53 protein-coding genes (2 of these 53 cut by a window edge) are annotated in these 57,671 nt (G+C 42.7%); 19 read left to right on the forward strand and 34 right to left on the reverse strand.

All coding sequences use genetic code 11. The annotated features are described in order from the left end of the window. Positions 1-108, reverse strand: partial view of a hypothetical protein gene (locus N0824_RS10940; RefSeq protein WP_103672738.1) — the start only. Its footprint begins 117 nt before the window's first position; the window shows 108 of its 225 coding nt (coding positions 1-108); its start codon is at positions 106-108; its stop codon lies off the left edge, out of view. 507 nt (positions 109-615) lie between these two features. After that, positions 616-2,052, reverse strand: coding sequence for a TM0106 family RecB-like putative nuclease (locus N0824_RS10950; RefSeq protein ID WP_108936784.1), 1,437 nt, complete (start codon positions 2,050-2,052; stop codon positions 616-618). Positions 2,053-2,446: 394 nt separating this feature from the next. On the opposite strand from N0824_RS10950, the gene N0824_RS10955 reads away from it, so the two are divergent. Further along, positions 2,447-3,661 carry an aminotransferase class V-fold PLP-dependent enzyme gene (locus N0824_RS10955; RefSeq protein WP_108936785.1) on the forward strand — a complete coding sequence of 405 codons (1,215 nt, stop codon included), beginning with the start codon at positions 2,447-2,449 and terminating at the stop codon, positions 3,659-3,661. A gap of 18 nt (positions 3,662-3,679) precedes the next feature. Here the strand turns inward: N0824_RS10955 and N0824_RS10960 are convergent, their stop codons facing one another. Both N0824_RS10960 and N0824_RS10965 read right to left on the reverse strand, forming a co-directional pair. After that, positions 3,680-7,852 (reverse strand): DEAD/DEAH box helicase, encoded by a 4,173-nt coding sequence (locus tag N0824_RS10960; protein WP_108936786.1) that lies wholly within the window; start codon positions 7,850-7,852, stop codon positions 3,680-3,682. Between the two features lie 54 nt (positions 7,853-7,906). After that, a complete protein-coding gene (locus N0824_RS10965; protein WP_108936787.1) occupies positions 7,907-8,377 on the reverse strand; it encodes a DUF29 domain-containing protein in 471 nt (156 codons plus the stop codon). Positions 8,378-8,653: 276 nt separating this feature from the next. On the opposite strand from N0824_RS10965, the gene N0824_RS10970 reads away from it, so the two are divergent. From N0824_RS10970 to N0824_RS10980, 3 genes are all read left to right on the forward strand, one after another. Beyond that, positions 8,654-9,367: a Uma2 family endonuclease gene (locus N0824_RS10970; RefSeq protein ID WP_108936788.1), complete on the forward strand. Its 714-nt coding sequence runs from the start codon at positions 8,654-8,656 to the stop codon at positions 9,365-9,367. Between the two features lie 21 nt (positions 9,368-9,388). Then, a complete protein-coding gene (locus N0824_RS10975) occupies positions 9,389-10,060 on the forward strand; it encodes a Uma2 family endonuclease (protein ID WP_108936789.1) in 672 nt (223 codons plus the stop codon). Positions 10,061-10,176: 116 nt separating this feature from the next. After that, the gene (locus N0824_RS10980) at positions 10,177-11,610 is read left to right on the forward strand and encodes a carotenoid oxygenase family protein (protein ID WP_108936790.1); all 1,434 of its coding nucleotides are present in this window, start codon (positions 10,177-10,179) and stop codon (positions 11,608-11,610) included. On the opposite strand, the gene N0824_RS10985 is transcribed toward N0824_RS10980, so the two are convergent. After that, positions 11,607-13,262: a glycosyltransferase family 39 protein gene (locus N0824_RS10985; RefSeq protein ID WP_233256412.1), complete on the reverse strand. Its 1,656-nt coding sequence runs from the start codon at positions 13,260-13,262 to the stop codon at positions 11,607-11,609. The two genes, N0824_RS10980 and N0824_RS10985, sit on opposite strands and share 4 nt — an antisense overlap. 69 nt (positions 13,263-13,331) lie before the next feature. Continuing rightward, a complete protein-coding gene (locus tag N0824_RS10990; protein ID WP_108936792.1) occupies positions 13,332-14,219 on the reverse strand; it encodes a glutaminase in 888 nt (295 codons plus the stop codon). Positions 14,220-14,230: 11 nt separating this feature from the next. On the opposite strand from N0824_RS10990, the gene glp reads away from it, so the two are divergent. Next, positions 14,231-15,451: a gephyrin-like molybdotransferase Glp gene (gene glp / locus N0824_RS10995; RefSeq protein ID WP_108936793.1), complete on the forward strand. Its 1,221-nt coding sequence runs from the start codon at positions 14,231-14,233 to the stop codon at positions 15,449-15,451. A 153-nt stretch (positions 15,452-15,604) separates the two neighbouring features. Here the strand turns inward: glp and fabD are convergent, their stop codons facing one another. The 3 genes from fabD to plsX all read right to left on the reverse strand — a co-directional run bounded on the left by fabD (position 15,605) and on the right by plsX (position 18,924). Further along, positions 15,605-16,531 (reverse strand): ACP S-malonyltransferase, encoded by a 927-nt coding sequence (fabD, locus tag N0824_RS11000; RefSeq protein WP_108936794.1) that lies wholly within the window; start codon positions 16,529-16,531, stop codon positions 15,605-15,607. 138 nt (positions 16,532-16,669) lie between these two features. Then, positions 16,670-17,671: a beta-ketoacyl-ACP synthase 3 gene (locus N0824_RS11005; RefSeq protein ID WP_108936795.1), complete on the reverse strand. Its 1,002-nt coding sequence runs from the start codon at positions 17,669-17,671 to the stop codon at positions 16,670-16,672. A gap of 197 nt (positions 17,672-17,868) precedes the next feature. Further along, a complete protein-coding gene (gene plsX, locus N0824_RS11010; RefSeq protein ID WP_108936796.1) occupies positions 17,869-18,924 on the reverse strand; it encodes a phosphate acyltransferase PlsX in 1,056 nt (351 codons plus the stop codon). Positions 18,925-19,073: 149 nt separating this feature from the next. Here plsX and N0824_RS11015 point away from each other — a divergent pair, with 149 nt between their 5' ends. Further along, positions 19,074-20,366: a D-alanyl-D-alanine carboxypeptidase gene (locus N0824_RS11015; protein WP_108936797.1), complete on the forward strand. Its 1,293-nt coding sequence runs from the start codon at positions 19,074-19,076 to the stop codon at positions 20,364-20,366. Between the two features lie 49 nt (positions 20,367-20,415). Here N0824_RS11015 and N0824_RS20995 read toward each other — a convergent pair whose 3' ends face one another. The 8 genes from N0824_RS20995 to N0824_RS11050 all read right to left on the reverse strand — a co-directional run bounded on the left by N0824_RS20995 (position 20,416) and on the right by N0824_RS11050 (position 27,791). Then, positions 20,416-20,586, reverse strand: a complete 171-nt coding sequence (locus tag N0824_RS20995; RefSeq protein WP_198285499.1) for a hypothetical protein — start codon at positions 20,584-20,586, stop codon at positions 20,416-20,418. 286 nt (positions 20,587-20,872) lie between these two features. Continuing rightward, on the reverse strand, positions 20,873-21,934 hold the full coding sequence (gene argC, locus N0824_RS11020; protein WP_108936798.1) for an N-acetyl-gamma-glutamyl-phosphate reductase: 1,062 nt from the start codon (positions 21,932-21,934) through the stop codon (positions 20,873-20,875). 254 nt (positions 21,935-22,188) lie between these two features. Continuing rightward, positions 22,189-22,452: a DUF3146 family protein gene (locus N0824_RS11025; protein ID WP_108936799.1), complete on the reverse strand. Its 264-nt coding sequence runs from the start codon at positions 22,450-22,452 to the stop codon at positions 22,189-22,191. 86 nt (positions 22,453-22,538) lie between these two features. Continuing rightward, complete coding sequence (locus N0824_RS11030; RefSeq protein ID WP_108936800.1) at positions 22,539-23,528, reverse strand: DUF389 domain-containing protein; 990 nt, start codon at positions 23,526-23,528, stop codon at positions 22,539-22,541. An 814-nt stretch (positions 23,529-24,342) separates the two neighbouring features. Further along, positions 24,343-24,900, reverse strand: coding sequence for a 50S ribosomal protein L25/general stress protein Ctc (locus N0824_RS11040; protein ID WP_002781534.1), 558 nt, complete (start codon positions 24,898-24,900; stop codon positions 24,343-24,345). A gap of 27 nt (positions 24,901-24,927) precedes the next feature. Continuing rightward, a complete protein-coding gene (locus tag N0824_RS11045) occupies positions 24,928-26,271 on the reverse strand; it encodes an adenylosuccinate synthase (protein ID WP_108936801.1) in 1,344 nt (447 codons plus the stop codon). 127 nt (positions 26,272-26,398) lie between these two features. Continuing rightward, positions 26,399-26,566 carry a hypothetical protein gene (locus N0824_RS21000; protein ID WP_008205493.1) on the reverse strand — a complete coding sequence of 56 codons (168 nt, stop codon included), beginning with the start codon at positions 26,564-26,566 and terminating at the stop codon, positions 26,399-26,401. Positions 26,567-26,627: 61 nt separating this feature from the next. After that, positions 26,628-27,791, reverse strand: a complete 1,164-nt coding sequence (locus N0824_RS11050) for an LptF/LptG family permease (protein ID WP_108936802.1) — start codon at positions 27,789-27,791, stop codon at positions 26,628-26,630. 207 nt (positions 27,792-27,998) lie between these two features. Here N0824_RS11050 and N0824_RS11055 point away from each other — a divergent pair, with 207 nt between their 5' ends. The 3 genes from N0824_RS11055 to N0824_RS11065 all read left to right on the forward strand — a co-directional run bounded on the left by N0824_RS11055 (position 27,999) and on the right by N0824_RS11065 (position 30,551). Next, positions 27,999-29,051, forward strand: coding sequence for a dipeptide epimerase (locus tag N0824_RS11055; RefSeq protein ID WP_108936803.1), 1,053 nt, complete (start codon positions 27,999-28,001; stop codon positions 29,049-29,051). Next, positions 29,044-30,087, forward strand: a complete 1,044-nt coding sequence (locus N0824_RS11060; RefSeq protein WP_108936804.1) for a DUF1611 domain-containing protein — start codon at positions 29,044-29,046, stop codon at positions 30,085-30,087. Before N0824_RS11055 ends, N0824_RS11060 begins: the two co-directional genes overlap by 8 nt. Positions 30,088-30,206: 119 nt before the next feature. Beyond that, on the forward strand, positions 30,207-30,551 hold the full coding sequence (locus N0824_RS11065) for a hypothetical protein (protein ID WP_108936805.1): 345 nt from the start codon (positions 30,207-30,209) through the stop codon (positions 30,549-30,551). Between the two features lie 345 nt (positions 30,552-30,896). Here the strand turns inward: N0824_RS11065 and N0824_RS11070 are convergent, their stop codons facing one another. Both N0824_RS11070 and N0824_RS11075 read right to left on the reverse strand, forming a co-directional pair. Beyond that, positions 30,897-31,904 (reverse strand): DnaJ C-terminal domain-containing protein, encoded by a 1,008-nt coding sequence (locus N0824_RS11070; RefSeq protein ID WP_108936806.1) that lies wholly within the window; start codon positions 31,902-31,904, stop codon positions 30,897-30,899. A gap of 234 nt (positions 31,905-32,138) precedes the next feature. Beyond that, on the reverse strand, positions 32,139-32,801 hold the full coding sequence (locus N0824_RS11075) for a TVP38/TMEM64 family protein (RefSeq protein ID WP_108936807.1): 663 nt from the start codon (positions 32,799-32,801) through the stop codon (positions 32,139-32,141). Between the two features lie 173 nt (positions 32,802-32,974). Between N0824_RS11075 and N0824_RS21325 the strand changes: the two genes are divergently transcribed. Next, complete coding sequence (locus tag N0824_RS21325) at positions 32,975-33,157, forward strand: hypothetical protein (RefSeq protein ID WP_108936865.1); 183 nt, start codon at positions 32,975-32,977, stop codon at positions 33,155-33,157. A gap of 125 nt (positions 33,158-33,282) precedes the next feature. Then, positions 33,283-33,977, forward strand: a protein-coding gene (locus tag N0824_RS11085; protein ID WP_108936533.1) for an IS1 family transposase whose coding sequence is annotated in 2 segments (ribosomal slippage) — positions 33,283-33,625 and positions 33,625-33,977 — 696 coding nt in all. Because the reading frame shifts where the segments join, the coding sequence is not laid out codon by codon here. An 8-nt stretch (positions 33,978-33,985) separates the two neighbouring features. On the opposite strand, the gene N0824_RS20715 is transcribed toward N0824_RS11085, so the two are convergent. Genes N0824_RS20715 through N0824_RS11095 form a run of 3 tightly spaced genes read right to left on the reverse strand, consistent with a single transcriptional unit; the run spans position 33,986 to position 37,160 of the window. Continuing rightward, entirely contained in the window at positions 33,986-34,144 is a 159-nt protein-coding gene (locus N0824_RS20715; protein WP_158269549.1) for a hypothetical protein, read from the reverse strand. Continuing rightward, complete coding sequence (locus N0824_RS11090) at positions 34,122-36,365, reverse strand: Piwi domain-containing protein (protein ID WP_108936808.1); 2,244 nt, start codon at positions 36,363-36,365, stop codon at positions 34,122-34,124. Before N0824_RS11090 ends, N0824_RS20715 begins: the two co-directional genes overlap by 23 nt. Before the next feature lie 3 nt (positions 36,366-36,368). Continuing rightward, positions 36,369-37,160, reverse strand: coding sequence for a PD-(D/E)XK nuclease family protein (locus N0824_RS11095; protein WP_108936809.1), 792 nt, complete (start codon positions 37,158-37,160; stop codon positions 36,369-36,371). A gap of 192 nt (positions 37,161-37,352) precedes the next feature. Here N0824_RS11095 and N0824_RS11100 point away from each other — a divergent pair, with 192 nt between their 5' ends. After that, the gene (locus N0824_RS11100) at positions 37,353-37,709 is read left to right on the forward strand and encodes a helix-turn-helix domain-containing protein (RefSeq protein WP_002747791.1); all 357 of its coding nucleotides are present in this window, start codon (positions 37,353-37,355) and stop codon (positions 37,707-37,709) included. Positions 37,710-37,714: 5 nt separating this feature from the next. Next, positions 37,715-38,380 (forward strand): ImmA/IrrE family metallo-endopeptidase, encoded by a 666-nt coding sequence (locus N0824_RS11105; protein WP_108936810.1) that lies wholly within the window; start codon positions 37,715-37,717, stop codon positions 38,378-38,380. Between the two features lie 40 nt (positions 38,381-38,420). On the opposite strand, the gene N0824_RS11110 is transcribed toward N0824_RS11105, so the two are convergent. The 3 genes from N0824_RS11110 to N0824_RS11125 all read right to left on the reverse strand — a co-directional run bounded on the left by N0824_RS11110 (position 38,421) and on the right by N0824_RS11125 (position 41,537). Next, the gene (locus tag N0824_RS11110; RefSeq protein WP_108936811.1) at positions 38,421-39,416 is read right to left on the reverse strand and encodes a LysR family transcriptional regulator; all 996 of its coding nucleotides are present in this window, start codon (positions 39,414-39,416) and stop codon (positions 38,421-38,423) included. Between the two features lie 843 nt (positions 39,417-40,259). Further along, on the reverse strand, positions 40,260-40,814 hold the full coding sequence (locus tag N0824_RS11120) for a YqeG family HAD IIIA-type phosphatase (RefSeq protein WP_108936812.1): 555 nt from the start codon (positions 40,812-40,814) through the stop codon (positions 40,260-40,262). A 99-nt stretch (positions 40,815-40,913) separates the two neighbouring features. Further along, positions 40,914-41,537, reverse strand: a complete 624-nt coding sequence (locus tag N0824_RS11125) for a class I SAM-dependent methyltransferase (RefSeq protein WP_108936813.1) — start codon at positions 41,535-41,537, stop codon at positions 40,914-40,916. A 119-nt stretch (positions 41,538-41,656) separates the two neighbouring features. On the opposite strand from N0824_RS11125, the gene hemH reads away from it, so the two are divergent. Further along, on the forward strand, positions 41,657-42,820 hold the full coding sequence (hemH, locus tag N0824_RS11130; protein WP_002782597.1) for a ferrochelatase: 1,164 nt from the start codon (positions 41,657-41,659) through the stop codon (positions 42,818-42,820). Between the two features lie 95 nt (positions 42,821-42,915). Here the strand turns inward: hemH and N0824_RS11135 are convergent, their stop codons facing one another. The 5 genes from N0824_RS11135 to N0824_RS11160 form a co-directional block, all read right to left on the reverse strand. Beyond that, the gene (locus N0824_RS11135; RefSeq protein WP_002739055.1) at positions 42,916-43,167 is read right to left on the reverse strand and encodes a hypothetical protein; all 252 of its coding nucleotides are present in this window, start codon (positions 43,165-43,167) and stop codon (positions 42,916-42,918) included. An 82-nt stretch (positions 43,168-43,249) separates the two neighbouring features. Then, a protein-coding gene (gene prfB / locus N0824_RS11140) for a peptide chain release factor 2 (RefSeq protein WP_108936814.1) occupies positions 43,250-44,375 on the reverse strand; the annotation gives its coding sequence in 2 pieces (ribosomal slippage) (positions 43,250-44,302 and positions 44,304-44,375; 1,125 coding nt in all). A 193-nt stretch (positions 44,376-44,568) separates the two neighbouring features. Further along, a complete protein-coding gene (locus tag N0824_RS11145; RefSeq protein ID WP_108936815.1) occupies positions 44,569-45,696 on the reverse strand; it encodes a DUF3747 domain-containing protein in 1,128 nt (375 codons plus the stop codon). 174 nt (positions 45,697-45,870) lie between these two features. After that, positions 45,871-47,157: an RNA-guided endonuclease TnpB family protein gene (locus N0824_RS11150; RefSeq protein WP_108936816.1), complete on the reverse strand. Its 1,287-nt coding sequence runs from the start codon at positions 47,155-47,157 to the stop codon at positions 45,871-45,873. 366 nt (positions 47,158-47,523) lie between these two features. After that, positions 47,524-48,429, reverse strand: coding sequence for a metal ABC transporter permease (locus N0824_RS11160; protein WP_108936817.1), 906 nt, complete (start codon positions 48,427-48,429; stop codon positions 47,524-47,526). Positions 48,430-48,564: 135 nt separating this feature from the next. Here N0824_RS11160 and N0824_RS11165 point away from each other — a divergent pair, with 135 nt between their 5' ends. From N0824_RS11165 to N0824_RS11175, 3 genes are read left to right on the forward strand one after another with little or no spacing between them, the layout of a single operon-like run. Beyond that, positions 48,565-49,083 carry a cofactor assembly of complex C subunit B gene (locus N0824_RS11165; RefSeq protein ID WP_002734244.1) on the forward strand — a complete coding sequence of 173 codons (519 nt, stop codon included), beginning with the start codon at positions 48,565-48,567 and terminating at the stop codon, positions 49,081-49,083. Between the two features lie 7 nt (positions 49,084-49,090). Beyond that, positions 49,091-49,507 (forward strand): thioesterase family protein, encoded by a 417-nt coding sequence (locus tag N0824_RS11170; protein ID WP_108936818.1) that lies wholly within the window; start codon positions 49,091-49,093, stop codon positions 49,505-49,507. A 3-nt stretch (positions 49,508-49,510) separates the two neighbouring features. Next, entirely contained in the window at positions 49,511-50,146 is a 636-nt protein-coding gene (locus tag N0824_RS11175) for a DUF1361 domain-containing protein (protein WP_108936819.1), read from the forward strand. 12 nt (positions 50,147-50,158) lie between these two features. On the opposite strand, the gene N0824_RS11180 is transcribed toward N0824_RS11175, so the two are convergent. The 3 genes from N0824_RS11180 to N0824_RS11190 form a co-directional block, all read right to left on the reverse strand. Beyond that, positions 50,159-50,623 carry a DNA phosphorothioation-associated protein 4 gene (locus N0824_RS11180; RefSeq protein ID WP_108936820.1) on the reverse strand — a complete coding sequence of 155 codons (465 nt, stop codon included), beginning with the start codon at positions 50,621-50,623 and terminating at the stop codon, positions 50,159-50,161. Between the two features lie 100 nt (positions 50,624-50,723). Next, positions 50,724-52,316, reverse strand: a complete 1,593-nt coding sequence (locus N0824_RS11185) for a glycosyltransferase family 39 protein (protein ID WP_108936821.1) — start codon at positions 52,314-52,316, stop codon at positions 50,724-50,726. A 742-nt stretch (positions 52,317-53,058) separates the two neighbouring features. Continuing rightward, the gene (locus N0824_RS11190; protein WP_108936822.1) at positions 53,059-54,177 is read right to left on the reverse strand and encodes a peptidylprolyl isomerase; all 1,119 of its coding nucleotides are present in this window, start codon (positions 54,175-54,177) and stop codon (positions 53,059-53,061) included. A gap of 279 nt (positions 54,178-54,456) precedes the next feature. Between N0824_RS11190 and N0824_RS11195 the strand changes: the two genes are divergently transcribed. Further along, the gene (locus N0824_RS11195; RefSeq protein WP_108936823.1) at positions 54,457-55,617 is read left to right on the forward strand and encodes a 2,3-diketo-5-methylthiopentyl-1-phosphate enolase; all 1,161 of its coding nucleotides are present in this window, start codon (positions 54,457-54,459) and stop codon (positions 55,615-55,617) included. Between the two features lie 56 nt (positions 55,618-55,673). On the opposite strand, the gene serS is transcribed toward N0824_RS11195, so the two are convergent. Further along, positions 55,674-56,957, reverse strand: a complete 1,284-nt coding sequence (gene serS, locus N0824_RS11200; RefSeq protein ID WP_108936824.1) for a serine--tRNA ligase — start codon at positions 56,955-56,957, stop codon at positions 55,674-55,676. Between the two features lie 387 nt (positions 56,958-57,344). Here serS and N0824_RS11210 point away from each other — a divergent pair, with 387 nt between their 5' ends. Further along, on the forward strand, positions 57,345-57,671 hold the beginning of the coding sequence (locus N0824_RS11210; RefSeq protein WP_108936826.1) for an RNA-guided endonuclease TnpB family protein. 897 nt of this gene lie beyond the right edge of the window; the window shows 327 of its 1,224 coding nt (coding positions 1-327); its start codon is at positions 57,345-57,347; its stop codon lies off the right edge, out of view.

Genomic DNA, 57,671 nt, shown 5'->3' on the forward strand with positions numbered 1-57,671 from the left:
ACTACTAACGGCAAGAGCTTTAAAAATATCATTATCGGTTTTTTGATACCAGAGAAGACTAAGGAAGGAAAGCAGTAGGAGTAGAAGCGGAAAAAGTGGGGAGAACATGGGGATCACCATTGGGTGAGGGGACTGTCTTCACATCCATAGCCTATCATTTTCCCTTTGCAGTTACGCGTAGCAGCGGCTACATACCCCCCTATTTGTCATAAATCTTTAGAATCAAATTAAAAAGTTGACCGAAAAATTGGGTTTAAAGCCTCGCCCTTTTAGGGCGACTTTATATGATCTATGATATTAAGAATAGCGGGCAGGGTAAGCAACCGCTTAAAAAACCCAGTCATCGCAGGATGAACGCACCTTGAAAACTAGAGTTATGGGGTTCTATAGGGGAATGCTCCTATAGGTAAAAGCTCTAAGCGTCAAGTACCAGAGAAACCAATTATTTTAGAGGTTTTGAACTGTATCGTAGGGCATAGGAAAACAGGCTTCTGTAAGGGAGCGAAAGTCTGAGGAGAGAACCACCTCTGGGTGGGATTTCGCCAGGAATCTAATTCAAGTGGACTCGTTGAGCCAGAAATTCTCAGCAGTGATGCTAGAAGAATCCACGTCCGTTTACGGCGTGGGGTATGTCAAAAGCCAATCTTTTAGTATAAAGGTGGCGCGACAATCATCCTCATTGTAACGTAAAATAGCCGCCAATAAAGTCCGATCTCCTGTTTTTAACCACTGGTCATACCACCAAACGCATTGATCCCCGCTTACTCCTCGATCGCGCCATTGGAAGCCAATCCAGTTAGCGAGGGATTTTAAAGAATAACTTTCCACGGGAAAAGTTACGGAATTAACTACATAATAGTGCAGATCAAAACAGCGAGAAACTAACTGATTAATCAAAGAAGAAGGAGTTTTATAAAGATAACCCAATCGCTTAATTGTTTCCACTTCGTACTCAGAAAAGTGAAAAATGGGTGCTTGATAATCCTGCATGACTAAGGTTAAAAATTCCTGCCAAATCCTGCCTTCATCTTCTGGCTTTTCTGCCAAAAAGGGATAAAATTGCTGGGTATTAACTCGATAATCAACGCGTAAAATCCCCAAAAGATAATCTAAATTCTGTTCTGGTTCCGCTTCGATATCAAAATAAAATTCAATCTCGGCCCTCGGTAGGGGAGACAAATAAGCAGTTTTGCCGTTGCTTTTGCGAAAGGCCCGATTTTCAATAATTGCTTGGGCCTGTAGTTGTAACTGATTAGCCACCTCTAACCCCATCCCCTCCCCCATACGGGTAGGACAGGTAAGTGCCAGGGATTCCATTGTGGAAACCCCCAAAGACTGTAAAAATTGGTAACGACTGGGAGTCACCCCCGGGACTAAAGAAAGATGTTGACTCGCTTGGGCGATACCATAACAGTGACTATACCAATGACATAAACTGCAACGCTGACGCGAGATAAAAACTTCTGGTTCTTGGTGATTAATCACCATTTCGCTGAACTTTTTGATTATTTCCTCTAGTTTAGTTAACCAGAGATTCAATTCCACCCGATAGCGATTATGACGACGTAGGACAATTTCTGCGTAATTGGGAAAAACTCCCTGCATACTGGCTAATAAATAGGCGTAAAAAGTAGCCAGCATCTTATATTCAGGCTTAGGACGGCGACCGAGTTGTATATTGAGGGGATAATAAATCCAATCGCCAAATTTAGATTCTCCTGCCTGTTTAATTAATAAATGCGGGGAACCAGTTAAAGAGACAGGATAGCCAGACTGTAAGAGGACTCCGTGATAAATACAGGATACCCCCTGACCCATCAAAGCTTCCGTTTCCCTAGCGGCGGCTAAAATATCGCTGGTGGGAGTAGTCAGGGAACAATAATCCGGATAGGAGTCTTGCAGGACTTTTTTAACGTGACTTTGACTCTCCTGGCGCAATTTCAGCAAAAAATCTCGCTCAGGGTCTTTTTCTTGGCTATTACCGTAGAGATTTAAAAACCCACGGCGTTGACAACGTTGGTAGTCTAGAAGTAGATCATCGGTCAGTAGCATTCTAAGCTGTTCGTAATTTAAATTGCTTTTTGAGACGAGGCAAGAGGCAAGAGGCAAAAGGCAACAGTAAAGCGATTGGGGGAGGTTCGGCTAATCTAAGAATAAGCGGTTTAAATGCGTCTTAGCTTATCAAGGAGAAAAGTTAAGCTTTCCTGGACCAGTGAAGTAAAGTAAAAAATAATAAACTTAAAAAAAGGAAACATTCCCAAGTGTGTTTCCTCTACTCTAATACTATTGTGACAATTGCGACTTAATCCGTCGATAGAATTCAGCCGTCAGCCGTCAGGTGGGGAAATGGGGAATTCAACTAAAACCCTAAAACCCCAAAACCCAACACCTTCTAACTGATAACTGATAACTGATAACTGATAACTGACCCCCCATCTCCTCCCTTATGCAGAATTTAGACGAAAATAGCCTCGATTACGCCGTTAGTAAACCGGATTTAGCCGAACAAAGACAGGAATTTCGGGGACTTAGCAATAAAGTTTACTTTAATTTCGGTGGTCAGGGAACCTTGCCCAAGGCGGGATTAGAAGCGATTATCGATGCCCATAATTTTCTCCAACAAAAGGGTCCTTTTTCAGGAAAGGTAAACGATTGGATTACCAAAAAAACGGAACTTCTACGGCAAGAAATGGCTCAGGAGTTGGGAATCAGCCCCAGCACTCTCTCTATCACCGAGGATGTCACTGTAGGCTGTAATATCGCCCTCTGGGGAGTTGATTGGCAAGCGGGGGAACATATTTTACTAACCGATTGTGAACACCCCGGAATTATCGCCACAGTTCGGGAAATTGCCCGTCGTTATCATCTGGAAATCTCCACTTGTCCTATTCGGGAAACTTTAAACGACGGCAACCCGATAGAAGTCATTTCCGCTCATTTACGGCCAAAAACTAGGGTTTTGGTGGTCAGTCATGTTCTCTGGAATACTGGACAGGTTTTACCCCTCAAGGAAATCTCGCAGCTTTGTCATGATAATTCTGTCACCGAAAAACCCGTTTTAGTGGTGGTGGATGCTGCCCAATCCGTGGGTTGTTTGCCCTTGGATTTAAGCGCTACTGCCGCCGATTGTTATGCTTTTACGGGTCATAAATGGTGGTGTGGACCGGCTGGTGTGGGAGGATTGTATATTCGTCCCGAAATTTTCCCTAGTTTACAGCCCACTTTTATCGGTTGGCGAGGTATTGAAACAGATAAGCAAGGACAGCCTATCGGTTGGAAACCAGACGCTAGACGCTTTGAAGTGGCCACTTCTGCCTATCCTCAATTTGAGGGTTTAAGGGCAACTATTGCGGTACATAACGCTTGGGGTGATGGGGGACAAAGATACGAAAAAATCTGTCAATTAGCGGCTTATCTTTGGGAAGAATTAAAGACGATTAAGGGGGTGAAATGTTTAAAAAATTCTCCGCCAGAATCCGGTTTAGTTTCCTTTCAAATTGACTCGGCCATCACCCCACAAAATTTAGTGCAACAGCTAGAAAAACAAGGGTTTTTACTGCGAACTCTCCTCGACCCCCTCTGTGTACGTGCCTGTGTCCATTATTTCACTTTGCCCTCAGAAATCGAGCAGTTAGTAGCAGCTATCAAAAAGTTAGTTTAAACCGCGTCGGGGATATTTTTATCCCTCGGCCATTAAGCGCAATAATTCGTCAGTGGATAGCTTGCCGCTTGCGTCAGTCCCCTCTAATAAACTATCGGCGAGATCGCGTTTATGGTGGTGCAGATCGACAATTTTTTCCTCGATCGTATCCTTGGCCACTAAGCGATAAATCGTCACCGGACGTTTTTGGCCGATGCGGTGAGCGCGATCGGAGGCCTGATCCTCCACTGCGGGATTCCACCAGGGATCAAGATGGATAACATAATCGGCCGCGGTGAGATTTAATCCTGTCCCCCCGGCTTTTAAACTAATTAAAAATACGTCCCCTTCCCCCGCTTGAAACGCTTTCACCTGTTTCTGCCGATCGCTGGCTGGGGTACTACCATCGAGGTATTGATATTTTATCTGCCGTTGCTCGAGATAACTGCGGATAATTGCTAAATGATCGACAAATTGACTAAATACCAACGCTTTATGCTGATTATCTAATAACTCATCCAGAATTTCCCCGAAACGGGACAATTTCGAGCCGGCTAAATCCAAATCTGGAGCCACTAACTGCGGGTGACAGCAGGCCCGGCGTAATTTCATGATCTCTGCCAGTACCTGGAGATGTTTCGCTCCGGCGGTGCTGTCACTCTCGCTTAATTTCTCCAAAGCACGCCGCCGTAAGGCCTCGTAAAACGCCTTCTCCTCGACGCTTAACTCGATCGGGACTAAAATCTCGGTACGGGGCGGTAATTCCGCCAGAACTTGGTTTTTGGTGCGCCGGAGAAGGAAAGGCCGCACCAGTTTTTTTAACTGTTCGCGAGCGGTTTTATCGCCGTATTTTTCGATCGGGGTGGCGAAACGGCGATCAAAACTTTCCAAGGATCCCAACAATCCGGGGTTAATAAAACGGAAAAGATTCCATAATTCCCCTAAATGATTCTCGATCGGTGTTCCCGTGGTGATTAATTTAAAATCACCCCGCAGATTCATCGCTGCTTTCGATCGCTTGGTAGAGAAATTCTTAATCGCTTGGGCCTCATCGAGAACGATTGTCCGCCATTCCACCCCGGCCAACATGGTAGCCACTTCTTCCTGCTGTAATAACCCATAGCTACAGACCAACAGATCAAAAGGTTGCAGTCGATCGAGTAGTGCTTGCCGATCGCCTGTTCCCAATTGGATGATATTTAAGGTGGGTGCGAACCTTTCCGCCTCACTAATCCAGTTCAAACATACTGAAGTAGGAGCGATCGCTAAAGTCGGTCCCTCCGAGGCGCGGGTTAGGATTACTGCCAGGGCCTGTAAAGTTTTCCCTAATCCCATATCATCGGCCAAACAGGCCCCGGCCCCCCACCGGGCCAGCCTAGCCAACCAGCGAAAGCCTTCCAGTTGATAGTCGCGCAATTCTGCCTGTAGAGTTGAGGGGACTTCTGGGGTAAAATCCTGACTCTCCTGAAAGCGTTGTAAATTATCGCGCCAACGTTTATCGGCCTTGAGTTGTCCCACTTCCTCGCTGAGTTCGGAGAGAATCGGGGCAGCGAAGGGATGAAACCGCAAACCGTCGCCGGACTTTTCCGAGAAAGCACGCATTTCCTGTAACCGTTCCCGAAATGCCTCGGTTAATGCCAGAAATTGACCATCTCCGAGGGGAATAAACCGCCCCGGCGATCCCTCTAGCAATTTCATCAACTCCTGCATACTCAGCACCGATTTTTCCTCTAGGTGCAGTTCCCCACTTACCGCAAACCAATCCCGTTGACTGTGGATATTTAGGTGTAGGTCCTGTAATCGAAGCTGACGCGACACCCGCCATTTTTCCCCTTCCGGCCATTCCACAAGGACGCTATCGTTTAATTCCCGCAATTCCAGCAGTAGATCTAGACAATCCTCTGGATTTTCTAGCCGCCATTCCCCATTTTCTTCCTCAAAACTGATCAGGATCGGACAAGAATCGATCGCTGTTTGGGCCAGTTTTTTCTCTAGGGCCAGATCCCTAGTGGTTTGCAGCCGTTCCCCCTCGATCTCGGCGATTACTGTTTCTCCCCCTTTTCCAGGCTGGAAATAGGGACCGGCTGCCCCAAAAGGACGGCTGAGAACCGCCACTTTTAAACCCTCCCCGGCCGGCAAGAGATGAATCCGGGGTTGACTATCGGCTGCCACTGACCGGGCTGCTTTTCCTCCGCCGATATCGGAATGTACTGTCACTATCCCAGACAGGGAATTGATCGCGGCCAGGACTTTTTCCCGGCCCTTGTCGGGGACTTCTAAGCGGTTGCCTTTGCCGATAATGTCGGCGATGCTTCGGTGTTCCGGCTTGACTTCGATTACCTTAACGCGAGTGGGGGTTTCTTTCCAAATCAGCACTTCTTGGCGATCGCTGAGATCGGGTAGTAAAGAGAGGATTAATTTACCCGATTTTTCCTTTCTTACTCGCAATTCCGGTTCCCCAGCGACGATTTCTACCCGCGTTCTGGGGGAATCTTCCCAAAACACCAGGGGATGACCGATCAGTTCGATAATAGCCCGGCTCTCAAAGTGATACTCGTTCTGGCCATAGTAACTGGATTCCACGAAGATATGGGCGCAAATTTTCAGGTCTTGCGGGGTTAAATAGTCAATTTCCCCAGTTTTTCGCAGACGTTTCAGGGAGACGGGACGGCCACGACTCCAATTACCCCGCGCGTCGAGTTTTTGTTCTTTTGGTTGCAGGAAATAATCCTCGGAATGGATAGTGAGAAACCAAGCAAGGCGGACGACGGGGTTGGATTTACCCGGGGTTGGTGTTGGCGCGCACAGATTAACCAAGGCATTCAGGCACAGTTGCCAAGTTTCTTGGGGTTCGATCGCATCTACTAGGGGGGAAGGGAGATGCCATTTTATAACCACCTCCGCTTCCGGCGCTCGATCGAGTCGGGACAGTAGGGCCCCGGTTTCTAGGGCTAACCAATGGTAGCCGGCCGCCTTGGCATCTTTGTAGAGGGGCAAGAGTAGGCGGGGCAGATGTTTTTTAGCGATGTCGCTGCTCATCCAGTAGAGACAGATACTATAGATAAGAGTCTCTAGACCCTGGCCCATTTGGTAGGGATTGATCGTCGCGTCGATGATTGCGTCTTTGGCCTGCATATCTCCCTGACGGGCAGCGATGATTTTTTCCAGACGGGCATAGATAGGACTGAAAGGATGATCGTTTTGACGCGTCACCCAACTGGTATAGCTGGCGGCTTCGGTGAGACGTTCGGGGGTTCCTTCTTTGAGGAGGGCGAAAATAAAGGAGAAGCCGCTAATCGAAGAAAAATAGATTTTTTGTTTTCCTTTGGCTTTTTTTAGGGCTTTAAGGGCGAGGGTATATTCTTGGATCGCTTTGCTGTTTTCCCCCCCTAGAAAGGCAATCCAACCCCGTATCGCCCCGATTTCTGCTGCTTGGCTTTCCGGGAAGGGGCGATCGAGATACCGACGCACTCTATCGCTTTGTCCTCGGATGATTGCCTGTTCGAGCCACAAATGGGCTTCGGAAACACTGGTCTGGTCTTGACAGAGTTCTTCTAGGAGGGAAAAAGCCCCATCGGCGCGAGTTATTTTTTCAAAAGCCTTGACAAGAATGCTATTTAGTGCTATTGCTTGAAATTTGGTCGGTTGCGTCCGTAACCAATCCCCATCGAAGGGGTTATCGTAGATGAGGATGAGAAGGTCTTCTAGGCTGGTTTTTGAGGAGGAATAGCTGGTTTTCTGATAATCGGCGATTTGTTGTTCGATCGAGTCGAAATCCTGACGATAGATGGCCAGACGGATTTCTCGGATTAATTGCTCTTTTCCCTGAAAAACTAGGCTTTCATCCCAACGAGTTCGGGGTTGCGGCAGTTTTGCCTTGATAATCTCGTCAAAACGCTTGAATTCTCCCTTACTAACGCTATCACGGCTGGCAATCTCGACGAGGAGAGGATGACAGCGCAGCCCGTAGCCTTTGTCCTGGGTGATCACTTCCGCTTCTAGGAGGAGATCTAAATGGGATTTCAGGGTTTGGCCGTTAAATCGCCGGTTGTTCTCGTCGCGGCAAGGGGTTTGATTTAAACAGTCTAGAAAAGTGCTGCGGGCGATCGGTTCATAGATTAGGGAAAAAAGACGGACGATCACCTGATCGAGTGTCGATAATTGTTGGTAGCGTTCGATGAGTTGGCGGCGGATTTGCTCGATATCTTGCATATTCGGTTATATTCGCTGATAATCCTAATCTTTTTGCGGGGATATGGCTGCAATTTATGGACGGGTTTCTAGAAAAGGTTCGATATCGATCGGGAACCAATCCCCGTCTAATACCTGTTCGAGAGTGAATATAGACTCTAGGGGAATCGCATTTTTATCGACGATTCTGGCTCGGATCAGGGTTTTTCTGGCATCAGAGTAGGCTGTCTCGAAAGTGTCCCGCAGATGATTGGCGAGAGTCGGACTATCTACCTTTCTTTCCAATTGAACCCGAAAATTGGCGATTTCTTCGAGCCAATGACGGGCATTCCGTTCTTTTTCCGATTCCCAATAGGATAGTTTCAGGAGATGGATTAATAATTGAGTTAACAAACTCTCTACAGCCTGTCTCTCGCTTTTTCCCATGCACTCCACTTCCTCGATCAGGTTTTCCCAGTCCACCCTGTCAAACTCTTTTCGCTTTAACAGTTCGGCGGTTTTTTCTGTCCAGAGAACAAAATCTTCCTCGTAGAGAGCGGTCATCATAGATTTCTCATCCCGACCGGGAGCGCGGGGTAATGGCTCGATTATAACGCTCGATCGCTATCGTTTGATCGGCTTCTAGTCCAGGGAATTTTTGCCAAGTTAGAGATTTATTCACTAGCACAAGTTGTTCTTTTTGTCAAGAAAACTTTTTCTTTTTAACAAAAGTACACAAACATTTTGAGCAACCTTATTGGCGATGTTATTTTGGGACTAGAGGGGAAAGATAACGTCGCTGCTAGAATTTAATTTTCAGACAAGTAAGCAGGAGCAGAAATTATGACCTTTACACCAGCTATTGATCCAGATATTGAATACCCCGATAGTGACGGTAAACCCATGGCCGATAATACCGAACAATACGAATGGATCGTGAAAATTAAAGAAAACCTTGAGATTCTCTTTGCTAACTCTCCTAACGTTTTTATTGCCGGAGATCTGCTCTGGTATCCCGTCCAAGATAAAAAAATTACCGGACCGGTTGCTCCCGATGTTATGGTAGTATTTGGTCGTCCGAAAGGAAGAAGGGGTTCCTATAAACAATGGCAAGAAGATAATATTGCTCCTCAAGTGGTCTTTGAAATTCTCTCCCCCTCTAATAGTTTAGAAGAAATGGAGCGAAAACTACTCTTTTATCAACGTTATGGAGTGGAAGAATACTATCTCTATGATCCAGATTCTCATAATTTTCAGGGATGGTGGAGACAGGAAGGACTATTAAGTTCTATACCTGAGATTAAGGGATGGATTAGTCCTCGGTTAAAGATCAGATTTGAATTGAGAGGAGATGAGTTAGAAATTTATGGTTTAGATGGTCAGAAATTTTTAAGTTCTATCGAGTTATCTCAAAGGTTAGAACAAGAGCGTCTTAAAGCTGAAGAAGCGAGTTTACAGTTAGAACAAGCAAGTTTACAATTAGAACAAGAACGTCTTAAAGCTGAACGTTTAGCTGAATATATCCGTTCTCTAGGAATTGATCCCGATACTTTATGAATATTTCAAGGAGGATAAATTATGACCTTTACACCAGCTATTGATCCAGATATTGAATACCCCGATAGTGACGGTAAACCCATGGCCGATAATACCGAACAATACGAATGGATCGTTAAAATTAAAGAAAATCTTGAGATTCTCTTTGCTAATTCTCCTAACGTTTTTATTGCGGGGGATCTGCTCTGGTATCCCGTCCAAGATAAGAAAATTACTGGACCAGTTGCTCCCGATGTTATGGTAGTATTTGGTCGTCCGAAAGGAAGAAGGGGTTCCTATAAACAATGGCAAGAAGATAATATTGCTCCTCAAGTGGTCTTTGAAATTCTCTCCCCTTCTAATAGCTTAGAAGAAATGGAGCGAAAACTACTGTTTTATCAACGTTATGGAGTGGAAGAATACTATCTTTATGATCCCGATTCTCATAATTTTCAAGGATGGTTGAGACAGGAAGGACTATTAAGTTCTATACCTGAGATTAAGGGATGGGTTAGTCCTCGGTTAAAAATCCGATTTGATTTGAGAGAAGATGGGTTAGAAATTTATAGTTTAGATGGTCAGAAATTTTTTACTTCTCTTGAGTTATCTCAAAAAGCTGAACAAGCAAGTTTACAATTGGAACAAGAGCGTCTTAAATCTCAACGTTTAGCTGAATATATCCGTTCTCTGGGAATTGATCCCGATACTTTATAATGACATAATTGATGGGTTGTGACGAATACTAATTAACTGGTAAACTGCCTAAGTTATCGTCATTAAACCTAGCCTAGAGCTATACTTAACTATGTAATCACTAAAAAAGCAAATCTATGAAAGCTTGGGCAAAATCTCTAGAAAAACCAGCAGTGGAATTTTCTGAAACGCAATTAACCCTATTATCGGGGAAAATTCCCGATGGATTGCGGGGGAGTCTCTATCGCAATGGTCCGGGGAGATTAGAAAGAGGTAAGCAAAAAGTTGGTCATTGGTTTGACGGAGATGGGGCAGTTTTAGCTGTACATTTTCATGATAAGGGAGCCAGTGCCACCTATCGTTATGTTCAGACTGCCGGTTATCAGAAAGAAAGCGCCGCTAATCAATATTTATTTCCTAATTATGGCATGAATGCCCCCGGCTTCTTTTGGAATAATTGGGGAAAAGAGGTAAAAAATGCTGCTAACACCTCGGTGTTAGCTTTACCCGATAAATTATTAGCTCTCTGGGAAGGGGGTTTTCCCCATAAATTAGATTTACAATCTTTAGAAACCCTAGGCTTAGATAATTTATCTAGCTTACAAGCAAAGGAAACTTTTTCCGCTCATCCTAAAGTAGATTTGTCCAGAGGAGAGATTTTTAATTTCGGGGTGACAATCAGTGCTAAAGTTAGCTTAAATCTCTATAAGTCTGACTCCACTGGTCAAATTATCCAGAAAAACACTTTTGATTTAGATAGATTGTCGCTGCTGCATGACTTTGTTTTAGCGGGACAGTATCTCGTCTTTTTTGTCCCACCGATAAAAGCGGATAAATTATCGATACTGTTGGGATTTAAAACTTTTAGTGATGCCATGCAGTGGCAGCCAGAATTAGGAACAAGAATACTAATTTTTGAGCGAGATTCTCTGCAATTAGTCAGTGAAAGTGTTACAGATTCATGGTTTCAATGGCACTTCGCTAATGGTTGTGTGAATGACCAAGGTAATCTTGAAATTGTTTTTGTCCGTTATGATGACTTTAAGACTAATCAATTTTTAAAAGAAGTTGCCACGGGTAAAACCGAAACCTTAGCCATCGGAAAATTGGCAAGTATCACTATTAATCCCCTATCAGCAAAGGTGATTAATCAGGAAATTCGCTCGGATTTAAGCTGTGATTTTCCTGTGGTTTCCCCGCAACTGGTGGGACAAAAATGGCAAAATACTTTTTTAGCTGTCCATCGTCCCGATAGCGATATTAGTCGGGAAATTATCGGACTTCCCGCTTGTTATAATCACTCCACAGGTAAGTTAACTATTGCTTATCTAGAAAGTAACTGTTATGGTACTGAACCGATTTTTGTCTGCGATGGTTTATCTCCAGAAACGGGATGGTTAATCGTCGTAGTTTACGACGGCAATAATCACAGCAGCCAAGTGAGAATCTATGATAGTCAGCAGTTAGAAAAAGAACCCCTTTGCTGTCTGCAATTACCCAGTGTTATCCCCCCCGGTTTTCACGGCACTTGGCAAGAAAAATCAGAAAAAGTATTGGTTAACAGTTTCTAGTTTTTACCAAAAATATTGGCTGCGTCTTGAGAGGAAATATTGAAAATTAGGTAACTATAAGCAAGATGATCAATAGGTTGACGACTAGAACGCAGCCAGTAAAAATGGTTAGAATCGGTGGTAATACCGATTAATTGATTAGCTTCTATCACCAGTAAATTAATCGGATTATCGAGAGAAACCTGTGAGGGTGCAACTTTTTGATTCTCGATGACTAAATTAAGTTTATTATCTCCATCATAACGAATAAAGAGAGCGTTGGGATGTTTTTGGAGATAGTCTTGCAGATAATTTTTATTTTGTCCCCAATCTAAATTGGAATCGGCCAGAATTTGATAGCTCATTTTGCGATCAATAACTAATTCGTTAAAATAGGAAATATAATGGGGAAAATAGGAAAGATTGGAAATTAGTAGGTAAAAGGTCAAGACAATAATTAAAATGCGATAGGATCTTTTATAAGCTGGCCAACCGGTAACAATCCGACTAGCAAAGACAAATAAAAAAGGGAAAATCATTAAAATATATCTAATACCTATTTGAGCAGTGTTGAAACTCATTAAGATGAAATATAAGACAGTTGGAATAATCAAAAAAGCTTCATTCTGCCAAAAATTTAACTGTTTTCTCCAGAGAAATAAACTGATAAATCCCAACCAGATAAATATTTGGGTAGCTATGGGTACTTTATAGAGAAAAGCGATCAAAAAATATTGGGGAAATCCCTTAATTTGGAATCCTTTCACAGGATCAACTATAAATCCTAACTGTCCCAAAAGATAGGGCATTCCACTACCAAAACCTGTTTCTTGTTTATACTTACCGAAGTCTAATGCTTGCAAATAAGCAGCCGGAATAGGAATCGACAAAGATTTTAAGACAGGATAGGTTTGCAGTTGCTTAAAACTATGACTGAGAAATTGATAATCTCCCAATTTTGTGCCACTTCCCTCGAAAGAATAACCAATATTTATGATTAATATTGTTGATAAAATCATAGCTAGTATATAGAAGATACTGCGTTTAATTACTTGTTTAATAACTGCAATATTTTTCTGTTGAATAGATTTAATAATTTCCCGATGGTAAAAACCTAAGCTTAAAATTACATAGATGGGAACTAAATAAACGGCTGTTAAGCGGCAAATCTGGGCAATTCCAAAAGTTAATATACTTAAAACTAGATTTTTTCTGACCCCAAATCTAAGGAAAGACCAGAAATAGTAAATGGCAATAAAAACTGAGGCAGCCCCAAATAAATCTTGAGTAATTATCCGTGAATTTCCGATAATATTGGGGTCGAGAATATAGATAATTAAAGCCAAAAATCCTGCTAATAATCCATAGAGTTGTTTTGACCATATAAAAACATATATGGCTAGAATTACTGAGATAATAATCGTGGCAAACCGTCCAAAAAACTTATTTTCTAAGTTTAGATTTTTAGAGATAGGAAAAATATTTTGTATTGTTTGATCGACTAGGGGATGCAGTGCTGAAGCTGGCATAATATTGCGATGATAAATATCTTCATAGCCCCGTTTCGCTGCCGTACCTCTGAGAATTTCTACTCCACTTTCATAATGATAACCTTCATCATAGTTGAGGTATTCTGGTAGGGGAAAAAATAAACTGGTGACGCATAAAGCCATAAATATCAGCAAGATAATTACCAAATAAAATCGGTGTTTTTTTGAAAAGTTAAATCTTGTTTTCATAGCTTAAATTTCTTTGAAAAAATTACTTATTTTTGTTAATAAATCCAGTCCTAAAATTGAATTACCTTGCTCATTTAATAGAGGACTATAACAAGCGATCGCTCCCTGTTGCGGTACAATTGATAACAAAGCCCCACTGACTCCCGATTTAGTGGGAAAACCCACCTCAATAGCAAATTTTTCGGAAGCTTCATAGAGTCCACAATTAGTCATAATTTCTAGAATAATTTCGGCAAAAGAAGAAGCTAAAATCAACTTACCTAAATTAGCAAGATCGGCAATTTTTCCAGATAAACAACAGATTTGATTATAGGTTTCTAGAGCTAAATAACGATGACTGATATAACCATTTTTTTCTAATTCTAAGCTTAAAGTTTGATTATGTTCATTAGGGTAAGAGTGAACAGAATCAAGCACAGATCGATCTAAAAATAATTGACAATTACCCATTTTATTTAACCATAAAAGCAAATTTTCACAGCGAGATTCTGGCGTTTCTCCTGCTAATAAATCAGCCAATGCGATCGCGCCACTGTTAATCAGAGGATTACGGGGAAAACCGCGATCCTCTTGCAATTGAGTTAAAGAATTAAAAGGATAACTAGAAGCTTGTTTTCCCAGGCGACGAAAAACAGCATCTTCCCCTAAATGGGTTAAAAGATATAATAACAAAAAAGGTTTAATCACACTCATCAAAGGAAAAGTTACAGTTTCATCTCCCCAAGACAAAATCTCCCCCTCAAGACAGTGAATTTGGAGAGCGAAAACCTCGGGATTAACTTGGTTCAAAACCGGTATATAATAGGGAGTCTGACCGTTCCTATCCGATAAATGCACTTCCCCGATCCAAGCTTGTATATCTTCCACCCTTAATCTAGCTAATCGGTTCATTTTTTAAATCCATGTACTCAGTCAAAGAAGCAGAATCTATAATTTTAACTCAAATTCAACCCCAACAGCAAACAGAAAAAGTTTCTCTAGAGGCAGCTTTTGGGCGCATTTTAGCCGAAGATATCAGCAGTGATTTAGACTTTCCCTATTGGGATAATTCTGCTATGGATGGTTATGCTGTCCGCTACGAAGATGTTAAAGACACTAACCCAGAAAATCCCGTTACTCTAAAGATTATCGCCGAAATTCCCGCCGGCAAAGTCCCCGAAAAAATTATTCAACCGGGAGAAACAGCCCGAATATTTACAGGAGCGATGTTACCCGCCGGCAGTGATACGATTATTATGCAGGAAAATACTGACAAAAAAGGGGAGCGAGTGGCGATTCTTATCCCTCCCGAAAAAATAGGTCTTTTCGTGCGTCAACGCGGCACATTCTATCAAGCAGGAAATACCTTATTAAAAGCCGGTATTGCCATTAATTCCCCAGAAATAGCAGTTTTAGCAACGGCACAAGCTACCGAATTAACAGTTTTTTCCCGTCCCCAAGTGGCAATTTTCTCCACGGGAGATGAATTAATTAATCCCGATGAAACCCTCCAAAAAGGTCAAATTATTGACTCAAATCGCTACGCTTTAACCGCATTTGTCGCCAGTTTAGGAGCAATTCCCAGACCTTTAGGTATAATCAAAGATAGTCCCGAACTTCTCAGAGAAACTATCAGAAAAGCCATTAATTCTAGTGCTATCGTCCTTTCCACCGGCGGTGTTTCTGTGGGAGATTATGATTATATCGAGGGAATTTTGGGGGAATTAGGGGGAAAAATTCTGATTGGCAGCGTTGCTATTCAACCGGGTAAACCCCTAACCTTTGCTACTTTTCCTAACGGTTGTCTTTACTTTGGTATCCCCGGTAATCCCGTCTCTGCTTTAGTTTCCTGTTGGCGCTTCGTACAAATGGCCATTAAAAAATTATCAGGATTAACAGATTATCAGAACAAATTTCTGCGAGTTATCACCCGCGATACTCTCAAATCTAAGGGACAAAGAGAAGTTTATCTCTGGGGAAAAATAGAAATTATCGAGGGAGTTTATCAATTTCAACTCGCTTCTGGACAACACAATTCGGCTAATTTAATTAATTTAGCGGGTACTAATGCTTTAGCCATAATTCCCCAGGGTAAAACTACCATACAAGCAGGAGAAACAGTAGAAGTTATCATAGTTTCCTGAAAAAATACCTAACCAAATTTTTGGCTAGGTAGCTGGTTATAATTAAATTGAAGATAGATTTTGGGTGTCAATCCCCCCCTTGATAAGGGGGGATTAACACCTAACTACTTAGGTATCCATCAATTTACTTCATCGAAAATGTTGCCAGATAATTTAACCAACACCAATTAATGAACCCTGCAATTTAACATCGTCGCTATTCTTGGATATATCAGCTAATTGACTAATATTTTCTAACTCAATTGCGGGAGCAGTTCGTTTAATTAAACCAGTTAAAACTTTACCCGGACCCACTTCGATCGCTTTGTCCACACCCACATTTGGCAATTTTAACATAATTTCTCGCCAGCGAACCGAGCTAGTCATCTGCCGGATCAGATATTTTTTTAAGTCTTCCCCATCCCGGGTAGGATTGCTCGGATCGACATTAGAAATCACGGGAACTTTCGCTGTTTGGAAATTAACCAATTCTAAAATCTGCTGAAATTGAATAGCAGCATTTTCCATCAAGGGAGAGTGAAAAGCACCGGATACTTTTAACTGCATAACCCGCTTAACTTTCACTTGACCTAATACCAAATCCACCGCTTCAGGAGTCCCAGAAATCACCACTTGTTCAGCACTATTATCATTAGCAATAACTACATTTTCCGTCTGATTAACCACTGTCTCTAGACTGGTGCGATCAAATTTCATTAAGGCGGCCATCTTACCACCTTCGGCCGCATCCATCAAACGGGAACGGTTTTGAACTAGATTTAATCCTGTTTCAAAATTAAACACCCTGGCCGCATACAAAGCCGAATATTCACCGAGACTATGACCAGCGACTAGATCGGGAAAATGACCTTTTTCTTGCAACAAATCCGCTAAAATACTCTCCACCACAAATAAACAAGGTTGGGTATAAAGAGTACGAGATAGGGTTTCTTCATCCCCTTGACATTTTTCCAGGACTGACCAACCGAGGATTTTTGCTGCTATTTCTAATCTCTCTTGGCCAAGCGCACTTTCCGCTAAATCTCCAATCATTCCTAACGCTTGCGATCCTTGTCCCGGGAATATCCACGCTGTTTTCATAAGTTCTTAAAATAGATAGATAGATGTGTTTCGGTCAGTTATCAGTTATCAGTTATCAGTTATCAGTTATCAGTTATCAGATGTGAGTTTTTAGTTTACTGTTTACTGGTTACTGTTTGCTGTTTACTGATCACTGAATTAATCTCCCCAACGGAAGATAATCCCACCCCAAGTTAAACCGGCACCAAAGCCGGAAGAAGCAATAATATCACCTTTTTTGACCTTACCACTCCTGACAGCTTCATCGAGAGCTAGAGGAATCGATGCCGCGGAAGTATTGCCATACTCGCTGAGATTGCTGATCACCTTTTCCGGAGGCAGTTTCAGGCGAGCGCTCACCGCGTCCATAATTCTTTGATTAGCTTGGTGCAGAACTAACCAATCGATGTCACTGGTGGTTAAATTAGCCCGATAGAGAGCTTTTTCGATGACCTCTGGCACTTTCGCCACGGCAAAACGATAGACTTCCCGTCCGTTCATCGTTAGGGGCTTATAGGTCCCTTTTTGAACGTTTACCCCCTGCTTAAGGGGCAATTCCTCCCCCTGATAGGCGAGATTAAGAGAACTATTCTGGCTGCCGTCGCTATGGAGTTCAAAACCGAGAATGTTATCTTTTGTATCATTTGCTTGACAAACTACCGCCCCTGCCCCATCACCAAAGAGGACACAGGTAGCGCGATCGTTCCAATCCACCCAACGGGAGAGAACATCGGCCCCGATAACCAAGACATTGCGGTAAGTACCGGTACGGATAAACTGGGTGGCGGTGACTAATGCCACCAGAAAACCCGAACAGGCGGCGGTGAGATCAAAAGCGATCGCCCGATTGGCCCCGATCTGACTTTGAACTTGGGCGGCACTACCGAACAGATCATCGGGGGTAGAAGTAGCCAAGAGAATCAGATCGACGTCCCTAGGGGACACCTGAGCCATTTCTAGAGCCTTAATCGCCGCTTGGGCTGCTAATTGGCTCAAAGACACCGATTGATCCGCTAAATGGCGTTGACCGATGCCTGTACGACTTTTAATCCACTCATCGGAAGTCTCGACAATTTGGCTGAGTTCTTCATTACTGAGAAATTGCCCTGGTGTGGCCGATCCACAACCGGTAATGACGACGGCTGCCCCGAATCCGTTCAAAATATTCCCCCTTTTTCAGTTATCAGTTATCAGTTATCAGTTATCAGTGGGAAGTGGGAATTATAAATTCTAAATTATGAATTATGAATTGGGAGGTGGGGAGGTTTTCAGTAAACAGTGAACTGATAACTGATAACTGTCTCCCGTCTCCTGTCTCCTGACTCCCGACGACCGACGGCTTCAAGATGGCTAACAGCTTAATCTTCACTGTTCACTGACAACTTTTTTAATTGATGATGGTGGTCATTGTAGGCTTGAATGCGCTCAGAAACGCGATTATCGACGGCATTTTTCGCCTGTCGGATGGCGTTAAAAATCGAAGGCGCTTGGGAACTGCCGTGACTGATCACACAGACCCCATCGACTCCAAATAACAGTGCGCCACCGTGTTCCGCATGATCCATGCGTTGTTTAATCTGTTTAAGATTGGGTTTAATTAAAGCCGTCCCGACTTTACCCTGTATCCCCTTAGGTAATTCCTCTTTGAGAATTTGTAGGATAATTCCCCCCACCGCTTCGGCAAATTTTAACAGGACATTACCGACAAAACCATCGCAGACGATCACATCAAATTGTCCCGATAGCACATCCCGGCCTTCAGCATTGCCGATAAAGGGAATTTGCTGGTTATTTTCTAATAATTCGTAGGTTTTTAGGGCGAGATCGTTACCTTTGCTGGCTTCTTCGCCGATATTGAGTAAACCGACTTTCGGCTCTTCAACCCCCATAACGTATTTACTGTAAATTGTCCCCATTAGGGCAAACTGCTCTAAATATTTGGGTTTACAGTCCACATTCGCCCCGACATCGAGAATAATCACCGATTTACCCGCCAACATCGTCGGCAGCACCGCACCGATCGCCGGGCGATCGATTCCTTTTAAACGACCTAAACGCAGTAACGCTGCCGCCATGGCTGCCCCGGAGTGACCAGCGGACACCACCGCATCGGCGCGATTTTGTTTGACTAAATCCATGGCCACATTAATCGAGGCCGCCGGTTTGCGACGGATAGCGGTGATCGGCTCTTCGTCCATGGCCACCACTTCCTCCGCGTGGACGATGGTGAGATTCTTGGGACGGGGATGATGCTGGAAATAAGCCTCAATCCGTTCAGAATCGCCGACTAATAATACTTCTACATCTAATTCTTCGGAAGCTCGCATCGATCCCGCGATAATCTCGTTGGGAGCGTAGTCACCTCCCATCGCATCTACCGCGATTCTTGCCCGATTTAATGCCGTTTCTGCCATTGAGTCAGTGGGATAGAAATCTTTAATAAGTTGAGCGGCAGCTCTTGAGAAAAGCTGGCCGATCGAGGATTAGTGTTTTCTGATCGAGCAATTGTTAAAAATTACCAATCATCTCTATACAATAAGGCATCATTGCGATTAAGGAAAAGATGTTCTCAGTTTTTAATTTGGCAGTTTTCGGCTTTCTCTTCGGTTGGCTGGGGGGGCAATCCCAACCGATCGCCAATATTCCCCTAATTTCTTGGCAAAATCAGCCTATTTTTGACCTTCCCACCGCTCCCGATCCCCGGGTAGCGGCGATCGTGGCCGATTATCTGCAAGACTTGACTAAAAAAGGTTTAAACTCTAGTCAACAACGGGTCTTAATTGAGACGGAATGGGCTGATTTAGCTGATCATCAGGGTAATCTGCCCGCTTCGGGGGCTTCTTTGACTAAAATCGCCACTACTCTCGCCGCCGTGGAAACCTGGCCTCTCGATCATCGTTTTGCAACTCGATTTTACAGCACGGGAGAGGTAAAAAACGGGGTGTTAGAGGGAGATTTAATTATTGAAGGGGAAGGGGATCCTCTTTTTGTCTGGGAAGAAGCGATCGCAGTGGGCAATGGCCTCGATCAATTAGGCATCCGTCAGGTCAAAGGCGATCTGATCATTACGGGTCAATTCGCCATGAATTTTCAAACCGATCCCCTCAAAGCGGGAGAATTGTTGAAAATTGGTCTTAATCAATCGAAATGGTCAAAAGAAAACCAAAAAGCTTTTCAGAGTCTTCCTAGCGGCACACAAGCCCCACAGGTGAAGATTTTGGGCATGGTTCGAGCCAGTCAAATTCGCCCCGAAAATGCCCAATTATTATTGCGTCATCAGTCCTTAACTTTAACGGAACTGTTGCGTCAGATGAATATTTATAGTAACAACGTCATGTCAGAAATGTTAGCGGAGTTGCTCGGTGGTCCCGCGGCAGTGGACGCAATTAATACCAAAATTACTGGGGTAGGAGCGGAGGAAATTCAATTAATTAATGGTTCGGGATTGGGGGTAGAAAATCGCTTGTCTCCCCGGGCAGTTATTGAGATTCTCAAGGCCTTGGATCGCAAGTTAGCCAATCAACCGATCAAAGTCGCCGATTTATTTCCGGTGGGGGGACGCGATACCAAAGGAACTATGCAGTGGCGGGCCATTCCTAAAGGAGTGATGATTAAAACTGGAACTTTGGCCCAAGTTAGTGCCTTAGCCGGAGAAATTCCCACCCAAGAAAGGGGTAAAGTTTGGTTTGTAATTATGAATGCTGGTAGTAGCAATATCGAGGGATTCAGAAATCAGCAGGACCGGGTGTTACAAGCTTTAGATCAACACTGGCAAATTCTCCCGGAAGCTACTAAAGGATCGATTCCTGAAAGGGCCTTTTTAGGTGATCCTAGTCGGGTAAGTCAGGGTTTCTAAGGGGTAGATATCAACTTGACAATCAAATTTAGTTTGATGGTGAGGAACTTTAGCAAGGTTTTATATTCACTTTTGCCGATAAACTGACTACTTTTCTGCCATTTTCTCCTTGTCTTTGCTGCCAATCGGTAAACATCGCATCCCAATCATAGTGACAAAATTTTGCCAGTTTTTCCCGAAATTGAGCAAAGGATGCGTGGTTAAACGAGGTGCATCTCACATTTGCAGAAATACCGACAATCAGCAATTATCAGTGACTCTTAAACTGGTACAAATATATCAACAATCGCGTGTAAGCATCCCACCGAAAAACTAATGCGCGGGGGGTTTGGGGGCGGCGCCACGCCCCCAACGGGGGGTTTGGGGGGTAGAACCCCCCAAAGGCTTGGATTGAGTGATAAAATCGGAAGTGATCACCAATTTTAGAAGATAGTTTCCCTTTAAAAATCCCAACTCAGTAGATTTACAAAAATGAGATGTACTCGGTTAAACGCATCCAGGAATTTTTAAGGATAAAAACACATTTGCGGTAAACCAAGGGATTCTTCCCAACCCATCATGAGATTGAGACATTGTACCGCTTGTCCCGATTGTCCCTTAACTAAATTATCGATCGCTGACATCACTATCACCCGATCGGTTCTCGGATCCACTTCAATACCGAGATAACATAAATTAGTACCACAGGCCCACTTAGTTTGTGGATAGACTCCCCCCGGTAGGATTTTGACAAAGGGAGAAGCGCGATAAAAAGCATTGTAGATAGTGATTAAATCATCCCGCACCAGATTAGGATCCCGTAAAGTGGCGTAAACTGTGGACAGGATACCCCGAACCATGGGCATTAAATGGGGGGTAAACTGAACGCGCACCTCATGACCGGCTAAATCACCGCAAATCTGCTCGATTTCGGGAGTATGACGGTGTTTTCCCGCTACATTATAGGCCCCGATCGAACTATCTGCTTCTGCCAATAACATATTAATTTTAGCTTGTCTTCCCCCTCCCGAAGTTCCCGATTTGGCATCGATAATCGTGGTTTCCGGGAGAATTAAACCCTGTTTTAACAGGGGAGAAATCGCCATTAAACTAGCAGTAGGATAACATCCGGGGCAACCGATCAAAGAGGCATTTTTAATCTCTTCCCGATAAAGTTCCGGTAAACCGTACACAGCTGTAGATGCGATCGCTTGATCCTGACGTTCCTTACCATACCATTTACTATAGGTTTCTAGGCTAGTAAAACGATAATCTGCCGACAGATCCAAGACTTTACACCCTTTAGCGAGCAAAGGAGGGGCTAAATCACAGGCTAAACCATTAGGTAAACCCAGGAAAACCACTTGACAACGGGAGGCAATTATCTCTAAATCGATCGCCTCCACATTAAGATTAATACTATGACCGAGATGGGGATATAAATCACTGTAGGGTTTCCCCGCACTACTATCGCCCCCCAGATAGACTAATTCGACAAGGGGATGTTCTTTGAGCAAACGTACCAACTGTACGCCACCATATCCCGAAGCGCCGACAATACCCACTGAAACCTTCTGTCCTTGCGTCATTTCCCTTATTCCTAAAAATTCTTATCGTTAATATAACGTTTTGTTCTGGCTGAATTTTAGCCTAACCGGTGGGATTTAAATCAAAAAACTTCCTGTAAAAATCTAGTATCTCGGCCGGGTTGTCCCTCAACCGTCAATTTCTCTTGATTAATAGGCGTTTATCTTAATGATGAGGTACAAGATTTTCCTTTTATGAGGCCAAATTAGGTTAAACTTCATCCTTAGGAGAAAGGCTGTAATTCAATCCCCTATCTTTACAATTTTGATCGCACTGTAAATTGATAATCTCCTCCCGGTTCTAATTGATAATCGTAGCGTTCTAAAAACCGATTCAAGGGTTCAAAAATCAAAGCCCTACCTAGGGAAGGTTGTACTGATAACTTGCCTTGAAGAAAATGCCATTGAAAACGCCATTGATATTGTTCCGTCCGCACTTCTCCCTCTAATTTCCCCGTTTGCCAAGATTGCTTAATTATCCGCACATAAGCCGTGCTTTCTGGTCGATTGCCGCCACTCACCTGAACCCTACCTATAGATTAAATATCAAACATTAAGATAGCGAATTAATCCTTGTTTGTCATTACTTGAGCTAATTTTCCCGACTTTATTCTGGGGCAGTGACTTCATTAACCTTAGAAACCAAGACATTTAATTGAAAAGGTCGCCCCATTTCCTTAGTAATGAATTCTTCCAACAATTCTACCTGTCTAGGAGTAATGCTTTCGGAGGTTCTTACTACTAATCTCACCCGGGGAGGTTGCTTGAGCCAATTAATCGAAGATTCCAATAATTCTGCCCGTTGAAAAGTAATCGTTCGTTGTAATAAAGCTTTTTTGATCAACCTTGCTAAGCGAGCTTGATTAGCCAGAGTTGCAAAACTTATTCCTAAGGGAATTAGCAAAACTGCTGTCAGGATAGAAGTTAAAATTAGAGCGTTACGCGCCCGATGAAAATTAGAATAACCAGCCAGCAAAAAGACCAACAAACAGGAGAGAGCAATGCCTAATAAATTGGTAATATATAACAGAGTTGCTCCCAAACTTAGGATCCAATTGCCTTGGGATAATCCTAAACCAATCGTGCAAACTGGTGGCATTAAAGCCACGGCAATCGCTGTTCCCGCTAAAGTACCTGAAATTTTCGGTTCTATTTTGGCATAACCACTGATTGCCCCCGCCGTAATTGCCACTCCTAAATCTAAAAGATTCGGTTGAGAACGAGCTTGAATTTCACTACCAAATTCAGAAATTCCGATCAATAATCCCAGCAACCAAGCTATCACTAAAGCGATTATCGTACCGACCAAAATCGCCAAGGCTGACTTACGAATTAATCGCCAACTGCCAATTAAACCACCAAAAGCTAGACTACGAATCGGCAACATCAAAGGGGCAATAATCATCGCCCCAATAATCACGGCCGCACTATTGGCAACTAAGCCTAAAGTAGCGATCGTACAAGAACTAACTATCAAAGCTAGATAGGGAAAATCGAGGGACGCTTCTAACCATAAATCGCGCCACATAGCCCGCGATTGTTGCCAGGTCAAGGGTTTTCTTGAGAACCACGAGTAGGGCCGTTCTTTTCTGGTCATGGGACTGAGGAAGATGGACTTTTCTTTTACTTATAGCTTTTTTTCTCTAATCAATGTATATAGCGTTTCCTAAGCTAGTGAGGTACACCTATTTTTCTTCCCCTTTGCCTTTTGCCCCGTTTATGGATGATTCTTGCCCCTCTGTTTAGTGAAACTATATTAAACGGTTTTGGGGCGGCCTTAGACCCGAATTGGCCCGAAGGGGTCTATTTCTTGCCTCCTTTGCAGCGCACGGCTATTATCAATCGAATCCGCCCGCGAGGACTTATTTAAGCGTTTTTGTGATCTAACTCCCCAGTAGATGGGAGCAGGGGAGAGGGGAGAAAAAAGCTGACACTGATAACTGATAACTGATGACTGACTTCTAACCCAATGTGCGCCAAAGATAAACAAAAATTATCTATTGACTCCAAAAACTTGAGAATATTTAAATTAACATTTCGCAATATTTACAAATTCTTAAGAATTAATTGAGAAAGATTTTTATTTAACAACGATATTGCAATGGTTACAGCGATTTGATAGAATTTCATAGTGGGTTATTCTGTGCTTTTTTGGACAGCAATGGTTGAAACCCTTGCTACACCTACAGGGGGCTCCCAATTGAGAAGGGTAAATTGGTCAATTTTACCCACAACGATGATCTTTTTTTTGTGTAGTTTTATTGCCAAGAAAAAGTTTTTTTGACAAAAAGCACAAAGTATGCAGCATCAGTTATGGCAGAGTGGGGAAGTGGGGAAGTGGGGGAATTTCAACTAAAACCCTAAAACCCTAAAACCCCAAAACCCTATCACCCGACCACCGATCACTGAATTTACCGTTTAGCGGCAACAATGGCAAAAACGGTGGTATGGGGATCATCTTTTAAAGTCACCCCTTCCGGCATTTTTAAATCACCCACGAGCAGGGATTGCCCCACACCGATCCCCGACACATCAAATTCGATCACTTCCGGGATATTATCGGCAATACAAGAGACATTAACTTCGTTAACGAACTGTTCGATTAAACCGCCCTGTTTGGTTCCGATCGCTTCTCCAATGGCTTTAATGGGAACAACGATATCGAGCTTACCGTGGGCAGACACCGAGAAGAAACTGAGATGATAGAGATTTCTTTTCCAGGGATGAGATTGTACCTCTTGGATCAAAGCCTTTCCCGTCCAGGGCATTTCGGGAACATTCACATCCACCAGGGTATTATTTACCGAGGCTTTTTTGAGCAGGGTTAAGGCCGCTTTTTCTCCCACCACGAGGGAAACCGATTCCGTGCCGTTGTGGCCGTAGAGAACCGCCGGGATCAAACCCTGACGACGTAGGGCCCTGGGGTTAATATTTTCGGGTCTTTTTTGACATTCAACGCTAACTTGCATAGTTGACTAATCCTCTTTAGCAATGATTTAAAATTCGTAATTATCCCAAGGTGAGCCATTTTCGTCCAAAAGAGCGCGTTTTGGTCCGTGAATGGGGTCTTCAACGATAATAGTTTGGTCGCGACTAGCTCCCAGGGAGATAATAGCGATCGGTACTTCCATAATCGCCCCCAGGAACTTTAGATAATCGAGGGCCGGTTTAGGCAGGTCTTCCAGACTGCGACAATCACTGGTGGGTTGTTGCCACCCCGGCATCGTTCGGTAAATCGGTTGACAACGGGCGAATTCCACCGCACTACTGGGTAAATGGCGACAGGTTTTGCCGTCCAATTGGTAGGCCACACAGACTTTGATTTCCTCTAGGGTATCGAGAACATCCAACTTGGTGATCGCTAGACAGTCTAAACCATTGATTCGCACCGCGTAACGACCGATCACCGCATCAAACCAACCACAGCGACGACGACGGCCGGTGGTGGTTCCAAATTCCGCCCCCCGATCGCACAATAACTGCTCGATCTCCCCCTCTAATTCCGTGGGAAATGGCCCTTCCCCTACCCTAGTGGTGTAAGCCTTGGCCACACCGATCACTCGATCGATTACCGTCGGACCGATGCCAGAACCCACACAAGCACCCCCAGCGATCGGATTGGAGGAGGTAACGTAGGGATAGGTTCCGTGATCGAGGTCAAGTAGGGTGCCTTGGGCCCCTTCAAAGAGAATATTCTTACGCTTGCGGATTGCTTCGTAGATTTTTAGGGAACTATCGACCACATGGGGACGCAGTTTCTCGGCATATTCTAGATATTCCTCGATCACCGTCTTCGGATCTAAAGGCGGTAAGTTATATAACTTTTCTAAAATGACGTTTTTATAATTGGTCGTCCATTCTAGTTTTTGCCGCAGATTCTCGGTATTCATCAAGTCGATGACTCGAATGCCGATGCGCTCGGATTTATCGGCATAGGTGGGGCCGATACCCCGTCCCGTGGTGCCGATTTTATATTTACCCCGTTTTTCCTCGGATGCTTGATCGAGCAGCCGATGATAGGGCATAGTGACATGAGCCGTTTGCGAGATATAGAGATTGTCGGTAGTAACATTGAGGGCGTGTAATTGCGCCATCTCTTTGAGTAACACCGAGGGATCTATGACCGTTCCCGAGCCGATTATACATTCCGTATCTGGGTAGAGAATCCCGGAGGGAATTAGATGGAGTTTGAACGTTTGATCATCGACGACGACGGTATGACCCGCATTTACGCCACCTTGAGAACGCACCACTACATCCGCCGATCGACTCAGCAGATCTGTGATTTTTCCTTTTCCTTCGTCGCCCCACTGAGCGCCGATTACAATAACGTTAGCCAAGGTATTTTAGTCTAGCTAAAGTTCACACAAACTACTATTATCCCTCTTGGCGAATACAACTGTCAAGTTATCTCTCTTAGCTAATTGTGGGGAGAAGGCGAGGGGAAAACTCGCCTATTTTCAGGGTTTATTGACCTTCCCGACTGATTTGACGCTCGATAGTTTCGATAGCGGCATTTAATCCCGCTAGACGGGTTTCGAGGTCGTCGCGCATCCATTTAAGGAATGTTAACTTACGCTCTTGATATTCTTGGCGGGAAGTGCTGCCACAAGTGTTAAAGAAAAAAGGAAACATAGATCTAATGGGCTTGCTATAACTCTACGTCTCCTATCTTGACGAAAATTTTTAAAAAAGTCTAACCGTTAAGTCGCCATAATAACCAGAGACCCAACCCAAAACCGAAAAAGTTAGGCAGCCAGGCAGCTAGGAAGGGGGAGAGGGTGGCGGTTAGTCCCAAGCTGCCGACAAGGAAGTTTAAAAGATAATAGAGGAAAACAATAGCGACACTGAGACCGAAACTGGTTCCCCGACCAATTCTTTGCGGTAGAGAACCCAAGGCACAGCCGATGGTAGCAAAGACGATGCAGACAAAGGGAAAGGCGATTTTTTGCTGGATTCGCACTTGAAAAAATCTGACTCTCTTATCATCGCCACTGAGTTTGAGCAGTTGCACATATTCGATCGCCTGTGGTATGTTCATCTCGTAGGGATCGCGGCTTTGACGAGCAAAATCGAAAGCAGAGCGAGATAAAGCGATTTTTTCGGTTTTAAAGGGGATAACTTGGCTATAGGAGGCATTAGGGGGGGTTAATTCATAGATAATGCCGTTAAAAAAGTCCCAGACGTTATCGACGGCATTCCAACGGGCCGAATCGGCAATAATAATTTGATTTAATTCTTGTTTTAGCCAACGGATAACGGTGACGGTTTTCATTTTTTCTCCGTCAAATTGTTCGGCATAAAATAAACTTCTTAAGTTGCGATTAATCGTACCATTTTCTAGAGTTTTTATTTCATAATCTGGATAATAAAAGTCTTTATTTTGCCAAAAACTTGCTTCTTTATTAATTTTCTGTACTAAAATTTCCGTGGCTCGATAATTAACATTGGGAACCACATATTCGTTTAATAAAAATGTCACCACTGTAACTATTAAACTCAGGCAAAAAGTGGGTATAAAAAGACGATAAAGAGTGACTCCACAGCTTTGGAGGGCAACGGTTTCGCTATCACTACTTAAACGTCCGTAGGTGATTAAAGTGGCCAATAAAAGAGAAACTGGCAGGGAATAGGTGACAAATTCTGGCACTTTTAACAGGAGAATTTCTAGGGCCGAAGCGAGGGGTAGATTAGCATCAACTACCTGATTAGCCAAATCGGAAAGATTGCCGATCGCTACTCCCAAAGAGGCAAATAAACCAACACTAAATAAAAATGGGGGTAGTAGTTGGCTGATCAGATAGCGATCAATGAGGGCAATACCTCCATTTACCCAGTAAGAAATCTTTTTCTTAATCATTGATTTTGGTTAACTCACTCCTCTTTCATCCCATTTCCTAACCCGCAGCCGTCTTGCCTATCCCTTCGGTTAGCCTATCATATTTTGTCTTTGACGAAAAACACCGCCGGAAGTTGTATGATTGCGGAGAGAGTGGACAGAAGTAAGGATTTGGGTGAGTGTAGATAATTTTTCTGTTCCTATTCCCCGATCATCCCCAGGTGAATTATGCTGCTAAACTGGCAAACTTTTACTATTCATAAACGAGTACCTTTAACGATTAGTCGCGGCACCACCAGCGAAAATACTAATATCTGGCTGCAAATTAGCGAGGAAAATATCGAAGGGTGGGGAGAGGCATCCCCTTTTGATATTACCAGCGAGGAGAAAAAACCCGATAAAATCCTACAAGAATTAAACTCGATCGCTCCTATTTTACAATCTTTTCATCCCTGTCAACGCCAAGAAATTGAGAAAATTTTATGGCAAAATCAGATATCTTCGGCTACTCGTGCGGCTATTGATACGGCACTGCACGACTGGTTAGGCAAAAAAGCTAATTTACCTCTCTGGCAAATTTTTGGACTCGATCGCTCTTTAATTCCGCCGGTTTCTGTTACTATCGGTTTAAATTCTCCAGAAAATGTGCAGAAAAGGCTGTTAGATTGGCTAGAAATCGGCGATTTTAGCTTATTAAAAGTCAAATTAGGCTCACCGGACGGGATAGAAGCCGATCAAGCCCTAATTCTGGCTATTAAAGCAATTGTCCCCCATTTGCCCCTAACTGTCGATGCTAATGGGGGTTGGAAATTTAGCGATGCGGTGAAAATGTGCCAATGGTTAGGGGAAAAAGGCGTTATTTATGTGGAACAACCCCTATCCGTCGGACAAGAACGAGATTTAATTGATTTATACCAAAAATCGCCCTTACCCATCTTCGTCGATGAAAGCTGTTTTTCTAGTCAAGATATCCCGAAACTAGCCGATCGAGTCCACGGCATTAATATTAAACTAATGAAAGCTGGCGGATTAGCCGAAGTGCAGAGAATGATTCATGTTGCCCAAGCTTGCCGACTGCAAATTATGTTCGGATGTTACTCTGACAGCAGTTTAGCCAATACTGCCCTAGCACATCTTGGCCCGCTTGTCAACTATCTTGACCTAGATAGTCATTTAAATTTACGCGATGATCCCTTTACGGGATTAAGCTTAGAAAAGGGACGTTTACAACCAAATAATTCACCCGGTTTGGGTGTTAGTTTACGGACAAAAGATGGCTAATTATTTGACTCCTGACAAGAAAGTAGCGATTCTTCTCCACGAAGGAATCAAAGGAACTCGCGGCAAAACCGGATTAAGTTATCTGCGTTACGCGAAAGCGCAGGTAGTGGCGATTATTGACTCAGAAAGTGCCGGCAGCGCCTTAAAAGAAGTGGCTGGAATCGATCGCCCCTTGCCGATTGTTGCTAGTGTTAGGGAAGCTCTAACCTATCATCCCGACACCCTGTTAATTGGAATAGCGCCTTCAGGAGGCATTTTACCCCCCCATTGGCTAGAAGAAATCAAAGAGGCGGTAAATGCAGGGTTATCCCTCGTTAATGGTCTCCATACACCCCTAAAACCCCTTTTTCCTCAGCTTAAACCGGATCAATGGATTTGGGATATCCGTCTGGAACCCCAAGGCTTAAAAATTGGGCAAGCGCGGGCGAAAAATTTAACCTGTCAGCGTATTTTAACGGTAGGGACGGATATGAGTGTGGGCAAAATGTCCACTAGCATCGAATTACATCGGGCAGCCCCAGAAAAAGGGCTAAAATCGCAATTTTTAGCCACTGGACAGGGGGGGATTATGATCGCGGGAAAAGGTGTACCCTTGGATGCAGTGCGCGTCGATTATGCTGCTGGTGCGATCGAGGCTTTGGTGTTAGAATCAGCAGAAAATAACGATATTCTGTTTATTGAGGGTCAAGGCTCGCTATTACACCCTGGATCCACTGCTACCTTGCCCTTAATGCGTGGCAGTCAACCAACGGGGTTAATTCTCGTCCATCGCGCCGGACAAATTCATATCAAAGATTTACCCGATATTCTCATCCCTCCCCTAACAGAAGTGATTAAACTCTACGAAATGACTGCCAGCGCTGGGGGAAGTTTCGGGGAGGTGAAGGTAAAGGGGATTAGTTTAAATACTTTTCATCTTAGTCCGGAGGCGGCAGTTAAAGCTATAAAAACTGTGCAGGAGGAAACGGGGTTATTTTGTACCGATGTTGTCCGTTTTGGCGGTCAAGGGTTATTATCAGTGATCAGTGATCAGTAAACAGTGATCAGTTAATGACTCCTGTTATCCTAAAAACGGCGATAGATGGGGAGTTTTGCCTTGCTAAATCAGCAAATAGGGATAAAATCAAAACAAATTAGTTTTTCGGCGACCATATCATGTTAACCCCATCGGATAGTAAATTATCTAAGCAGCAGCAGATTCTCTCGGCTGTTTCCGAAGAAGAACAGCTTAAACAGCAACGGATTCAGGAAGTGCTATTGTTAATAGATAGTTTATTCCAAAGAGAGGAAACGACTTTTAGAATTATCATTGACTGTCTTTACGATGTGGGTTCGTTAAATTTAATTAATAAAAAGTTTCATCGTCGTCACTTAAATTTTATTATGAAAGCGATCGCTCGTTTTTCTAAGCCTATATTCAGAATTTATGCTCTCTATTGGGTGAAAAAAAATAGCCCGAAATTAATTACTAATTGGTTGGCTACTAAGGTTAAATTCTAGATCGATCCCCCCTTAATCCCCCCTTGATAAGGGGGGTGCCGATCCCCCCTTAATCCCCCCTTGATAAGGGGGGAACTGACAATTTTTAACGGGTGCATCTCAATTTTGTCGAAATATCTAGATGACATTTTGGGCGCACGCAGTGCGCCCCTACCATTGGCGCAATAATATTATTGTAGGGGCGAATTGCATTCGCCCTCTTTGAATAACTTCTGCTGCTCACCTATAGGTGAGAGAAAATCACAAATATTGAGATGCACCCATTTTTAACACCTACCTACCTATAAACCCCAGAGACAGTAATCAGCACCAAGAAAAACTGTTTCGGCAAACCCTAGCTAGGGACTAAATTTGCACCTGTCTGAGATGACGACGGGGATCGGTGGTACGCTGAGATTTAATTTTCTCGTATAATTCCCGTTCGATCGCCGTTAATTCTTTGGGAGTATCGATGACAATTTTGACTAATTGATCGCCGCGTTGTCCTTTATTGTCGATCCAACCTTTGCCGCGTAAGCGCAGGGATTGACCGGAACGAATACCGGCGGGAACTTTTACCGTCACCAGGCCATCGGGGGTAGGAACTTCAATCGCTGTGCCTAAAACCGCCTCATCGGGAGTAATCGGCACTTCACAGGTTAAATTATCGCCTTCAAAAGCAAAGAAAGGATGGGATTCTAATTCCACATCGAGAAATAGATCTCCCCGTTGTTTACTCAAGGGATCGATTAGTCCTTTACCCCGTACCCGGAGACGATTACCGGTTTTGGTTCCTGCGGGGATTTTGATATCGATCATTTCTCCGGCTAAATTAACCCGTTTTTGTACTCCTCGTAAAGCTTCCGCAAAAGTCAGACGCAGTTTAGCGGTGGAGATGCCAGAAGTGACGGATTGCGGTGGAGTACGAGCGCCGGCAAAGTCGTTAAAATTGCTAAAATCGCCAAATCCTCCCCCCGGAGTCCCGTAGGAATGGGAACGGGGGCGAGTACCGCCGGGGCGGCCCATGCGACCGAGCAGTTCATTGATAAAATCATCAAAGGTGCTGTACTGGCTAAAGTCAAAACCGTCGGAACCAAAGTCAACCCCCGGATTACCACCCGGCCAACTCGATCGCCCAGCCTGTTGCCAATATTGTCCAAATTGATCGTATTTTTGGCGTTTTTCGCTATCGGAGAGGACTTCGTAAGCTTCGCTAATTTCTTTAAAACGTTCTTCGGCGCTTTTATTGTTAGGATTGCGATCGGGGTGATATTTGACGGCTAATTTGCGAAAAGCTTTTTTAATTTCTTCGGCGCTGGCAGTTTTACCTACTCCCAGAACGGCATAATAATCTTTATAATCTGCGGCAGGCATCGATACGCTATCTCCTTAGCAATGGGGATTCAGTCGGGATATTCCTAATCTAACTTAATTTTATCGCTGTCAGGAGTCGGGAGTCAGGAGTCAGGAGTCAGGAGTCAGAGTATAGGGAAATGGGGAGATAGGGGAATAGGGAAATTTCAACTAATACCCCAAAACCCCAAAACCCTAAAATCCCAACACCCAACACCCTTTTTACCTTTAATGTAACGTCCACTTTTTGACTTTTCACTTTTTACTTTTTATCTGGGGAAATTGCCGACGACGACGATACCAAGTTCCCACACCTACTAACAGAGCAATAAGGGTAAAAGCCACCATCAGGGGCAATATATCGCCTTTTCCTAAAGATTTTAAGCCCGCACCCATCATAACAAAGGGTAAAATTCCGGGGACAGTGCCTAATAAAGTACCGATGAAATAATCGCGAAAACGGATAGAAGTTAATCCCGCAACAAAGTTAACGATACCGTAGGGAATAATCGGTAATAGACGGATAGCAAACATATAAAATAGGCCGCCTTGCTGCATTTCTGCATCGATCGCTTGCCATTTTCCCTGAAATTTTTTGGCGGTATATTCCCGGCCAATAGTACGAGTAAAAGCAAAGGCAACTATAGCGGCCACCAAAGCGGCGATCGTTGTCCAAACTGTTCCCATAACTACCCCAAAGATGGCCCCACCACTGAGGTTTAAGGGGGTAGAAGGCAGGATTAAAATTGTCCCGATCGTATAGAGAATAATATACAAAATGGGGGCCATAATTCCCATTTGTTTTAACCAGATCTGTAATTGTTGGGAGTCGATACCACCGATCAGATAAACTCCCATCGCCGTGGCGATAATACAAATTATGGTTAGGATAATAACACTACTTTTAGTTTTAGACATTTAACGGCAATTTTGGGCTAAGTGCTGGTTGTAAAACATAAGATGCAACAGGGGTTTATATTTCCCTATTGCCAAAAATATAGCAGAAATCGGTTGAGAATCGATCTCGATCTCAATATTAGCTGGCTGCCCGATCGCTCCCTAAATTAGCCCCGATATCGGGGGTGCATCTCATTTTTGTAAATCTACTAAGTTGGGTATTTTTAAAGGGAAACTCTCCGCTAAAATTGGGCGTTACTTCCGATTTTATCACTCAATCCCAGCTTTTGGGGGGTTCTACCCCCCAAACCCCGGAGCGCATTAGTTTTTCTGTGGGATGCTTACAGGTAGCTGCTGATATATATGTAATAATCTAAGAGTCACTGATAATTGCTGATTGTGGATATTTCTATTTGTAAACAACCATTTTCTCGGTGTAAGTCCCATTCAAGATAGGCTAATCTGGCGTTGCATAATAGAGATATGAATGGAGGAAATCAAAATGCAATGCCCTGAATGTAAATCTACCCATATCCGTAAAAATGGCATCAATAAACAAGGTAAACAAAATCATATTTGTGTAACCTGTGGCCGTCAATTTATTAATAACTATGAAAAACAGAAAGGCTATGACGAAAAAACGAAGCGAGAATGCCTAACTGCCTATGTTAATGGGATGGGATTTAGAGGAATAGAAAGGCTAAAGGGAGTTCATCATACGACCGTAATTAATTGGGTAAAATCTGTGGGAGAATTATTGCCAGTCGCCTATGACCCAGAAACAATTCCTGAAGTAGGGGAACTGGATGAATTGGAAACCTTTGTTGGCTCAAAAAAAACAAAATCTGGGTGTGGACAGCCGTTGACCACTTTAAAAAAGGAATTTTAGGTTGGGTAATCGGAGACCATAGTAGCGAAACGTTTCGCCCATTATGGGAATTAGTTAAGTCTTGGGGATGCTATTTTTATGTGAGTGATGGATGGTCAGTTTATCCATGTTTTATAGCAGAGGGCGACCATATAATTAGTAAGACTTATATGACCAGAGTAGAGGGTGAGAACACACGTTTAAGACATTATCTAGCCCGATTGCATCGCCAAACACTCTGCTATTCTAAGTCTACAGAAATGTTAGGATACTCTATTCGTTTATTAATTCATTATCTGAAGTTTCAAGAAGTGCCTATTCCTTACTGATTCATAGCTTAATTCAGCAACGCCGCTAATCTTTCTTTAATGGCTCGATTTTCTGCCGTCAGTAAACTAATTTGGTTAACTAAAGCACTGACTAATTCATCTAGATGGTGTAGATTGCTATGAGAATTTACATAATTTTCCTCTCTAAAGCCAGAATTGACAATCATCTTCTAATAAACTAGGATAAATTCCTTGTAAGCGTCGATAAGCAATAATGTCCGCTCCATACAAAGGGATAGGTAAACGGGGATCTTTGAGAGAACCATAGTGAAGTAAAGTTAATTTTAACGTAGTGTCAACTAACTGTTTTAAATTTACTTGTTCTCCTAATTCATGAACTTTTAAGCGCAAGGGACGAGGAACACCAATTTTTTCAGAAACTTGGGACGTTATCAGGATAACTTCCCGATTTGATAAAGCAAAAGCTAATCCTTTTGAGGGAGCATTTATCTGTTTTTGCTCAAAATTATAAAGTCTAGGACTGCCAGTCTTATAACATTCTACGAGAATAAATTTAGCATTAATTGCTCTCGCTCTTGCCAGTAAATTGTCAACCTCCTTTCCTTGAAATTTACCATCTCTATAAATGAGAACTGTCTGATTTTTTAGTTCAGCTTGCGGTAAACAATTTTCCATAATCCGTTGAGGAATTTCTTCTCCCTCGGTTAAACTATCTTCTACCCGACAGCGAACAAATTCTCCCTGTTTTCCATATAGTCGCACACTTGCACAAACATTGAGACTCCCCAGCAGATTTTTTTTAGGCTTCCTTCCCACATCTAAACCAATAAAATAATCGGCAATTTCTAGAGGTTCAGCAAGGACATAGGGTAAATTTCCTAATTTGGCTAGGATCCCTGGGACAACTTGATGGAGAATATTATTATAGTTGCTCTTATTATTTAAAGTTTTCTCATAAATCATTTGAGTCATAACTCCACGATCCAAAAACTTTTTTTTAATCCAGGAATATAAACTTCCTTCTTCAGTATTATCAGCATTGCGATCCTCTTGAGGAAGAAATACTAAAGCAATATCTACAGGAATTTCTCCTCGAATTAATTGATCAACTGCTTCTTCCAGTCTAGCTCTTTTTTCAAATCCTAAACCTTCAACAGAGAAATTTATTTGATTCTCTGGTGGCAAAATAGTTTCAAATTTATAAAGTTTTAATCGCTTTTCTAATTGTTCTCTAAAATCTCCCACTTTTAAATTAGATGGTTTCAGAATAGCTAAACGAATTTTACGAGCAGGATCGACATATTCTCGATGACGTTTATATACACCCCCCTTCGACAATCCTTTGAGAGTTTCTCTTTTTTCTCCCCTTTCTCCCTTACCAAATAAGATGGGAGTTTGCTCAAGAGAAATAGAAGGAGTCCAAAAGACTTCGGGGTATTCTTGGCTGTTAATACTTCTTTCTCTTAACTGAAACCCAAAGTTATTTAAAGTCTTTTGTGCTTCCTGTTTATATAACTTTAATAGTTCTTGTCGTTTAGCATAGGAAATTTTTGTTTCCTTTAATAACTCTCCGTAATTGACTTGAAATAAACTCTCATCCTTATCTGTCATACAGGGTTTTAAAGCTGCTAATGGATAAATATACTCCTGGGGATTTTTGCCAAATTGTACCGCCACCACTGGTTGTTCCAGATAAGCTTCTTCTAATTTTCTTCGACTAATTGAACCCGTGGCTTTTGTTAATAAATACTCTCTTTTTTCCCCAATTGTACCCGCTATTTTAATAATTTTAGCTATCCCATTGGTTTCTATGTCTTTAACCTTTAACCCTACTAATAATTTAACAGCATCTTGTCTATAGGGATGATTTTCATAAAACTGTTCTAAATCTCCACTATAGACAATACTGCTTTCAACAGTTAAACAAATAGCTGGATCGGTGTCATTGATGATTTCTGCCCAAAAGTTAACTTCTCTCCTTACCTGTACTTGGTTTTTACTTATCTGACTATCTTTTGGAAAAACTATTGGATAGGAAAATTTACCAAATATTTTCAGAATTCTAACTGCTAATTGTGCTGTGACTAAAGCTGTTATCTGAAAGTCTTTTAGCCAATGAATAGAATAATAGTGATCGCCAATATCTTCTCGTAAAACCTCTTGAATATCTGATAAAGCTTCTTTCCACTGTTGTGGAGAGGGAAGAGATTTTTCATCTTTAGCTAATACCCAAAAACAATTATCTTCAAAAACAACCACCACATTGGGAAACTTCCGACTGAATTGCCAACCAAAACGATTACCTATTTCCCTAGTAAGTTGATAATTAAGCTTAAAACAATTTAAACAACTATTCTTGAGAGTTAAGGAACTAATTTCACTCAAAAAAAGCGGGGAATTGGCTGTGTTAGCTGCTGTGTAATTCATGATCTAAACCTCCTTATTTGCATAATCACAAATCGATGTAAAAGGACAATAACGACAGGCATAGCCACTTTGGGGCGGGAAAATATGATAAAAATCTTCGAGGTGATCTTTATATTTTTTTAGTTGTTGCTGATGTTTTCTCGACAGGAAAGCTAGTTCGATTTTAACTGCTTCTATTGCCTCGGAAGACAGGGAGATATTTTCTGAGCTTGTTTGGGTTTCTAAATTGTAAAAAGAAGCGACAATTTTTTCCTGAGGATAAAGGTAACTAGCCGCCAGTAAATAAACATGAGCCTGACGACGATCAAAATTAGATTGACCAGTTTTCAAATCTAAAATATGTATAGTGTCATCAGCTTCTCTAAAAATACAATCAAAGGCAGCGTACAAATTAAACCGATAGTTACCTTGCTCGATAACAATAGGTTCTGGATAACCTTCATCGCCTCTAGATAAATTAATAATCTCTTTATTCAATAAAATTGGTTGTTGATAGTAATTGTTTAAAATTACTAAAACCCTGGCTTGAATTTCTGGCGATTCTTGATTTAATTGCAGGATTTCTGCGACTTGTTCCACCCCATCAAAACTGGATAATCTCGCTGGCTCTTGATGAAACTCAAAAACTCCTCGTTGTGCCAACTTACCAATTTTTTGCGCTTGATTATCTTGTGATAGTAATCTTTGCACTTCTGGTTCTTTGTTTCGCGCTTTTTCAAACCCCCGTTTTGTCTGACAATGCCAATTCTCATGGCCCATCGCCGGTTTAAGCGATCGCCAAAGAAGATAGCTCATCGGAGGATACCAAGGCTTTTTGGGAAACTGGCAGGACACGATTTTTTTCCCTCGGTCAGGATAATGCTAGGATGACACGGCAGTGTTGGCGTGTTGACTAAAATAATCAACGCCAATAAACTAACTCTAGCTTATGTTGATTTAAATAGTCAACCCTTGATATAATTTTTTTGAGCGATTGAGAGAAAAGCAGTGTCAGAAACATTTGGACAGGTTATCCGCAAAGCTCGTCGAGAGGAGGAATATAGTCAGAGAGAACTAGCTAAGTTGATTGGGGTGGACTATACCTATCTATCGAAGCTAGAAAACGATCATGCGGGTTATCCTCCTAGTCAGCAGGTTATTGAGTCCTTAGCGACTCATTTAAAATTAAATGCTCAAACCTTAGGAGAATTAGCAGGACGACTGAGTTCAGATGATCAAAAAGTCTTCAAAGAGTTAGTTCAAAAATACCAACAAATGCCGATTTTATTGCGTCGCATGAAAGACAATCCCAATTTTGCCAAAAAAATTATTTCTGAGGCGACAAAATTAGAACCAGAGGAGTAAATATCTTGGATATTATTAAACCCTATAGTTTTATTCCCAAAGCAGTGATTGAAACTCAGGCAGACAATATTCTTAAGAAAGTAAAAGCTAATCGTCGTCGTCCCTTAAAAAATTGCGATATTGCGGAAGCAGCGGCTGATTATTTTGATTTAGCTATTGAATGGACGGATATAAAGCCAGATCAAGAGGGAGAAATCGCCGCGATGATTATTCCCACAGAAAAGAAAATTATTCTCAATGAAGATGTAAAATTCTTAAAAGATTCTCAAAATCCATCCCTAGCAAAAGAAGGTTTTAAAAATTCGAGTTTAGCCCATGAAATTGGTCATTTTGTCCTTCATATTAATCAAACGGCCGTCTCTAACTTTTTGGATCGAATCAATCAGGGAGATTCCCTAGAGACAATTCAACCTTTTCTGTGTCGGACAGTTGATTCTAGCCAAAGAATTGAATGGCAAGCCCAATATTTTGCCAGTTGTTTACTAATGGCGATGAGTGAGTTAGAGAAAGCCATTAAGGGCCGTGACTTGACAAAATGGGGACATTTGTATGCGATCGCCGACGAGTTGGGAGTAACTATTACTAATCTTAGAAGTCGTTTAGAAAGTCTCCATTGGATTAAAGTCGATAAAAAAGTAATTTATCGGGGCAGTAATTTTCCCAAGAGATAGCTTAAATGTTCCGAGGGAGATTTAGCCCGTCTCGATCGACTTATTTGCTCATAATTTCGGCGGGTTGCGAGTTAGGAATCGGTTCAAAGTTGTGGTCGTCAGCCAGATATTCGGGATAGGTGGAGAATTGGGGTAGTATTTCTAGGGTAAAAGCTTCGGCAGCTTTCGACCGATAACGATTCGGGTTAATAATTACCGATAAAGTGCGCCTCACTTCCACATCTTTAATTCTGGTGGCGTGGATCACTCCCATTTGTAGTTCTTTTTCGATCGCTGTCACCGAGACAAAAGCCGCCCCTAAACCGGATTGGACGGCATTTTTAATCGCCTCGATCGAGTTAAGTTCCATCTCCACTTTTAAGCGTTTGGTATCGATATCGCAACGAGTTAAAACCTTGTCAATGACTTTGCGAATCGTCGATTGGGAATCGAGGGTGATAAATTTTAGTCGATATAAATCTTCTTTTTGAATCATTTCTACCTTAGACAGAGGATGAAAAATCGGCAGGACTAAAGCCAGTTCATCTTCTGCGTAGGGGATAATCCGCAGGGTTTCTTGTAATTCGGCGGGAACTTCTCCCCCGATAATGGCTAAATCCACTTGACCGTTAGCAACGCTCCAAGAGGTGCGACGGGTGGAATGAACTTGTAGCTGTACGGATACTTCTGGGTATTTTTGCCGAAAAATCCCGATCATGCGGGGAAGAAGATAGGTTCCCGTGGTTTGGGAAGCACCAATGATTAGGGTTCCCCCTTGCAGATTTTGTAGATCTTCGATCGCCCGACAGGTTTCTTGACAGAGAGTGATAATTTTTTCGCCGTAGCTTAAGAGTAGGTGTCCCGCTTCCGTTAATTGGGCTTTCCGACCGCCCCGGTCAAATAACGGCACATTTAGCTGTTTTTCGAGGTTTTGTACCTGAAGACTGACCGCCGGCTGAGATACATACAGGGTATCTGCCGCCCGTTTAAAGCTTCCCTCAGCAGCGATCGCTTTGAGAATTCTCAGTTGGTCTAGGGTGAAAGGAATGTCGGTCATAGAAAGCCTCAAAAACAGCGACAGGAGAAGGGGAGGGCAATAGCGACAAATCTTAAGCCAGTGCAGATAAATACACTGAATTGACAGTACCACACCACGGGGATCAATGCTTCAGCTAGTTCGATGATCGCTTATTTTAGTCCTCAGCAATTATCGGGTTTACTTTTACATACTACTTAATCGTTAGGCAGTAAGCATAAATAAGTTTTACACTTAATCATGTTTCACCTTTTCTCAAAAGGGTAGAAGGAGTTTTATCTGTAAAGTTTATTTATTCTCAATGCCTAAATAGTCGTTGGCTGCAAAACCTGCGAGTAACATTCTCCTAACCAGGCTGTTTTTTCTTCGTTTTTGAGCTTTGGTCAAACCTGGTTGAGAGCTACTTGAGATAACCCTTGCCGGTTTCTTTGTAAGTCTGATTGCATAGATTCAAGGCATAATCCCACCACCAGACCACTCCCATCACTTGACTAAGCTTTTGAGATTAGAGTTCTTGCATAATTAATTTTTGATAGTCCAAAAATGAGAAAAATAGGCATAAAATTGACTAAAACCCTTAAACAGAGCATTTAATTGATTAATGCTCATTCTTAATTCTCCTGACTATTGACTCCTCACCTAAGGTCAGATTTTTGATTTTTACAAGAGGTCTATTATAGTACAGGCTGTGATCGGAGGTAAACGAGGCGATCGGAGAATCCCCACCAGTGCGCTTGCTCAGGGTGGGGACTTCCCGTGCCATATTTTAGTTAAGGTCTTTATTTCGGCTGACCTCATTTTAAATTGTCTATAGCATTTCCTATTTTTCCCTCCTTTCCTCTATACTTAAGTATTTTTTAATATTTACTTTTGTGACGATTGGTCAGGTTTTATTAAGTAATGCTGCGGATGCAGGGAAACGCCGAGAATTTGTGATATCCACACCTCAAAATCGTGGATTGGATAAGCTTGCCCCCCCGTCAAGGGATTTACCATTGGTTTCACCAGAATGGTAAACATTCCCAGACGATTTCCTGCTAAAACATCGGTAAACAAGCGATCGCCAACCATAGCAATTTGTTGGGGGGGAAGTCCCATGGCTGCCATCGCTTGCCGGAGTTTGCGTCGAGAGGGTTTCACCGCACCGAGAAGGTAGGGAAGTTGTAAATTATCAGCGATCGCACCGATACGATTTTCACTCAGATTATTGCTTACCAACCAAATCGGTAGATAAAGACGCAAGGAATCGACCCAACGCCGTAAATCGTCAGAAACCGTCGTTTCCTGGAGGGGAACAAGGGTATCATCCACATCGAGAATCAATCCCTTAATCTGATGCTGACTCAAAATCTCCAGACTGAGACCGAGAATCGTATCCCCTAAAATTAAATCGGGTTGTAAAATTTTTGCTCTAGTCATTACTTCTCAAAAATAACTGGCAGCGAGTCGATCGAACTCAGCTTCCCTCTTTAGTATAAATGACCGACTGCCCCTGAAAATACTGCCCGGTCAATCCCTTCACTTGGCCGCTTGAATCACCTGTAAACTGCCACCAGCGTATAATTTTTGTTGACAATCACGAAAACCGATCGCCTGTAAAGATTGGATCAGGTCGCTATCGATAAACTGCCAAGCGGTATCGGTTTCAAATAATTGCAAAAATAGGGCTAAAGAAGGCCAAAAAAGCGGGTTAGTGGGTCGATGAAAATCCACGAGAGCAAAAATTCCCCCCGGTCTGAGAACTCGATACACTTCTTTAAGGATTTCCTCTAACTGCTCTGGTTCCATTTCGTGGAGAGCGGCGCTAGTATGCACAAGGGCGAATTCTCCGGCACTAAAGGGCATTTTTTCGGCTAATCCCTCCACATAATGCGCTTGCGGCACCGCTAAACTAGCTCGCTCCAGGGCCCGGGGAGAGACATCTAAACCCGTACAGCGATCGGATAGGGGGACTAAATAACGGGTGGTTTGGCCCGCACCACAACAGAGATCGAGGATAGGGTCATTTTTAGCGATTTTTAAACCTTCTAGGGCCAATTGCCGAAAACGGGACTCACCACCCACTGCTAGGGCAGCCAGACGGGAGATACCATCGTAAAGCCATTGATATTGATAACTGAGGGGACGTAAAATTGTAGCCAAGATCAACCTCCAAAATTTGATTAAGTTCTCTGTAGCCTGTAATTTGTTTTAACGGTTCCACCGATATATTGTTAAACTTGGTAAAGAATCTGAAAATTTAAAAATTATCTGTTAACACTATGGGTCGCGTTGGCGTTTTATTATTAAATTTGGGTGGGCCGGAGCGGTTAGAGGATGTGCGTCCTTTTCTATTTAACCTTTTTTCTGACCCAGAGATCATCCGTTTACCGATCAAAGGACTACAAAAACCGTTAGCTTGGTTAATATCGACGCTAAGAGCGAGTAAATCCCAAGAAAATTACCGTCAGATTGGTGGTGGCTCCCCTTTACTCAAGATTACGGAAGCACAGGCCACGGCACTGCAACAACGTCTCGCGGAAATGGGCCGCGAGGTGAGCGTTTATATTGGGATGCGTTACTGGAATCCCTTCACCGAAGAAGCGATCGAGCGGATTAAACGGGATCATATCAAAAAATTAGTTATTCTTCCCCTTTATCCCCAATTTTCCATCAGCACCAGTGGTTCCAGTTTTCGTGTGCTAGAGGAAATGTGGCAACAGGATCCCTATCTGCGTTTAACGGAATATACTCTCATCCCCTCTTGGTACGATCATCCCACTTATCTGAGTGCTATGGCGGATCTGATTGCGCGAGAATTAGAGCAGTGTGCTAATCCTGACCAAGTACATATCTTTTTTAGCGCCCATGGTGTCCCCCAAAGTTATGTGGAGGAAGCGGGAGATCCCTATCAAAGGGAAATTGAAGAATGCACTAGGGCGATCATGCGTACACTAAACCGACCCAATCAGTACACTTTAGCCTATCAAAGTCGCGTCGGTCCGGTGGAATGGCTAAAACCCTATACTGAAGATGCTTTAAAAGGGTTGGGAGAGCAGGGAATTAAGAATTTATTGGTCGTGCCGATTAGCTTTGTCTCGGAACACATCGAAACTCTGCAAGAAATCGATATAGAGTACCGAGAAGTGGCGGAAGAAGCGGGAATTGAACATTTTCAGCGAGTCCCGGCTCTTAACACTCACCCGATGTTTATCGAATCTCTCTCCCAGTTAGTGGTAAGATCCCTAGAGGAAAAACCTACCACTTTCGAGCAAATTACCCATCCGAAAGCGAATATGAAAATGTATCCCCAGGAACGTTGGGAATGGGGAATGACAACGGCAGCCGAGGTGTGGAATGGTCGATTAGCGATGATCGGTTTTCTGGCAATTATTATCGAGTTAATTACCGGTCAAGGACCGTTACATTTTGTGGGTTTATTATAACCTCGATCTTCGCTGCCATTGCTTTTGACGGTAACTACCAAAATAAGGTTGGGTTTAACTATATTTAACCCAACCATTGGTGATTTTATCTTCTCTTAGGACATCATATTAGCAGAACGAACATTAACGTTAACTTCTAGCCTGCCATTGCCGAGCATATCTAACCCAGTGACGCTAAACAGATTAGCTTTAATCCCCCTTTCCTGAAAATTAGCCTGTAATTCTTTGATGAGAACCTCTTCCACTTTCCCTTCATCATCTGCTAGAGCTTGGACGATTTTAGCGGCAAAAGAGCCAATTTTTGCGCTCAATATTTCTTCCACATTGGTAATCTCGATAATAACCATTGATTTTTCTTCTTAGTAGAGGACAAATAGCTTCACCAGCCAATAAGAACAGAATTTGCGAGAAAATAGAACTGCTCTCATCTTAGGAATCAGTATAACCTGCACTGTTCCCCCCCAAACGTAAATAGGCTTCAATAAAGCTATCTAAATCCCCATTCATTACCCCAGTAACATCGGTGGTTTCCACATTACTGCGGAGATCTTTGACCAATTGATAGGGATGAAAAACATAGTTACGGATTTGATTGCCCCAAGCGGCCTCCACCATATCGCCGCGAATTTCGGCGATCGCTTGAGCCTGTTGTTCCCGAGCGATAATTAACAATTTCGCTTTTAATAAAGCTAGGGCTTTTTCTTTATTTTGTAATTGCGATCGCTCTTGGGTACAACGTACAGCGATACCTGTGGGAAGATGAACCACACGCACGGCAGTTTCCACTTTATTAACATTTTGTCCACCTTTTCCCCCCGATCTAGTGGTGGTAATTTCTAAATCTTTATCGGGAATTTCTACCCTCACCACATCATCGCCCAAAATTGGCATCACTTCCACCCCGGCGAAACTGGTTTGACGTTTACCATTAGCATTAAAAGGGGAAATTCTGACTAACCGATGGGTGCCTTTTTCTCCTTTTAGATAACCGTAAGCATAAGTTCCGGCGATTTCAATTGTCACCGATTTAATTCCCGCTTCATCTCCTTCTGATATTTCCGCTAAAGTGACTTTATATCCCTGTTTCTCGGCCCAACGAGTGTACATTCTCAGGAGCATTTCTGTCCAATCTTGGGCATCAGTTCCCCCGGCCCCCGCATTAATCGTTAAAACCGCTCCTTTTGCGTCGTAGGGACCATTTAAAAGCTGTTGCAATTCCCAACGATCAAGGTCATGCTGTAAATGAGTTAAATTGTCCGTTGCTTCTTCTAGTAAAGCTCGATCGGATTCTAATTCTAATAACTCGATAATTGCCTTGGTATCTTCTAATTGTTCACACCAACCCTGATAGGTTTCTAAAGAAGATTTACATTCATTTAGTTCTTGCAGGGTTTTTTGAGCCGTATCGGGATTATCCCAAAAAGTAGGGACGGCCGCCACCTGTTCTAAGTCTTTAATTTTGGCCCTTAAAGTGGGTAAGTCAAAGATATTCCTGGGTTTTACCCAGGCGCGATCCTACTATCTCGAGACCTTTTTTTAGTTCCGATATTTCCATGTTTTCAGTTATCAGTTATCAGTTATCAGTTATCAGTTACTCTAGAAGTCAGGAGTCAGGAGTCAGGAGTCAGGAGTCAGGAGTCAGGAGGCCGGAGTTGAGAGTTGGGGTTTTAGGGTTTTGGGGTATTAGTTGAAATTCCCCCATTTCCCCTATGCACTCTCTGTTCCCCGTTCCGCAGTTCCAGCGTTCCCTAAAATGGTACGATCGATCCGCGCAGGGGGGCAAGACTTTGTAAAGCGTTTTCAGCCTTATCACGACTGCTAAAAGCGCCTATTTGCCAGACAGAACGACCTTTGTAGGAAGTGGGGAAAGCGTCGGGATAGAGAGAACGAACCTTGCTGCGATCGCTCTCAGTTTTAGCTTCAATTACTACTTTAAAGCCTTTGCGGCCACTATTGCTCATATTACCACTACTGGGATTAGCGGCTGGTCGATTAAAAGTGATTACGTCTGATAAACTTCTCTGGTTGCCTAGGTTGCGCGGCGGCGGTGGTGGTACAATTGCATTATTATTCTGAGCATTGGGAGGAGTCAGGGGAGGTAAATTAGGGGTAACTGGGGTCTGTGGCGTAAAATTTGGCTCTGGTACTGGATTACTGACCACTGGCTGAGGATTGCTCTGTACTGCTGTTTCTGCAGCGGTAAAGGTATATTCTCGCACTTCGGGATTAGCGGAAGGATTAACCGGTGTTTCTGCTTTGACGGATTCTCTGGGGGGGGGTGTGGGGGGGATAGACGATTGGGTACCCGCGAGTAGTTCTGGGGGAGGATTGAAACTGGGACTATCGGCAGTTAGATAGATATGACTGAGATTTTGACCGGCTAGACTGCGTTTAGTAAAGCGCCAGCCATCGATGAGATAAATTTGCATTAAACCCTTACCGAAACCTTTTGTCCGTCCAATAATTACCTCCGATTGTCTGGGATTGCGGGGGGTTCCCACGAGGACTAATTCCCCGTTGCGTTGTACGATACGCAGCAGGTATTCTAAACCGTAATCTTTGCCCTGAATGCGAAGGGAATAACCGTTACTGTCGGTGGCCCGTTCACAACTGCCGGTAAAATCGAAATCGAGCAGCAGAGGCTGAACAATGGTCGGTTCTGTGCCATTTACCGCCCAACATTGGCGTTTTCCGGGGATTTGTTGCAAAATCAGTAAATCGTATTTACCATTACCGTAGGGACGGGCAATAGCGATAAAATCCTCTTGATTAACTTCTCGTTGTTCAAAGAGAGTTGCTTGACTAGGTGTAGTCAGGAGACACCCCCCCAGAAGTGAAAACAGTAGGGTAAATGTTAAGGATGATTTTAGATTCATAAATAGGGAGCGTTGTTATAGAGATTGTACTTGCATTTATTTTATCGATCTAGACGTAAGCGAGAGAATTTTGTTTTCTTGGAAGATACCCCAAAATGGCTAAAAATCTTTTCGAGCGCGTTTTTGGTGCGGTCTGGATCTAATTCGATATATCGCTTTGACATACTCCCACCGTCAAGCTACGCTGTGACGGGGGATTCTTGACCTATCACTATCGGAAATTCCTTGTTCAACGAGACAGCTTAGATTCTCAATGTCTCCATTAAAAATCCAGAGACCGGACTCTCCCAAGTCGTTTGGGTCAGTTTCTGTTTGCCCAACAGTACCGTTGAGATGATTTCCCAAATATTTCAACCCTTTTTTAAGAATGTTGATTACTGCATTATGATCCCTATCTAAGATTGTTTGACAATGAGGACATTGATGAGTTCTAATGCTTAATGATTTTTGAACTCTCGTCCCACAAACTGAACAATGTTGAGTCGTGAAATGTGGTGGTACAGCAACACAAACAATCCGATAAATCTTGGCAAAAAATTCAAACCATTCAGTGAATTGATACCAAGAAGCATCGGAAATCGACTTGGCAAGCTTACGGTTTTTTACTAAGTTTCTTACCTTTAAAGCTTCATAGACGACCAGATCATTAGACTGGACTAACGCCAAAGCATCTTTAATTGCTTTGTCTTTACGTTGTCTTGATACTTTAAGGTGAAGTTTAGCTACTTTTACCCGTTGCTTGTGATAGTTTTTAGACTGTTTCTTTTCTTTACAAAATCGTTTTGATAATCTCCTTTGTGCTTTTTTTAGTCGTTTTTCTAACTTTCTTAAATAACGTAGATTTTCTACAGTATTGCCTTGGGCATCGGTATAAAACTCTTTTAACCCTAAGTCAATTCCTGTTATTTGTCCCGTTGGTTTCTGGTATTCTTGCCGTTCTACGTCAATCAAAAACTGACAATAATAACCGTCAGCACGTCTAACAACTCTTACCCGTCTAATCTGTTGCTCTGAATAATAAACTAAAGTTTTTTGACTACACCATAAATCAAATTCTCCTGCTTTAAAACCATCAGTAAATCTGATTTTACGTCGGTCATCAGATAGTTTGTAGCCTGTTAGTTTGTATTCAACGGAACGGCTATGCTTTTTGAACCGAGGAAAACCTTTTTTCCCTGGTATCTTAGCATGACAATTATGGTAAAACCTAGTAATTGATTGCCAGGCTCTATCAGCAGCCGATTGACGTGCTTGTGAGTTTAATTTATTAACCCAAGGTGTCTCTTTATTGTTAGCTAGTAACGCACAAAGTTTTTGGAGATCATTGCGGTTTGTCCCTTGATTGTCCATCCAATAACGAACACAAGAGTTACGCACAAACTGAGAAGTTTTGATCGCTTCATCAGGCCGGTGATATTGCTCTAGTGTTCCGTTTTTTAGCTTTGCTTCTACGACTAGCATCTAACAATCCACGACCATTGGTTAAGTTAATTATAGCACAGTTTACCCACAGATAGTGGAATTAAACCGATGCTCCGTTGCTAATATTCTGGTCGGATTTCATCCCCCGCAAAGGTTGATGTCTTGTCGAAAAATTTAGCGGGGGCATTCATTCGACATTTTAGGTAAATTCGCGATCAAAGCGTGACCGTTCACAGCTTGAATTGTCCGGAGGTCTGTTCCCCGGCGTGATAACTCGGTGATACAAGATCGGATAATCAGTTTTTAATAACTGGATTTAGTATAAAAATCCGGCAAATTATCGCAGTTATCTCGGCCGTCGGCTTTTTTTGATCACTGGCCAAAAACCCCACCTTCTCCTGCAAACTAACGTCTTCTCAACAAATTTTTCATCTCTCCCCAGATAGAAAGTTGACCACCTAGACTAGCGGGATGGGTGAAAATTCCTTGACGGGGACTGAATAAAAAGGCCAACATAAATAGGGTAAAAGCGACAAGCACGATCGCCGGTCCAGAGGGTAAATTCCAGTAATAACTTAAATACATCCCACTGATACTAGAAATAATACCCACACCCACACCTAAACCCATGACTTGATGAAGACGGGTAACTAAAAGATAGGCAGTGGCTGCCGGAGTAATCAAAAGGGACAAAACGAGGATTACTCCCACCGCTTGGAGACTAGCAACGATTGTCAAACCAATCAGGAGCATTAAGCCTAAATCTAATAAATTTACTGGTAAACCCGCCGCTTGCGCCCCGATTTTGTCGAAAGTGTAGAATAATAGTTCTTTATACAGGAGCAAAACGGTTAATAAAACGATAATGGCAATAATTAGGGTATCGCGAATGTCGGCAGCAGTAACACCGAGAATATTGCCGAAGAGAAAGTGATTAAGGTCAATTTTGTTGTTTTTTTGGATGAGAGTGATCAGGGTGATGCCAAGGGCAAAAAAAGCCGAGAAAACAATACCCATGGCCGCATCTTCTTTGATTGGGGAACGATTACGGATCAAGTTAATCAGTAGGGTACTGACCATTGAGGCTAGTAAAGCACCCAGGAGAAGATTAAAATTACCAATAAAAGCGATCGCTAGTCCGGGTAAGACCGAGTGACTGATGGCATCGCCCAAAAGGGCCAAACGTTGTACCATCAGGTAGGTTCCCACCACCGCACAGATGATCCCGACGATGATAGCTTCAATTAGGGATCTCTGCATGAAACTATACTGCAAGGGTTCGATTAATCCTGTTAATAGATTGTTGCCCATGAATCTGCCTTGGGGTTAAATTTTTCTGATTCTCGATCGAGGTTTTGCTCCTAGGGTCTATCTTCTAAATCGGGGGAGAAGATAGGTTAGGATAATTAGGATTAATTGTAAGTTTTTTCGCTCCTAACTGCCGCCATGGATACCCCCGTTCTTTCCTCAACTTTTTTTCTGACTCTCCTGCTCATGGTGGGATTATTCTTTTTTATTCGCGGTTCCGTCAAAGAGCGTATCGAACAGCGTGTCTATCTTACCAGTACCAGTGACGACCAACTATTAGAACAACTGCGAGATTATTTTGACCGACGTTCCTATCAAGTCAAGGCGATCGAACCCGAACAGAATATTGTCAGATTACAGGGTTTTGTGCCGCCTAGCCCGTTTCTAGCGATATTTTTGACAATTTTAGCGGCCTTGGGTTTATTTTGCTTCTCACTGGTGTTATCGGTGTTATTTCCTGATACTAATCCCTATATTTTTGCTCTTGTGGGTTTATCTCCCCTCGCCGGTGTTTTCTATTGGCAAAAAGTCGGCCGTTTAGAAGAAGTGGCTTTTAAAGTAGAAAGCAAATCTCAGCAAACGGAATTAACTGTCAAAGCCCATCGAGACGAGTTAAGACAACTACAAGATAGTTTAACCTTTCTGGAAAGACAATAAGCTTTTTATGTCCTACGAGCGCCTAATTTATCTGGCCGATAGCGATGCGGCCGGTGTGGTTTATTTTGCCCATCTTCTCTCAATCTGTCATGAAGCCTACGAGTTTTCTTTAGCACAATTTGGCATCAATATCAAGGATTTTTTGAAAGATTCTCCGGTTGCCCTACCGATTACTCAAGCGGAAATCCAGTTTTTTCGGCCTCTTTTTTGTGGCGATCAAATACAGATTAATTTCACTGTCCAATCCCTAAGCGAAAACGAGTTTGAATTGCATTATAAAATTTATTTGGCTGAAATCATGGTCGGAAAAGCGAAAACCCGCCATGTGTGCATCGCTCCCACCAATAGACAAAGAATCCCTTTCCCGGAATCTTTAAAAAATTGGTTAGGATACTTATCAAACCCAGAGGATAGCGGTATTTAAGAGATGATTTGGGCAGATTTAACGATCATTTTAACTAGGGATTGGTGGCACAGTGCTTGGCAATTATTTAACCTTAGTACCGGGAGAATTATCTGGAATTATTTTCTGGCGTTTATCCCCTTTATCCTCAGCTTTTGGCTATTTCGCATCGCTTTTTCTCGTTCCCTACTCTGGTGGTTAATTCTCTTAGTATTTGTGCTTTTTTTACCCAATGCTCCCTATATTCTCACCGATAGCATTCATTTAATCTCTTATGTTCAGCAGGATTACGCCAAAAGTTTAATTTTTTTAGTTTTAATTCCCCAGTATAGTATTTTTATTTTTATTGGCTTTCAGCTATACGTTCTCTCCTTACTTAATTTAAAAAGTTATTGTCAGCAAAGTCAGCTAAATTCAGCAGTTTTACCCCTAGAAATAACTCTCCATTTTTTAAGTGCGATCGGTATCTATTTAGGAAGGTTTCTCCGACTGAATAGTTGGTATTTAGTCACTCAACCGCAGCAACTATTCTGGAGTTTGCAGAATTTACTGACTAAAAAACCTTTGATCTTCATCTCTGTCTGTTTTTTAATTATTTGGCTACTATACGAAATCAATAAAAGACTTTATAAACAATTGTTTCCCCTCCTACGAGAATAACTAGGATTTCTACTACAAAAATCTCCCTAAATCGAATTCGGTTGTGGCAGTAATTTCTCGAAAACGTTCTTGACTGATAATTAACAATAATCTTTCAGTATAATCCACCGCACCGCGCAATTCTCGTTCTAATCTTGCTAAACCGGCGTTGGCATATTCCTCGAAAATTGTCACTCGCAAAGCTTCCGAATCTACCCCGTGGGGAGAAAGAATTTTCGTGTCTTGGAATTCATTGACTGCCAATAATTTGATTAGGGTATCGTAGCCACGAGAAATAAAAATTTCCAGGTTAATAGGTGAGGGTTCCTTCGCTACATTTTCTATCGCCACCCTCTCTTGATATCTTACCCCTAAAGCCGCCGCAAAAGCGATGACATCAGCATAGGTTTGAAAGGGTCCAATTCCCTGATTAAAATTAACTAAGGACTGGACAAATTCCCCTTTATCTCTAGCAATACGCACTCGATGAATGGACATATTTATCAAGTAAAAAGTTAAAAAGTTTACAAAATTCAGGAGATAGAAGTTATCAGTATTTATGAACTATTTTATCTATCCCCTACCCGCTATAACTGCTTTAAGGATAAGTTTTAATTAGTCCTTTAGCTTGGTAAACATGAAATTGTTCGATGGCGACACCACCGCGCTTGATCGGAATGACAGCTACTTTAATTATATCTTGGAAATAGGGACGGTAGCGATCGATTATTTCTGGTCTTTCTAGAGAACTATTTGTAGTAATTAATAAACCATTTTTACCGATCCATTCTTGAGGGTTAAACCAAATTTGATAACCCCTTTGATCGTTGTTAAAACAGGTGACGGGAATAGGAACTAGGGGATAGAGAGCCATATCTAGCCATGCTGTCACATAAAAACTATGGGTAAAAACGAAGCTAGAATCTTTTAATAGCGCTAATAATTCGGGCGAATTAGCAAAGCCTTGGCGCAGTTGATCGATATCGACAATTTCCCGAGAAGGGTCCTGTTCTGGCGCAATAATTCCCCCAAAGATTGCGTATTTACTAGGTTTTTGGAAAGTGCCAAAAGTAACGTGAAGCATTGCTATAGATAAAACAGTAAAGATAAAAATTCCTGAACCCCATAACCATCTTTTTACCCAGATTCGAGAAGATTGCTGCCAAGTATTGGCCTTTTCTCCTAATAAAATCGTGCAGGACCAGAACCCGGGTAAAATCCAACTAGGGGCGAGATAATGGGAAGCACCCACATAAAGCATTCCCAGGATTAAAGGCAGAGAAACCGAGAGAATTAACCATTTTTTTAGTGATTCTTCATCTCGCTGAAAAAATCTTTTTTTCGAGAGAAAGTTAGGAATTTGTTCGCCAAAGCTTTTAAATGTCACCCACCACATTGGCAAACCGAAAGGAGGAAACATCGTGGCGATACTAATGCCAATAACCGAGAGAATACCGAGAATATTAAAGGTTTTGGGTTCTCCAGAAAAACGGTCTTCTAAATGAAAGCGAAAGGAAATCCAATCATGGTTAATATTCCAGTAGATAATCGGCAATAAAGTTATCAAAAAAAGAATAAATCCTAATCCCAACCAGGGGGATCTAAATACAGGCCAATAGCGGGGAGTGGTCAGACAAAATAAAACTAAACCAAAGCCCAAAATAAAGCCATGATATTTACTTAAAACCGCCAATCCTACGGCAAGTCCAATATAAGCGAGACGATAGCTAGGATGATAGTTTTTTTCCCGAATTGGCCAGAATTCTTGAGCAGCTAAATAGACTGTTAATGACCAAAAAAAGATTAAAGGACTATCTGGCTGCGAGAGAATCCCGAAGACAATCCCATAGATGGGGATGAGGGTGGCGATCGCTAAAGTCATTCTGGCGACCGGCAGACTGAACAATTTTAAAGCTGTCAGATATAGCAAGCAGAGGCTGCCAGTATATAAAAGGAGAGTCCCGAAGCGAATGGTAAATTGATTGACTAATCCCGTGATCCAAGTCCCAAAACCCGTGGAAATCGCTACTATTGGCGGATGATCGAAATAACTCCAATCTAGATTATGGCTGTAAACGTAATAATATGCCTCATCGTAACCGGGATAAAGCCCTAGGGCGATGATGATTCTAAACAGGAGTCCACCGATGAGAAGATAAACGGCAATGCGATCGCTAAGTATTTTCGTCAAAATTCTTACCTCATTTCATCGCTAAAACTGATGTTAGAGACGGGAGATTTTTGGGTTTGCCAGATTCGAGACTTGTGCATCTATGGCAAGGTTAGATTTAAATGTGATCTTTAGTTACTATATCACCAACTCTGTCATCTCTTAGACCTTGGCTATCAACCAACTCTCCCTAGGCGTTGCTGATTGGGGATATGAACGAGGATTAAGGGAAAGGGTAACTTAGATAAAACTGATGTTAATTAAATAACTTTTGCCACCATCAAAGCAATAATAATCAGGGCGATAGATTGCGTAATTAATAATCTTAAGTAGGTAGGTGTTAAAAGTTGTCAGGCACCCCCCTTATCAAGCTATCCCTTATAGGGATCTTTCTTAACAATTTTTGCAGTAAGCACTCCAACCCTTATCCTGACTTGATTTCAGTTTTTTCTTTGTCAGTAAGGGTGTCAACAAGGAATATTACAAATTGTTAACCGAGTCTTGAAAGCCTTGTGCTACAAAGGTTTGAAATGTTAAGAAAGATGTGACTAAAGGACAGCCTTATCAAGGGGGGATTAAGGGTAGGGTTGATTCATGAATCAACCCTACAAAGCACGACGTTTTGACAAATTTTCAGATATTTATTCCGATGAGAGAATGAAACGACCCTAGGAGTATCGGGGGAAGTACCCAGAATCCGAGCTGCTTCCCCTATCTCGACTAATCTCTGTGTCTTAACAAAACCCAGTTAAAAACCCCCAACCTAGCTAGGTTGGACGAGATTATTTAAGCCATAAACCACCTTAGCGGTGATAATCTTATCCTTATCGGTAAGTTCTTCTAACACCTCTTTTCCCTGGACTAAATAGCCAAAAACCGAATAACGACCATCCATGAGATTAAACCCCGGAGGAGTTAATTCATTATCGAATTTAAAGAAAAAGAATTGCGAGGAACCTCCGTTAGGATTAGTATCCGGACGCGCTAGGGCCAATGCACCGAAAGCGTTAAAAGGCAAGGCGAGACTAGGTAAGTAAATCCCTAATTCTTCGAGAGTATTGCCATAAACTGGTTCTTCTTCCCCTTTAATCAAAATTTCTAAGGGAATAGAGCGATATTGCTTAGTTTTCGGGTCAATAAATCCCTCTTCTGCACCGACGGGATCCCCGGTTTGGACAACGAAATTATCTTCGCTGCGAATGAAGGGTAAACCGTCATAAAAACCCCGTTGGACTAAATCCACAAAGTTACCCCCATTAACCGGAGCGCTGTAACCATCCACAACGATGCTTAAATCTCCTTTGGTGGTCTGCATCTCTACGGTGGCACGTCCTCGCAATTGCGGCAAGTTAGCGTATTCTGGGGGAACATTAAAGGGAAAACCCACCACCATTAATTCTTCTAAAGCGGTGATATTATTGAGCAATTCCCGTCTGGTTGACCAAACTGCCTCTTTATCCTTCGCTTCTACGGCCGTATCCAGGGCTGCCACTCCCGTTTTCAGTTTTTCGATTAATTCCTCCCCTTGGCTTTTACTTGCTTCGGGAACACTATCTAAGATAGCGTTGCTTTTGGTAGAAAGGGCATAATTGGCATCCTTGACATCTTTTTTAATCGGACTCCAACGCTTGGCCCGCAGATGTTTGGCAATATCTTCGATCGATTGTTGCACTTGACGAATTGGTTTATTATCTATGGGTAAGGCATTGCGTAAAATAGCAGTGGGATCCGTTACCGCGTCACCCTGAGCAAGCACAGCTAAAGCAGGAGCAGTCCCTTTAACCGTGAACAGACTTAAGATTAAAAATAGTGCTAGGGCAATACTAGCAGCCCTTTTTAAGAAAAATTTGCCCCATTCGCGTAATCTTGTCGTTATTTTCATATTTTGGTCGGTTCCTCAATGGCTATACCTATCCAAAATACTTGTAGGCTTTTAGGGGAACCCTTGTCAATAGCCGAGAAAACCGATCGAAGTCATCAGTCATCAGTCATCAGTTATCAGTTATCAGTTATCAGTTGTCAGATGTGAGTTTTCAGTTCACTGATTACTGTTTACTGTTTACTGTTTACTGTTTACTGATCACTGAAAAAGGCTCCCCTCTTCCCCAATTCATAATTCATAATTTATAATTCATAATTCCCACTCCCTTTTTTATCTTTTATGACTATCATTGTCGATTATCGCTTTCCACCCGCTATTAATGCCGAAAAACAGGCAAAAACGATCGCTATCGGTCAAACCGCCGGCACTTGGAGCGAGCGCCACAGTCATCGTCAAGAGCAGCTGCAAAAACACCTAGCGGAAGTGGTGGGAATCAGGGAGGAAGCCAACGGTTATAAGGTGGCTAGGGTGCGTTTTCCCCAGATAAACGTTGAAAATGACATCGCCAGTCTTTTAACCATGATTTTCGGCAAATATTCCATGGCTGGAGCCGGAAAAGTGGTGGGGGTGTATCTCCCCGAAACCTACGGCACAAAAGCCAAGCTGGGAATCACAGGAATTAGGCAACGTTTGGGGGTTTATGATCGACCTCTAGTAATGGCAATTTTTAAACCCGCTTTAGGACTATCGGCCCAAGATCACGCCGATATCCTGCGAGAAGTGGCTTTTGCTGGCTTAGACGTGATTAAAGATGATGAAATCATGGCGGATCTTCCCGTGGCTCCCACCCACGAGCGCCTAGATTGTTGTCGCCGAGTTTTGGAGGAAGTGCGGCAGCAAACCGGCAGAAATGTTCTCTATGCGGTCAATGTCACTGGAAAAGCGGACGAATTGCAGAGAAAAGCCCGTTTATTGGTGAAACATGGGGCTAATGCCCTGTTATTAAACGTTCTTACCTACGGTTTTTCCGTTTTAGAAGCTTTAGCCAGTGATCCGGCGATCGATGTTCCTATTTTCGCCCATCCTGCCTTTGCTGGGGCGATGTGTGCCGGTAGCGATACGGGATTAGCCTATTCTGTGGTTTTGGGGACGATGATGGCCCACGCAGGAGCCGATGCGGTGCTATATCCCGCCGCTTATGGTAGCTTACCCTTCGATCCCCAGGAGGAAGGCAAAATTCGGGATATTTTGCGCGATAGAAACGTTTTTCCGGTTCCCTCGGCCGGTATCCGTCCAGGTATTGTTCCCCAAGTCCTTGGGGATTACGGACGTAATGTTATCCTCAATGCGGGAACCGGAATTATGGACCACCCATCGGGACCGGCCAGTGGTGTGAGGGCTTTTTTTGAAGCTTTAGCCAGAATAGAAGCGGGTGATTCTTTTGATCCCGCCAATTTGCCCGAAGGAGCCTTAAAACAGGCAATTCTAGAGTGGGGTTAAGAGCAACTTTTTCAAATGCACTATACAAGTATTTTGTCAAGCATTTTTCAGAAAAATTAACAAATAACTTCCCGTTTTAGATAGGGTTGCAGCACTTCTGGCACTTTTACCGTCCCGTCTGGCTGTTGATAATTTTCTAGGACAGCGGCCATAGTACGACCGATCGCTAATCCCGAACCGTTGAGGGTGTGGACAAAATTAGTGCCTTTTTGCCCTTTTTCTTTAAAGCGAATATTTGCCCGTCGTGCTTGGAAGTCTCTAAAATTAGAACAACTGGAAATTTCCCGATAGGTATTAGCCGAAGGTAGCCACACTTCTAAGTCATAACATTTGGCTGCCGAAAAACCCAAGTCACCGCTACACAATTCAATCACCCGATAGGGCAACTGTAAAGCTTGTAGGATTGCCTCAGCATTAGCGACTAAACTTTCGTGTTCCTGAGCAGAAGTGTCAGGATGGACGATTTTGACCATTTCCACCTTATTAAATTGATGCAAACGGATCAAGCCCCTCGTATCCTTGCCATAGCTGCCCGCTTCCCGACGAAAACAAGGGGTATAGGCACAGTGTTTGATCGGTAATTGCTCCGATGAGAGGATTTCATCGCGATAAAGGTTAGTAACGGGTACTTCTGCCGTTGGTGCTAACCAAAGCTCATCATCTCGACATTTAAAGCTTTCTTCCGCGAATTTTGGCAGTTGTCCCGTCCCGCGCAGGGAGTCACTATTAATCAAAATTGGCGGTAAAACTTCTGTATAACCGGCGACAATATGGCGATCGAGCATAAAATTAATTAAAGCTCTTTCTAGGGCAGCCCCGAGGGCGATAAGATTAACAAAACGACTCTGGGCGATTTTTACTGCCCGTTCAAAGTCTAAAATGCCCAATTTTTCCCCAATTTCCCAGTGAGGCAAAATATTCGGGTTGGTGGGTTTATATTCCTCTCCCCAGCGTCTGACTTCGACATTTTCCCGTTCATCCTTACCGATAGGAGTGGTTTCACTGGGTAAATTGGGTAAATCTAAGATTTTTTGGTCAATGGCCCCTTTAATGGCTTTTTCTTGCGGTTCTAATTGAGCTAGTTTACTTTTAATCTCGTTTCCTTCTGTTTTCAGCACCAAAATTTCAGGACTGTTGACATCGCTGCCACTTTTCACTTTTTGTCCCACCAGTTTACCGATTTCGTTACCCCGGGCCTGTAAACTGCTGCGTTCTAACTCTAAAGCCTTCTGTTGTTGATTTAACTGGATAATAGGGGCAATATCATAACTACCTCCCCGACTATCTAAGCGTTTCTGTACTTCCTCTGGATTTTCTCTAATTTGCTTTAGGTCTAACATGGTACGAGTCAGTAAAAAATAAAAAGTAAGTGGGAGAGTCGGGGAATTGGCAGCCTGAGGAGAAATGTTCTCAACCCCTAACCAATGGTCAATAATAACTCAAAACTTAACTAAAATATCGGTTAAAAGCCGCCGGTAAAATTAGCGGCAGCGGAAACTGGGGTATTGTAAAGTTTAAATACAAATATGGTCATATATAGTCATTCATGGTAATATGTACAGACAAAACTATCGGACTAGGCAAAAAAACAGGAATAAGTTATCGAACGGCTTGGAGGTGGTGGAAACAAGGGAATTTAACAGGCTATCAATTGCCTTCTGGTACAATTATGACAACGGATGACAACCCTTCAAAACCCGACGCTGAGTTAAAAGACAACGGATAATATGTTAGTAGCAGAAAGACACATTATCAAGAAAGGACATCGATTCTGGGCTGAGATAGATAATTTATCTTGGCAGTCTAAAAATCTCTACAACTCAGCCAATTATTTAATCCGACAAAACTTCATTTATGGCCATGGCTATTTGACCTATAATCAGATGGCCTCTCTGATGAAAAAGACAGAACAGTATCAAGCTTTACCCGCTAAAGTTTCCCAACAAGTTTTGAGAGGATTAGACAAAAACTGGAAATCATTTTTTGCAGCTTCATCGGAGTTTAAAAGTCACCCCGATAAATTTCTGGGAAAACCCAAAATCCCCGGCTATAAG

The sequence above is a fragment of the Microcystis sp. 0824 genome (assembly GCF_003112475.1).
Classification (GTDB): domain Bacteria; phylum Cyanobacteriota; class Cyanobacteriia; order Cyanobacteriales; family Microcystaceae; genus Microcystis; species Microcystis aeruginosa_C.

Bases quoted from the DNA above. Each gene is read 5' to 3' on its own strand.
- N0824_RS11145 (WP_108936815.1), bottom strand. From the start codon at position 45,696: ATGAATCTAAAATCATCCTTAACATTTACCCTACTGTTTTCACTTCTG.
- fabD (WP_108936794.1), bottom strand. From the start codon at position 16,531: ATGAAAACAGCGTGGATATTCCCGGGACAAGGATCGCAAGCGTTAGGA.
- N0824_RS10960 (WP_108936786.1), bottom strand. From the start codon at position 7,852: ATGCAAGATATCGAGCAAATCCGCCGCCAACTCATCGAACGCTACCAA.
- N0824_RS11065 (WP_108936805.1), top strand. From the start codon at position 30,207: ATGTTAACCCCATCGGATAGTAAATTATCTAAGCAGCAGCAGATTCTC.
- argC (WP_108936798.1), bottom strand. From the start codon at position 21,934: ATGACGCAAGGACAGAAGGTTTCAGTGGGTATTGTCGGCGCTTCGGGA.
- N0824_RS10950 (WP_108936784.1), bottom strand. From the start codon at position 2,052: ATGCTACTGACCGATGATCTACTTCTAGACTACCAACGTTGTCAACGC.
- N0824_RS20715 (WP_158269549.1), bottom strand. From the start codon at position 34,144: ATGATTGTCAATTCTGGCTTTAGAGAGGAAAATTATGTAAATTCTCAT.
- N0824_RS11040 (WP_002781534.1), bottom strand. From the start codon at position 24,900: ATGCAAGTTAGCGTTGAATGTCAAAAAAGACCCGAAAATATTAACCCC.
- N0824_RS10985 (WP_233256412.1), bottom strand. From the start codon at position 13,262: ATGGCTTTATGCGTCACCAGTTTATTTTTTCCCCTACCAGAATACCTC.
- N0824_RS11075 (WP_108936807.1), bottom strand. From the start codon at position 32,801: ATGTCTAAAACTAAAAGTAGTGTTATTATCCTAACCATAATTTGTATT.
- N0824_RS10980 (WP_108936790.1), top strand. From the start codon at position 10,177: ATGAAAGCTTGGGCAAAATCTCTAGAAAAACCAGCAGTGGAATTTTCT.
- N0824_RS11180 (WP_108936820.1), bottom strand. From the start codon at position 50,623: ATGTCCATTCATCGAGTGCGTATTGCTAGAGATAAAGGGGAATTTGTC.
- N0824_RS11160 (WP_108936817.1), bottom strand. From the start codon at position 48,429: ATGGGCAACAATCTATTAACAGGATTAATCGAACCCTTGCAGTATAGT.
- N0824_RS11195 (WP_108936823.1), top strand. From the start codon at position 54,457: ATGACTATCATTGTCGATTATCGCTTTCCACCCGCTATTAATGCCGAA.
- N0824_RS11165 (WP_002734244.1), top strand. From the start codon at position 48,565: ATGGATACCCCCGTTCTTTCCTCAACTTTTTTTCTGACTCTCCTGCTC.
- N0824_RS11175 (WP_108936819.1), top strand. From the start codon at position 49,511: ATGATTTGGGCAGATTTAACGATCATTTTAACTAGGGATTGGTGGCAC.
- N0824_RS11030 (WP_108936800.1), bottom strand. From the start codon at position 23,528: ATGACCAGAAAAGAACGGCCCTACTCGTGGTTCTCAAGAAAACCCTTG.
- N0824_RS11135 (WP_002739055.1), bottom strand. From the start codon at position 43,167: ATGGTTATTATCGAGATTACCAATGTGGAAGAAATATTGAGCGCAAAA.
- glp (WP_108936793.1), top strand. From the start codon at position 14,231: ATGTACTCAGTCAAAGAAGCAGAATCTATAATTTTAACTCAAATTCAA.
- N0824_RS11090 (WP_108936808.1), bottom strand. From the start codon at position 36,365: ATGAATTACACAGCAGCTAACACAGCCAATTCCCCGCTTTTTTTGAGT.
- N0824_RS11015 (WP_108936797.1), top strand. From the start codon at position 19,074: ATGTTCTCAGTTTTTAATTTGGCAGTTTTCGGCTTTCTCTTCGGTTGG.
- N0824_RS11120 (WP_108936812.1), bottom strand. From the start codon at position 40,814: ATGACTAGAGCAAAAATTTTACAACCCGATTTAATTTTAGGGGATACG.
- N0824_RS11055 (WP_108936803.1), top strand. From the start codon at position 27,999: ATGCTGCTAAACTGGCAAACTTTTACTATTCATAAACGAGTACCTTTA.
- N0824_RS11070 (WP_108936806.1), bottom strand. From the start codon at position 31,904: ATGCCTGCCGCAGATTATAAAGATTATTATGCCGTTCTGGGAGTAGGT.
- N0824_RS10970 (WP_108936788.1), top strand. From the start codon at position 8,654: ATGACCTTTACACCAGCTATTGATCCAGATATTGAATACCCCGATAGT.
- plsX (WP_108936796.1), bottom strand. From the start codon at position 18,924: ATGGCAGAAACGGCATTAAATCGGGCAAGAATCGCGGTAGATGCGATG.
- hemH (WP_002782597.1), top strand. From the start codon at position 41,657: ATGGGTCGCGTTGGCGTTTTATTATTAAATTTGGGTGGGCCGGAGCGG.
- N0824_RS11050 (WP_108936802.1), bottom strand. From the start codon at position 27,791: ATGATTAAGAAAAAGATTTCTTACTGGGTAAATGGAGGTATTGCCCTC.
- N0824_RS11190 (WP_108936822.1), bottom strand. From the start codon at position 54,177: ATGAAAATAACGACAAGATTACGCGAATGGGGCAAATTTTTCTTAAAA.
- N0824_RS11110 (WP_108936811.1), bottom strand. From the start codon at position 39,416: ATGACCGACATTCCTTTCACCCTAGACCAACTGAGAATTCTCAAAGCG.
- N0824_RS11095 (WP_108936809.1), bottom strand. From the start codon at position 37,160: ATGAGCTATCTTCTTTGGCGATCGCTTAAACCGGCGATGGGCCATGAG.
- N0824_RS11170 (WP_108936818.1), top strand. From the start codon at position 49,091: ATGTCCTACGAGCGCCTAATTTATCTGGCCGATAGCGATGCGGCCGGT.
- N0824_RS11150 (WP_108936816.1), bottom strand. From the start codon at position 47,157: ATGCTAGTCGTAGAAGCAAAGCTAAAAAACGGAACACTAGAGCAATAT.
- N0824_RS10975 (WP_108936789.1), top strand. From the start codon at position 9,389: ATGACCTTTACACCAGCTATTGATCCAGATATTGAATACCCCGATAGT.
- N0824_RS10990 (WP_108936792.1), bottom strand. From the start codon at position 14,219: ATGAACCGATTAGCTAGATTAAGGGTGGAAGATATACAAGCTTGGATC.
- N0824_RS21000 (WP_008205493.1), bottom strand. From the start codon at position 26,566: ATGTTTCCTTTTTTCTTTAACACTTGTGGCAGCACTTCCCGCCAAGAA.
- serS (WP_108936824.1), bottom strand. From the start codon at position 56,957: ATGTTAGACCTAAAGCAAATTAGAGAAAATCCAGAGGAAGTACAGAAA.
- N0824_RS10955 (WP_108936785.1), top strand. From the start codon at position 2,447: ATGCAGAATTTAGACGAAAATAGCCTCGATTACGCCGTTAGTAAACCG.
- N0824_RS11060 (WP_108936804.1), top strand. From the start codon at position 29,044: ATGGCTAATTATTTGACTCCTGACAAGAAAGTAGCGATTCTTCTCCAC.
- N0824_RS10965 (WP_108936787.1), bottom strand. From the start codon at position 8,377: ATGATGACCGCTCTCTACGAGGAAGATTTTGTTCTCTGGACAGAAAAA.